Here is a 56693-nt window from a genome sequence, read left to right as displayed (position 1 = left end):
CTGCCGGCCAGCAGGGCGACCTCGGTGGTCAGCGCGCGGGCTTCGGCGACGGCGATCGAGGCGGCCGCCACGCTTTCCGCGTCCGGCTCGGCGGTGGCCCGGTCGAGCACCCGCCCGGCACGCTCCAGCAGCGCTTCGGCGGCGTGCAGGCGGATCGCCAGGCGGCCGATCTCGTGGATGGTCAGTGGGTCGTCGCTGGCCTTGTCGACGCCGGAGTCGACCCAGGGCCGGGCGCGCTCGCGGACGAAACGCAGGGTGTCCTCGAAGGCGCCGCGGGCGATCCCGGCGTCGATCGCCGCGTGGAGGATCTGCGCCAGCGGGCCGACGGTGGTCGGGCGCTCGAAGGCGTCCTGGAACGAGACCACGTCCTCGGCGGCCACCGCTACCCGGTCGAACAGCGCCGAACCGCTGCCGGTGGTGCGTTGACCGAAGCCGGACCAGTCGTCGACGATTTCCAGCCCGGCGCTGTCGCGCGGGACGAAGGCCAGTTGCTGGCGGCCCTCGTCGTCCACCGCCAGGGTCGGCACCCGCTGCGCGTAGAGTGCGCCGGTGCAGTAGAACTTGCGCCCGTCCAGGCGGTAGCCGTCGCCGTCGGCGCGCAGGCGGGTACGGCGCTCGCTGGCGGTACGCGTGCCGATCTCGGCCAGGGCGTTGCCGAAACGCTCGCCGGCCAGGGCGGCGCCGAACAGGCGACCTTTCTGCGCCGGCGAGCCGTTCACCCGCAGCACTTCGAGGGCGTAGAAATGGTTCTGCGGAATCTGCCCCAGGGAACTGTCGGCGGCGCTGACGATCGCCACCACCTTCGCCAGGGTCACCCGCGAGACGCCGGCCCCGCCGTATTCGCGGGGCACCGCGATGCCCCACAGGCCGGAGCGGGAGAACAGTTCCAGTTCTTCCAGCGGCAGGCGCCGCTCGCGGTCGCGCTGGATGCTTTCGCGGGCGAACAGGGCGGCCAGCTCGCGGGCCGTTTCCAGGGCTTCGTCGTCGCTGCCGATGCGATGGGCAGCGGCCGTGGGATTGTCGCGCGTAGCGTGTGCGAGGCTCATCGGGCGCTCCTCAGATCCATGAGTGACGCGCCGGACGGGCGCCGTTCAGGTAGTAGTCGCCGACCGCGTGGACCTTCCAGCGTACCGGGTCGTGCAGGGTGTGGGTGCGGGCGTTGCGCCAGTGCCGGTCGAGGTTGAACTCGGCAAGCGTGGCGCGGCTGCCGGCCAGCTCGAAGAGCTTCTCGCTGGCCGCCAGGCTGATCTCGGTGCTCAGCACCTTGGCCTCGGCCACGGCGATCGAGGCGCGTGCCGCCGACTCGGCGTCCACCGGCCGCGCGGCCACCTCGTCGAGGACCTGGCCGGCCTTCTCCAGCAGGGCGTTGGCGGCGTGCAGCTCGATTTGCAGGCGGCCGACCTCGGCGATGCTGTAAAGCTCGTCGCTGGCGCGTTCGACCTGGGCGTCGATCCAGGGCCGGCTGCGTTCGCGGACGAACGCCTGGGCGTCGTCCAGCGCCGCCTGGGCGATGCCGGCGTCGATGGCGGCCTGGATCAGTTGCGAGACGGCGCCCTGGAGGCTCGGGATCTCGGCCAGCAGGCCGTTGTGGATCAGCATGTCGCCGGCTACCGGAACCTCGTCCAGCAGTACCGTGCCGCTGGCGGTGGTGCGCTGGCCGAAGCCGGACCAGTCGTCGACGATGCGCAGGCCGGGAGCGCCGCGCTCGACGAAGAGCATCACCGCGCGCTCTTCCTCGTCGATGGCCTTGACCGCCACCCAGTGGGCGAACAAGGCGCCGGTGGAGTAGAACTTCTCGCCGCTGACCCGGTAGCCGTCGCCGTCGCGACGGACCCGCGCCTTCAGCTCCAGGGTATGGCGGGTATTGCGCTCCGGGCCGGCGTTGGCCAGCCGGCGGCCGTCGAGGATGCCACGGAACAGCTTGCGTTTCTGCGCCGGGCTGGCGACGTTGTCGATCACGCTGAGCAGGCCGAACTGGTTCTGCGGAATCTGTCCGAGCGCCGGGTCGGCGGCACAGATGACACGGAACACCTCGGCCAGGGTCACGTGGGAAACCTGCGCGCCGCCATGGGCGCGGGGAATGCCGATGCCGCCCAGGCCGAGGCGGGTGAAGAGTTCCAGTTCCTGCCAGGGCAGGCGTCGTTCGCGGTCGCGTAGCGCCGCTTCGCGACGGGCCAGTCCGGCTACCTCGTGGGCGGCCTGCAACGCCTGGGCGTCGTTCTCGATGAGGCGTGCCGGGAGTAGCCGGGGCGCCTGGTCACGAAGATCCTTGGGTGCGGTTTCGTCGGTCATGGTTCAGCCTTGCAGCGTGGTGGTTCCGCCAGCGGCATCGGTGTGGCGCGGCTCGCGGGTTCGGTGGTGCGGGTGGAACGCCTGGAGGAGGGAGGGGAAACAGGCGGTAACGACATGCTCGCTGGGCACCTCTGGCAGTTCGGATAGGTGGCTGGCGCGATCGCCAAGCCTCTGCCAGGTCTGTTTGCACAAGCCGTGCCGTTTGCTAATCAATAGAAAAATCAAAGAGTTGGAGGTTTGCTCCAACAGTTTCTGCTGGTCCGCGGGCGCTGCCTGTTGCTCCGCTGTTGCCAGGGCAACAGTTACCGGCGGATTACAGCCGGATGCCGCGCGCCGGCGCCGTGCTGCTAGGGTGATAGGGTTTCGCGCGCGGCGGCCTGGCGCGCGCCCACCCACTCGGATCGTCGAAGGAACTCCCATGCAGAGCGCTAACGCTTCAGAACTCACCACCGACATCGCCGTGATCGGCGGCGGCGCGGCCGGCATCGGCGTGATCGCCAGCCTGCTGAAACGTTCGCCGGGGTTGCGTATCAGCCTGATCGAGCCGGCGGACACCCACTACTACCAACCGGGCTGGACCCTGGTCGGTGGCGGCGCCTACGCCCAGGGCGACACCGCGCGGCCGATGGCCGGGCTGGTCCCGCCCGGCGTGGAGTGGCTGCGCACCCGTGTCGAGCGGGTCGACCCCGAGGCGCGCCGGCTACTGCTGGAGAGTGGCGGCAGCCTGGAATACCGCAACCTGATCGTCTGCCCCGGCCTGCGCCTGGCCTGGGAGCGCATCGAGGGCCTGGAGGAGACCCTCGGGCGCAACGGCGTCACCTCCAACTACCGCTACGACCTGGCGCCCTACACCTGGGAGCTGGTGCGCGGCCTGCGTGGCGGCAAGGCGCTGTTCACCCAGCCGGCGATGCCGATCAAGTGCGCCGGGGCGCCGCAGAAAGCCATGTACCTGTCCTGCGACCACTGGCTGCGGGAGGGCGTGCTGCAAGACATCGAGGTCGAGTTCGACCTGGCCGGCGCGGCGTTGTTCGGCGTCGCCGATTTCGTTCCGCCGCTGATGGAATACGTGCGCAAGTATTCGGCCGAGCTGGCGTTCAATTCCAACCTGGTGAAGGTCGACGGCGCGGCGCGCAAGGCTTGGTTCGAGGTGAAGGACGCCGACGGCAACACCAATCTGGCGGAAAAGGACTTCGACCTGCTGCACGTGGTGCCGCCGCAACTGCCGCCGACCTTCGTCGCCGCCAGCGGCCTGGGCGACGCGGCCGGCTGGTGCGAAGTCGACCCGGCGACCCTGCAACATGTCCGCCATGGCGAGATCTTCGCCCTCGGCGATGTCTGCGGCACCGCCAACGCGAAGACCGCGGCGGCGGCGCGCAAGCAGATCGTGGTGGTGGCCGAGAACCTTCTCGGCCTGCGCAGCGGCCGTGGCCTGCCGCTGCGCTACGACGGTTACGGCGGTTGCCCGCTGACCGTCGAGCGCGGCCGGGTGGTGCTGGCGGAGTTCGGCTACGCCGGCAAGCTGCTGCCGACCTTCCCGCTGGAGCCCACCGCGGCCAGCCGCTTCGCCTGGCTGCTCAAGCGCCACGTACTGCCCTGGGTGTACTGGAACGCCATGCTCAAGGGCCGGGAGTGGCTGGCGCGGCCGGGGCGCTAGACCGGGCGGCAGCCCTCGGCCTGACCGGCCTCAAAGCTCGTGGGCGAACGGCAGGTCCGGCCCCACCCGCGAGCAGGTGACCGCCGCCGCGCGGATGGCGAAGGCGAGCATCGCGTCGATCGCTTCCCGCGACAGCGCGGCTAGCCCGGCCGGGCTTTCGGCGTCGAGGCGGCGGAGGTAGGCGAGGGTCGCCGCCTGGAAGGTATCGCCGGCGCCGACCGTATCGCGCAGCGCCAGGGCGGTATCCGCCGGGCGACTCCAGCTGCCGTGGGTGCAGTGCACGCTGGCGCCGGCGCCGCCGTGGGTGACGAAGACCAGCCGGCAGCGCGGGTTCAGCCAGCCGCGGGCCACCTCGCCAGGATCGCGGTCGGGGTAGAGCAGGGCCAGGTCTTCCTCGCTGGCTTTGATCAGGTGCGCATGACTGGCGAAGGCCTCGACCCGGCGCCGCCAGAGGTCGATGTCCGGCTGCGGGTCGAGGCGCACGTTGGGATCCAGGCTGACCAGGCGCCGGCCGCTCTCGCGCCGGACCAGCGCCAGCAGGGTGTCGGCCACCGGCGTCACCACCAGGGTGTAGGAGCCGACGTGCAGCCCGCGTATCCGCCCATCCAGCGTCGGCAGGTGTTCCAGGCGCACCTGGCGGTCGGCGCAGCCCTCGCCGCGGAACTGGTATTGCGCCGAGCCGCTGGCGTCGAGGCCGACCATCGCCAGGGTGGTCGGGGCGTCGCTGGGCACCAGGAAGCCGCAGTCCACGCCTTCTTCTTCGAGCACCCGGCGCAGCCGCGCGCCCAGGTAGTCGCTGGACAGCCCGCCGAACAGCGCCGCCTCCACGCCCAGCCGGCGCAGGCCGACGGCGACGTTGAACGGCGAGCCGCCGGCGATCGCGGTGAAGCCCAGCTCGTTGCTGCGCGCAGCGCTTTCCAGGCTGAAGACATCGAAAAGGGCCTCGCCACACACCAGGTACATGCAGATCTCCAAAACGCCAGAAGAGGAAGGAAAGCCGGCCATTATCGCGGAGGCAGGTGCTCCAGGTAACGCCGGTAGGCCTGTTCGTAGGCTGCCTGTCGTCGCGCCTGGGGCTGGGTGCGGGTCGCCTCGTCGAGCGCCACGCAGCGCCGGCACAGGGCTTCCAGGCTTTCACCGGCGCCGCTTTCGCGGCCCAGGCTCCAGGCCGCCTGGAGCGCCGCGCCAAGGGCGGCGGCCTCGGTCTGCCGTGGACAGACCAGCGGCAGGCCGAGCAGGTCGGCGAGCGTCCGCCGCCACAGCGGGCTCTTCGCCGCGCCGCCGACCAGGCGGATTTCCTCGCCCGGCAGGCCGCTGGCGCGCAGCAGGTCGAGGCCGTAGCGCAGGCCGAAGGCGGTGCCTTCGAGCACCGCCCGGCAAAGATTGGCTCGGCTCAGGTTGGCCGCGGTCATGCCATGCAGGCTGGCGCTGGCGTGCGGTAGCGCCGGAACCCGCTCGCCGTCGAAGAACGGCAGCATCAGCAGACCCTCGGCGCCGACCGGCGCCTGGGCGGCCAGCCGGGAGAATTCGTCGAGATCGAGGTGCAGCAGGTCCTGTACCAGGCCGCAGGCGCCGGTGAGGTTCATCGTGCAGGCCAGCGGCAGCCAGCCGCCGGACGAGGCGCAGAAGGTCGCCAGCTCGCCGTGCGGACTGACCAGCGGCCGCTCGGCATAGGCGGCCAGGGTGCCGGAGGTGCCCAGGCTGGCGGTGAGCAGGCCGGGGCGGATGTTGCCGGTGCCGATGGCGGCGAGCATGTTGTCGCCGCCGCCGCCGGCGACCCGCGTGTGGGGAGCCAGGCCGAGGGCGGCGGCCGCTTCGGGGCGCAGGTTGCCGATGCAGGCGCCGGGCTCGATCAGCTCCGGCAGCGCCGCCGCCAGGCGTCCGCCCGGCTCGACCAGCTCCAGCACGTCGCTGGCCCAGGTGCGCCGGCGCACGTCGAAGTAGCCGCTGCCGGAGGCGTCGCCCGCTTCGCTGCAGACGCGGCCGGTGAGCCAGTGGTTGAGGTAGTCGTGGGGCAGGAGGATGTGCGCGACGCGGGCGAACAGCTCGGGAAAGCGGCGCCTGCTCCAGAGCAGCTTGGACAGCGTGTAGCCCGGCGCGAGCACCAGTCCCAGGCGTTCCAGCGAGCCGGCCGGGCCGCCGAGGGCTTCCAGCAGCTCACGGTTCTCCGCCGCGCTCTCGGTGTCGCACCAGAGCTTGGCCGGGCGCAGCGCCCGGCCCTCGGCGTCGAGCAGGAGCAGCCCATGCTGCTGGGCGGAAACCGCCAGGGCGCGGACCTCGCGGCCGTCCACCGCGGCTTCTTCCAGGGCCATGCGTACCGCGCTGGCCATGGCTTCCAGCCAGTCCGCCGGGTCCTGCTCGCGGCGTCCGTCGCGGCCTTCCGGCGGGCGCTGCGCGGCGCTGCCCAGGCCCAGCGTGCGGCCGCTGCCGGCGTCGAGCAGCAGCGCCTTGCTGCCTTGGGTGCCGCAATCGATGCCGAGGAACAATCCGTGCATGCGGCCCTCCGGAGTCATTCGCCGAGTACCTGGCGCAGGGTTTCGCTGACGCCGTGTCGGCGCAGGCTGTCGTAGAGCCGCTCGAAGGCCTCGACGAAGGCCGCCGAGGCCGGGATCGCCGGGCCGAACACGGTCTCCACGCCGAGCAGGCGCCGGCCCAGGCCGTGGCGTTCGGCAACCAGCGCCTGGCATTCGGCGGCGCGCGGATCGGGAATCGGGTAGCGTTCGCCATGCTCGTCGACCCCGCCCAGGTACAGCGCCCAGGCCGCCACCACCAGGGCCACCCGTTCCAGCGGCCGGCCGGCGGCGATCAGCCGATTGGCGGTGGGGACGATGAACTTGGGAAACTTCGACGAGCCGTCCGAGCAGACCCGTTCCAGTTGGTCGGCGATGGCGCGGTTGGCGAAGCGCTCGACCAGGCTGTCCTTGTAGCGCTCCAGGTCGATCCCCGGTACCGGCGCCAGCAGTGGGGCCACGTCGCGGTCCATGAAGGTCCGCACGTAGCGGCGCAGCAGCGGGTCGCCGAGGGTCTCGTGGACGAAGCGGTAGCCGCGCAGGAAGCCCAGGTAGGTGAGCGCCAGGTGGCTGCCGTTGAGCAGGCCGATCTTCATCTCCTCGTAGGGCGTGACGTCGTCGGTGAACTGCACGCCGACCTTTTCCCAGGCCGGACGCCCGGCGCTGAAACGATCTTCCAGCACCCATTGCACGAAGGGTTCGCAGACCACCGGCCAGGCGTCTTCCACGCCGTGCCGTTGGGCCAGTTGGCGGCGGTGGGCGGGGCTGGTCATCGGCGTGATGCGGTCGACCATGGCGTTGGGAAAGCTGACGTGCGTCGCGATCCAGCACGCCAGCCCCGGGTCGAGCCGTTCGGCGAAGGCCAGCAGCGCCTTGCGCGCCACTTCGCCGTTATGCGGGAGGTTGTCGCAGGACATCACGGTGAACGCCGGCACGCCTGTGTCGCGGCGCCGCCGCAGAGCCTCGCAGAGAAAGCCGAAGACCCCGCGCGGGGTCCGCGGGTTGGCCAGGTCGTGGCGCACCAGCGGCAACTCGGCGAGGAACTCGCCGCTGCCATCGTCGATGCAGTAGCCGCCTTCGGTGATGGTCAGCGAGACGATGCGGATGGCCGGCTCGGCAAGCTTTTCCAGCAGCGCCTCGGCGCCGTCCTCGGCGAGCAGCATGCCGCTGATGGCGCCGATCACGCGGACCTCGGTGTCCGGTTGGTCGCCCAGCTCGTAGAGGGTGTAGAGGTAGTCCTGGGCGGCCAGGGCGTCGTGCATGGCGCGGTCGTCGCTGCGCAGGCCGGCGCCGCAGATCGCCCAGTCGAGGGCTTCGCCGCGGTTCATCAGGGCGTCGGTGTAGGCCGCCTGGTGCGCGCGGTGGAAGCCGCCGACGCCGATGTGGACGATGCCCTGGCGCAGTTGCGCGGGGTCGTAGGACGGGCGGGCGACAGCGGTCGCCAGCAGGGGGAGGTGCTGCCGGTTGAGTTTCATCGGTGGGTTCCCGCTGGCGGCTTCAGGCCGCCTGTTGCAGTCGTTTGTCGAGGGCCTGGCCGTTGCTGTCGAACAGATGGCAGTGCGCCGGATCGAAGCCCAGCTCCAGGGGGGCGCCGTAGTCCGGTGCGAAATCGCCGCGCACGCGCAGGGTGAGCATTTCCCCCGAGTCGGCGCGGACATGGCAGAAGCTGTCGCTGCCCAGGCGCTCGCTGACGTCGGCGGCGACCCGCAGCAGGCCCTGGAAGGCATGGCCCGGGCGGGCGATGTTCAGGTGTTCCGGGCGGATACCGAGGGTCACCGGGCTGCCGGTGGCCAGCTCGCCGGCGCATAGCGGCAGGCCGACGCGCGCGCCGCATTCGAGGGCGACCTCGCAGCGCTCGCCCTGGTTGCGGCTGAGATGGCCGCGCAGGAAGCCCATCTTCGGCGTGCCGAGGAAGCCGGCGACGAACAGGTTGGCCGGATGGTGGTAAAGCTCCAGCGGCGAGCCGACCTGCTCGACGCGTCCGCCGTTGAGCACCACGACCTTGTCCGCCAGGGTCATCGCCTCGACCTGGTCGTGGGTCACGTAGATCATGGTCGCCGCCAGTTCCTGGTGCAGCCGCGCCAGTTCCAGGCGCATCTGCACGCGCAGGGCGGCGTCGAGGTTGGACAGCGGTTCGTCGAAGAGGAATATCTTCGGGTTGCGCACGATCGCCCGGCCGATCGCCACCCGCTGCCGCTGGCCGCCGGAGAGCTGGCGCGGCTTGCGCTCCAGCAGCGCTTGCAGTTCGAGGATGCGTGCGGCGGCGTCGACCTTGGCGGCGACCTCGCGCTTGTCGACGCCGGCCAGGTCGAGGGCGAAGGAGAGGTTCCTGCGCACCGTCATGTGCGGGTACAGCGCGTAGGTCTGGAAGACCATCGCCAGGTCGCGCTTCGCCGGCGGGGTGTCGGTGATGTCCGTGCCGTCGAGGGCGATGCTGCCGCCGCTGGCCTCTTCGAGGCCGGCGATCAGGCGCAGCAGGGTCGACTTGCCGCAGCCGGAGGGGCCGACGAAGACCACGAACTCGCGGTCGCGGACGTCGAGGTCGATGCCCTTGATGATGGCCTGGCCGTCGAAGCCTTTCTGCAGGTTGCGGATCTTGAGATCAGCCATGGCGGAATACCTCCGTGGACGAAAGGATGGGGATGCGCTTCATTTCACGGCGCCGAAGGAAAGGCCGCGTACCAGCTGCTTCTGGCTGATCCAGCCGAAGACCAGGATCGGCGCGCAGGCGAGGGTGGAGACGGCCGAGAGCTTGGCCCAGAACAGTCCTTCGGGGCTGGAATAGGAGGCGACCAGGGCGGTCAGCGGGGCGGCGGCCGAGGAGGTCAGGTTGAGCGACCAGAAGGCCTCGTTCCAGCACAGGATCAGCGACAGCAGCAGGGTCGAGGCGAGCCCGCCGCGGGCGATCGGCAGCAGCACGCGGACGATCTCCTGCCAGGTGCCGGCGCCGTCCAGGCGCGCCGCTTCGAGGATGTCCACGGGGATGTCCTTGAAGTAGGTGTACACCATCCAGACCACGATCGGCAGGTTGATCAGGGTGTAGACGATGATCAGCGCCAGCCGCGAATCGAGCAGGCCGAACTGCTTGGCCAGCAGGTAGATCGGCATCAGTACGCCGACCGGCGGAAGCATCTTGGTCGACAGCATCCAGAGCAGCGTGCGCTTGGTGCGGCGGGTCTCGAAGAAGGCCATGGAGTAGGCCGCCGGCACCGCGACGAGCATGCACAGGAGGGTCGCCGAGGAGGAGATCAGCAGCGAGTTCCAGGCATAGGCGAAGTAGTCGCTGCGCTCGTTGATGTGCAGGTAGTTCTCCAGGGTCGGCTGGAAGATGAACTGCGGCGGCGTGGCGAAGGCGTCGATCTCGCTCTTGAAGCTGGTCAGCAGCATCCAGAAGATCGGGAAGAACAGCAGCAGGGCGATGCCCCAGCAGAGCAGGCCGAGCAGGCCGTTGCGCAGGCGGCGGGATTGCTTGAGTGTCAGCATGGCGGGTTCCTCAGCTGCGCTCGGTAAGGTTCTTGCCGATCATCCGCACCAGCACGATGGCGGCGATATTGGCGATCAGCACCGCGATCAGGCCCCCGGCCGAGGCCATGCCGACATCGAACTGCAGCAGCGCCTGGTTGTAGATCAGGTAGGCGAGGTTGGTCGATTCGTAGCCGGGGCCGCCGCTGGTGGTGGTGAAGATCTCGGCGAACACCGAGAGCAGGAAGATCGTCTCGATCATCAGCACCACCGCGATGGGCCGCGCCAGGTGCGGCAGGGTCAGGTGCCAGAAGATCGCCAGTGGACCGGCGCCGTCGAGGCGGGCGGCCTCCTTCTGCTCCTGGTCGAGGGACTGCATGGCGGTCATCAGGATGAGGATGGCGAAGGGCAGCCATTGCCAGGAGACGATGAGGATGATCGACAGCAGCGGATAGTGCGCCAGCCAATCCACCGGCTCGGCGCCGAACAGGCGCCAGACGGCGGCGAGGATGCCCGAGACCGGGTGGAAGATCAGGTTCTTCCAGAGCAGCGCGCTCACCGTCGGCATGATGAAGAACGGCGAGATCAGCAACACCCGCACCGCGCCGCGACCGAAGAACTCGCCGGCCTCCAGCAGCGCGGCGATGAGCACGCCGAACGCCACGCTGATCGCCAGCACGCTGCCCACCAGCAGCAGGGTGTTCAGCGCGCCGGGCAGGAAGCCGGCGTCGGTGACGAAGAAGGTGAAGTTCTCCACGCCGACGAAGGCATTCTCGCCGGGATACAGCAGGTTGTAGCGGATCAGCGAGAAATACAGGGTCATGCCCAGGGGCACGATCATCCACAACAGCAGCAGCGCCACCGAGGGGCTGACCAGGAGCCAGCCAGGGCCGCGCCGGCGGCGCTGGAGGCGACGGTGGGTGGGACGGGCCGGGAGCGGGGTATCGAGGGCCGAGGTGTTCATGGCGACTCCGTCTGGATCTTCAAGGGCAAGCGCTCGAGCAGGGCCGCGCCGGGCGCGGCTGCGCCCGTCGGCGGACTACTTCGGATAGCCGGCGCGCTTCATCTCGCGGGCGGTGCTCTGCTGCGCGGCGGCCAGCGCCTGGTCGCTGCTCATCTGCCCGGTGAGGGCGGCGGAGAACAGCTTGCCGACCTGGGTGCCGATGGCCTGGAACTCGGGGATGGTGACCAACTGGATGCCGACGTAGGGCACCGGCTTCAGCGTCGGATGGTTGGGATCGACGCGCTTCAGCGATTCCAGGGTGACCCGCGCGAACGGCGCGGCGGCCAGGTAGGCCTCGCTGTAGGTCGAGGCGCGGGTGCCGGGCGGCACGTTGGCCACGCCTTCCCTGTCCGCCACCAGCTTGCCGTACGCCTGCGAGGTGGCCCAGGTGGCGAAGGCCTTCGCCGCGTCCTTGGCGCGCGAGCTGGCGGGAATCGCCAGGGCCCAGGAATACAGCCAGGAGGCGCCCTTGTCGGTGACTTCCCGGGGGGCGAAGGCGAAGCCGGTGGCGTCGGCGACCTTGCTCTGGCTCTTGTCGGTGACGAACGAACCGGCGACGCTGGCGTCCACCCAGATCGCGCACTTGCCGCTGTTGAACAGCGCCAGGTTTTCGTTGAAACCGTTGCTGGAGGCGCCGGGCGGGCCGTACCGCTTGAGGGTGGAGACATAGAAGTCGAGAGCCTTCTTCCATTCGCCGCCGCTGAATTCGGGCTGCCATCGCTCGTCGAACCAGCGTGCGCCGAAGGCGTTGGCCAGGGTGCCGATCAACGCCATGTTCTCGCCCCAGCCGGCCTTGCCGCGCAGGCAGATGCCGTATTGGCCCTGGTCCGGGCGGTTGAGCCTGGCGGCGAATTCGCCGAGCTGGGTCCAGGTCGGTTGCTCGGGCATCCGCAGCCCGGCCTGCTGGAACAGGTCCTTGCGGTAGTAGGTGATCGAGGCTTCGGCGTAGAACGGCAGGGCGTACAGCGTGCCCTTGACGGAGAGACCGTCGCGCACCGAGGGCAACAGGTCGTCCAGGGCGTAGTCGGCGCGCAGCCCGCTCATCGGCTCCAGCCAGCCCTTGGCGCCCCAAAGCGCGGCTTCGTACATGCCGATGGTGAGCAGGTCGAACTGTCCGCCCTGGGTGGCGATGTCGGTGGTCAGGCGCTGGCGCAGGACGTTCTCTTCGAGCACCACCCATTTCAGCGCGATGTCCGGGTGGCTTTCCTCGAACACCTTGGACAGGCGTTGCATGCGGATCATGTCGTTGTTGTTGACCGTGGCGATGGTCAGGGCCTCGGCGCCCTGGGCCAGCAGGGGCAGGGCGAGGCAGGCGGCGGCCAGGCAGGCCTTGATCGAGTCGTTCATCGGTGAACTCCTCTTCCGGGCCGGCGGGCGGCGCGGAAGACATTATTGTTTTTGTGTCGCTCGCTGCCGATTACACAGGCGCGTCACGCAACCGACAAAGCCTCGACTGCACTTCGACCGATACTTTTTTGCACCGCCGGGGTGGGGCGCTGGAGGCTCAGAGCAGGTTCTGCTCGGTCAGCCGCTGGGTCACCAGGCGCCGGTAGCCGGTGGGCGTCATGCCCTTGAGCTGCTGGAAGCGCCGGTTGAAATTGGACAGGTTGCTGAAGCCCGACTCGAAGCACACCTCGGTCACCGGCAGCTCGCTGCGGGCCAGCAGCTCGCAGGACTTGCTGATGCGCAGGCGGTTGACGAACTCGACGAAGCCGCGCCCGGTGGCCTGCTTGAAGAAGCGCGAGAAGTAGGTGGGGGTCATGCCCAGGTGGGCGGCGACCTGCTCCTGGGTGAGGTCCTGGGCGTAGTGCTGGAAGATGTAGTCCACCGCCCGGTTGATCCGTTCGACGTTGTGCTCGTCGGCCAGTTGCGAGGAAGTGACGGTAGAGAGCAACTGGTAGTCCTCGCATTCGGCGAGCTGTTCCATGAGGATAAAAAAGTATCCCAGGCGGGTCATGCCGCCGCTGTCGGCGATGCGTTGCAACAGTCGCCGGCTTTCGCCGATCAGCGCCGGGTCGCGGAACTCGATGCCGTAGCGCGCCCGCGCCAGCAGCGGGGCCAGGCGGTTCAGCTCGGAGAATACGCCGCTGCCGTCCTCCAGCACCTCGTCGGTGAAGTTCACCAGCATGTCGCGCCGGGCCACCACCTCGTCGGGCTCCACCTGGCTGATCCAGTTGTGCGGCAGGTTGGGACCGGTGAGGAACAGGGTGTCGGGGGCGAAGTTGCCGATGTAGTCGCCGATGAATACCTTGCCGGAGCTGGCGACGATCAGGTGCAGCTCGTACTCCTTGTGGAAGTGCCAGCGCACCAGCGGGCTGGGGAAGCCGTGCTGGCGGTAGATCAGCGAATGGCCTTCGTGGTCGTCCATCAGCTCGTAGGACGGATCGGTGACTTTGCTGGCTCTGGGCATGGGCGCGGGCCGACCGGGGGAACGAAGGCACATCCTAGCCCGAAGCGGCGGGGCTGTGCAGGGGCGGGCAGCGGCCGTGGCGCTGTCCGCCGCCATCCACCCCAAGGCCGGGGCGTGGCGTGTTCCGGGTTGCCGTTGCGGACCGGGCGCTTGACGAGGCGCGCGCTCTTCGACCCCGCTTCAGCGCCGTTGGCCTGCTCGGTGCCGATCGGCCTCCGGCGATCAGCGGCTGGCCTTGCGATAGGCCCCCGGTTGCTGTCCGGTGGCCTTGTGGAAGGCACGGGTGAAGGCGGCGGTGGACTGGTAGCCGACCGCCGCCGCGACCTCGGCGACGCTGGCGTCGGCGCGCAGCAGGGCGCAGGCGCGGTGCATGCGCAGGGCCAGCAGGACCTGTCCCGGCGACTGACCGCTGAGTTCGTTGAAGCGCTTGAAGAAGGCCGAGCGCGAGAGTCCGGTGCGTTCGGCCATCTGTTCCAGGCTCCAGGGCTGTTCGGGTGCCTCGATCAGCGCTTCCAGCAGGCCGGCGAACTGCGGCTGGCGGGCCAGTGCCACCAGGCCGCCGAGGGTCGGGTTGTCGAGCACCTGCTGGCGCAACACGTAGAGGAACAGCAGGTGGCTGAGGCGCTCCAGCAGAACCGGCGACGGCGCCGGCTGGCGGCGGCACTCGTCGACGATCAGGGCGAACAGGCGTCGCGCCGCGTCCAGCGCCGGATCGCCGGCGCGCAGGATCAGCCAGTCGGGCAGGGCGTCGACGATCAGCCCGGACAATCCCGAATGGAAGTGGAAGAACCCGCAGACCAGGCCGGCACCGTCCGCCGCGTTCCACTCCAGCGCCTGCATTTCGCCGCGCGGCTGGCAGCGCGCGGCCTCGGCGGTGGCCTCGCTGGACAGGCGGAACTCGACGTCGCGCAGGAAGAACAGCGCGTCGCCGCTGTCCAGTCGCCAGCCCCGGGCGCTTCCGGCGACGTGCGCCCAGCAGTGTCCCTGCACCACCAGGTGGAAGCTGGCACGCGCCAGGCCGTGGGTGGAGGCATGCCAGCCGCCGCAGTAGCGACCGACATGGAACAGGCTGGTGTCGACTTCGAGGCTGTCTAATAACCAATCGACAAGCGGGTTGGACGAATTCATCTAAGGGAAAGACTCAAGAGCAAGTGATAGCGACTTTAGAATATTGAATGGATTTCTTATTACCAAGAGACTTCTTCGACACCTCAACCACCGGAGTCGAAAGCATGTCACGCGTTCCCGTGCTCACCCTGGAAAACGCCCCCGAGGCGGCGCGTCCGTTCCTCCAGACCGCGCTGAACAACTCGGGTTATATCCCGAATCTGCTCGGCGTGCTGGCCAATGCGCCGGCCGCCCTGGAAACCTACCTCACCGTGTCCGGGCTGAACGCCAAGGCCAGCCTCGGCCTGCCCGAGCGGGAAGTGGTGCAACTGGTGGCGGCCACCACCCATGGCTGCGACTTCTGCGTTGCCGGGCACACCGCGGTGGCGCGCAACAAGGCGCGCCTGCCGGAGCCGGTGATCGAGGCCCTGCGCGCCCGCGGCGAACTGCCCGATGCCCGCTACGAAGCCCTGGCCGATTTCACCCGCGCGGTGATCGCCAGTCGCGGCGCGGTCACCGACGAACAGTTCGAAGCCTTCCGCGCCGCTGGTTTCGACCAGGCCCAGGCTCTGGAAGTGATCCTCGGGGTGAGCCTGGCGACGCTCTGCAACTTCGCCAACGTGTTCGCCCGCACGCCGCTCAATGCCGAGCTGGAGCAATATCGCTGGACCAACCCGCAGGCCTGAGCCTGCGCTTGCCGGGCGGCGTGCCGCGCCGGCGCAAGGAGTGACGACCATGCTTGACCCGACCCTGAGCGACTGGCTCGACCGCCAGGCCGACGCCCTCGACCGCGGCGACGCCGATCCCGCCGCGCTGCTGCCGCGCCTGGCCGCCGCCGGCGTGCTCGGCGTGGCGGTGGAGGAACGCCTCGGCGGCGCCGGCGGCACGCTCGCCGACGCGGTGGAGCGGGTGGCCGCGGTGGCGGCGCGCTCGCTGACCGCGGCGTTCGTCTTCTGGGGCCAGCGCGCCTTCATCGAGTACCTGTTGCAGAGTCCCAACCAGGAACTGCGCCAACGCCTGCTCGGCGACCTGCTGGCCGGCCGCCTGGCCGGCGCCACCGGGCTGTCCAACGCGATGAAGTTCCTTTCCGGGATCGAGGCGCTGCAGGTGGTGGCGCACGCGGAGGAGGCCGGCTGGCGCCTGGACGGTCGCCTGCCGTGGGTGACCAACCTGCGCAGCGGCGATTTCGTGGTGGCGGCGGCGATCGAACGCGGGGAGGGCGGCAGCCCCTTCGTCCTGGCGATTCCCGAAGGACTCGCCGGCTTGCAGCGCTCGGCGGACCTGCGCCTGCTCGGCCTGCAATGCAGCAACACCGCCGCCCTCGATCTGCGCGCGGTGGCGGTCTGTCGCGACTGGCTGTTGCACGACGACGCCCGGCAGTTCCTGCCACGGGTACGCCCGGCCTTCCTCGGCCTGCAATGCGGCATGGCCATCGGCCTGGCGCGCCGCGCACTGGTCGAAGTGCAGCGGCACCTGGGCGGCAGCCGTTCGCTGCTGGATGGCGAGCTGGCGGCACAGCGCGAAACCCTCGACGGACACGTGGCGGCGCTGTACGCCGGACTGACCAGCGGCGAGTTCGCCAGCCAGCCGGCACGCCTGTTCCGCATCCGCATCGGGCTCGCCGAAGCCGCCGCCAATGCCGTGCAACTGGAGTTGCAGGCCAGCGGCGGCAAGGCCTACCTGAGCGAGCACGGCGCCGGTTTCGCCCGCCGCTGGCGCGAGTCGGCGTTCGTCCCGATCGTTACGCCGAGCCTGGTGCAACTGCGCGCCGAACTGCAACGCCAGGCCGAGGCCAAGGCATGAGCGAGGCGCTCCTCGACGCTCGCGGGATCGCCCTCGGCTATCCGCGCGGTGCCGGCTGGCAGGCGGTGCTCGGCGATTTCGACCTGCGCCTGGGCGCCGGCGAGGTGGTCTCGATCCTCGGTCCCAGCGGCGTCGGCAAGTCCAGCCTGCTGCGCGTGCTGGCTGGCCTGCAGGAGCCGGCCGCCGGCAGCGTGCGGGTACTCGGCGAGCCCCTGCGCGGACCGCATCCGGGCGTCGCGGTGGCGTTCCAGGACCCCAGCCTGCTGCCCTGGCTGAACCTGGAGAAGAACGTCGCCTTCGGCCTCGATTTCGCCCGCCAGCCGCACCTCGACGCGGCCACCCGCCAGGCCCGCGTCGACCAGGCGATCGCCGCGGTCGGCCTGGAGCACGCCCGTGCCCGCTACCCGGCACAACTCTCCGGCGGCATGGCCCAGCGCACCGCGCTGGCCCGCTGCCTGGCACGGCAGCCGAAGGTGCTGCTGCTCGACGAACCTTTCGGCGCGCTGGACGAAGTGACCCGCGCCGACATGCAGCAGCTGCTGCTGCGGGCGATCCGCGAGCGCGGCACCGCCGTGGTCCTGATCACCCACGATATCGACGAGGCCCTGCTGCTCTCCGAACGCATCCTGCTACTGGGTGACAGCCCGGCGCGGACCCTCGGCGAGTGGCGCATCGACCTGCCGCAGCCACGCGCGGAGCTGGTCGAGGAACTGGGCGCGTTGCGCATCGAGATCCTGAAAACCCTACGGCGGGCGAGCCGCACCCATGCCCATCCCATCGCTCAGCCGGAGGCCTCCCATGTGCCTGGACGACCCGACCCATTCCCGACGTGACATCCTCAAGCTCGCCGCGCTGCTCAGCGCTGCCGGCGCGTTGCCGCTGCTGAGCAGCCTGCAGGCGCGTGCCGCCGCCGAACCCGACGCGCCGGTGCGCATCGGCTACCTGCCGATCACCGACGCCACGCCCTTGCTGGTGGCCCATGCCAACAGCCTGTTCGAGGCCGAGGGCATCCAGGCCGAACGGCCGGTGCTGTTGCGTAGCTGGGCGCAGGTGATCGAGGCGTTCATCTCCGGCCAGGTCAACGTCATCCACCTGCTGTCGCCGATGACCGTCTGGGCCCGCTACGGCAGCAAGGTGCCGGCCAAGGTGGTGGCCTGGAACCACGTCGGCGGCTCGGGGCTCACGGTGGCTCCGGAGATCGCCGAAGTGCGCCAGCTCGGCGGCAAGAGCGTGGCGATCCCGTTCTGGTACTCGATCCACAACGTGGTGTTGCAGCAACTGCTGCGCGACAACGGCCTGCGCGCGGTGAGCCGCGCGGTGGGCGCGGCGCTGGCCGCCGACGAGGTCAACCTGGTGGTGCTGCCGCCTTCGGACATGCCGCCGGCGCTGGCCAGCAAGCGCATCCACGGCTACATCGTCGCCGAGCCGTTCAACGCCCTGGCGGAGAACCTCAAGGTCGGCCGGGTACAGCGCTTCACCGGCGATGTCTGGCGCAACCACGCCTGCTGCGTGGTGTTCATGCACGAACACGACCTGGAGCGGCGGCCGCAGTGGTCGCAAAAGGTGGTCAACGCCATCGTCAAGGCCCAGCTATGGACTCGCGAGCACCGCGCCGAGGCCGCACAGTTGCTGTCCAAGGCCGGAGCCAACCGCTACACGCCGCACGCGCCGGAGGTCCTCGGCCGGGTGCTGGCGCCGGGCGCCGAGGAGCAGCAGGCCTATCTCGCCAGCGGCGCGATCCGCCACGCCGACTGGCAGGAGCGGCGCATCGACTTCCAGCCCTATCCCTATCCGAGCTACACCGAGGAACTGGTGCGGCGGCTGAAAGACACCCTGATCGAAGGCAATAATGCCTTCCTCGCCAGCCTCGATCCGCGCCAGGTGGCCAGTGACCTGGTGGACGACCGCTTCGTCCGCCAGGCCCTGGCAGAGGTCGGCGGGTTGCAGGCGTTCGGCCTCGCCGAGGGCTTCCAGCGCAGCGAGGAGATCAGCCCGTGAGGCAGACCCTGCGCCAGGGCGCGCTAGGCGTCGCCGGGCTGTTGACGCTGTTCGCCCTGTGGTGGCTCGGCGTGGCCCTGTTCGGCGCCGCCGACGGCCTTTCGGCACGCTTCTCGCCGCAGGCGACGTTGCTCAGCCTGGGTGAACTGCTGGAGCGCCGCGAACTCTACGAGCATGTGCTGGTGAGCCTGAAACGGGTCCTGCTGGGCTTGTTCCTGGCGCTGCTGGTGGGAGTGCCGCTGGGGCTGCTGGTGGGCGCCTCGCGCAACCTGGAAGCGGCGACCACTCCGGCGTTCCAGTTCCTGCGGATGATCTCGCCGCTGTCGTGGATGCCCATCGCGGTGATGCTGATGGGCGTGGGCGACCAGCCGATCTATTTCCTGCTGGCCTTCGCCGCGCTCTGGCCGATCCTGCTGAATACCGCCGCCGGCGTGCGCCAGCTCGACCCGCGCTGGCTGCAACTGAGCCGCAGCCTCGCCGCCACGCCCTGGGAAACCCTGCGCCGGGTGATCCTGCCGGGCATCCTCGGCCATGTGCTGACCGGCGTGCGCCTGGCCATCGGCATCCTCTGGATCGTCCTGGTGCCCTGCGAGATGCTCGGCGTCAGCGCCGGGCTCGGCTACTACATCCTCGACACCCGCGATCGCCTGGCGTACTCCGAGCTGATGGCGATGGTGCTGCTGATCGGCCTGCTCGGCTATCTGCTCGACGCCGCGGCGCGCGGACTCTACCGGCGCTGGGCGCACGGAGCGCTCGGGTAGGACGAGGTACCGGTGCGCTGGCGGATAGCGCCGGGGCGCTATTCGCCCTACGGGTAATGGGGATGCTCGGGTAGGGCGAATAGCCGCTCGCGGCTATCCGCCGGACGGGGTTCCGGTGCGTTGGCGGATAGCGCCGGGGCGCTATTCGCCCTACGGGTCAATGGGGATGCTCGGGTAGGGCGAATAGCCGCTCGCGGCTATCCGCCGGGTGGGGTTCCAGTGCGCTGGCGGATAGCGCCGGGGCGCTATTCGCCCTACGGGTCAATGGGGCGCTCGGGTAGGGCGAATAGCCGCTCGCGGCTATCCGCCGGGCGGGGTTCCAGTGCGCTGGCGGATAGCGCTGGGGCGCTATTCGCCCTACGGGTCAATGGGGCGCTCGGGTAGGGCGAATAGCCGCTCGCGGCTATCCGCCGGACGGGGTTCCGGTGCGCTGGCGGATAGCGCCGGGGCGCTATTCGTCCTACGGGGTTCGGGGCTCGGGTGGGGCGGGCGAATGTGTTGATCCGCCAACACTTGCCCAGCAGTTGCGCCCGCCCAGCGACAGGGGCTTGCCACCCAGGCCTTGCCCGGCGCGGCCCCGCAGCCCGGCACGGGCTGTGCACGGGGTGCCGGATGCACAGGCAAGCCAAGGAGTCCCCATGCCGCGCGAAATCCGTCTCAACGCCTTCGAAATGAATTGTGTCGGCCACCAGTCGCCTGGCCTCTGGGCGCATCCGCGCGACCGCTCCTCGCAGTACAAGGACCTGGAGTACTGGACCGACCTGGCGCGGTTGCTCGAACGCGGCCGTTTCGACGGACTGTTCATCGCCGACGTGCTGGGCATCTACGATGTGCTCGACGGCAATGGCGACGCGGCGATCCGCCAGGCCGCCCAGGTACCGGTGAACGACCCGCTGGCGCTGATCACGCCGATGGCCGCGGTGACTCGCCACCTGGGCTTCGGCCTGACCGCCTCGCTGTCCTTCGAGCATCCCTATCCCTTCGCCCGCCGACTCTCGACCCTGGACCACCTGACCAAGGGCCGGATCGGCTGGAACGTAGTGACCTCCTACCTGGAAAGCGGCGCGCGCAACCTCGGCCAGCAGGCCCAGCTCGACCACGACCGCCGCTACGACTATGCCGACGAATACCTACAGGTGCTCTACAAGCTCTTCGAAGGCAGTTGGGAGGACGGCGCGGTGCTCCGCGACCGTCGCCGAAGGATCTTCAGCGACCCGGGCAAGATTCACGAGATCCGCCATGTCGGCGAGCACTTCCAGGTACCCGGCATCCATCTCTGCGAACCGTCGCCGCAGCGCACGCCGGTGCTCTACCAGGCCGGCGCGTCGAGTCGTGGCAAGCGCTTCGCCGCCGAGCACGCCGAGTGCGTGTTCGTCGCCGCGCCATCGAAGACCGTGCTCAAGCAGGCGGTCGCCGACATCCGCCAGCGCGTCGCCGAGGCCGGCCGCGATCCGCGCAAGGTACTGGTGTTCAACCTGCAGACGGTGGTGCTGGGCGAAACCGACGCCAAGGCCAGGGCCAAGTTCGACGAATACCGCGCCTTCGTCAGCTACGAAGGGGCCCTGGCGCTGATCTCCGGCTGGACCGGGATCGACTTCGGCCAGTATCGGCCGGACCAGGTACTGCGGCACATCCACACCAATGCCATCCAATCGGCGGTGGAAGCGTTTTCCAGCGCCGATCCGAAGCGCACCTGGACGGTCCGCGAGCTGGCCGACTGGGTCGGTATCGGCGGCTTCGGCCCGCTGTTCGTCGGCAGCCCGGCGACCGTCGCCGACCTGTTGCAGGAGTGGGTGGAGGACACCGACGTGGATGGCTTCAACCTGGCCTATGCGCTGGCCCACGAAACCTTCAGCGACGTGGTCGAATTGCTGGTGCCGGAGTTGCAGAAGCGCGGGGTGTACAAGACCGAATATGCGCCGGGAACCCTGCGCGAGAAGTTGTTCGGCGACGGCCCGCGGCTGCCGGATTCCCATCCGGCGGCCGGCTATCGCGACCTGCGGGCGCTCTGGGAGAAGGAGGCCGGGCGCAACGCGCTGCCGGCCTGACCTGGGCGGACGGCGGATGACGCCGGTGGCGCTATCCGCCCCCAAGGCCCGGGACGGCTCCTAGAGCCAGGCGTGCCGCGGTGGCTTCACCCCATTCAACTGGTAGTTGCCGATGGCGTGGTATTTCCAGCGCACCGGGTCATGCAGGGTGTGGGTGCGGGCGTTGCGCCAGTGACGGTCGAGATTGAGTTCCTCCAGGGTCGAGCGCGTGCCGGCCAGTTCGAACAGCCGGTTGGCGGCGAGCAGGGCGGCTTCGGTGGTGAGCACCTTGGCCTCGGCCACGGCCATCGAGGCGGCGGCCACACTCTCCTCGTCGGGGGCGGCGAGCGCCGCTTCGATGGCGTCGGCCGCCAGGTCGAGCACGGCTTCCGCGGCGCGCACGCGGATGCGCAGGTCGCCGACCTGCTGGATGGTGTAGGGGTCTTCCCAGGCATGCTGCTGGTTGGCGTCTATCCATGGCCGCGCGTGGCGGCGCACCTGCTGCACGGTCTCGGCGAGGATGCCACGGGCGATGCCGGCGTCGATGGCGGCCTGGATGAACTGCGATACGGCGCCGGCGGCGGTGGGGCGGTCGAAGGCGCGGTGCACCGGGATGACGTGCTCGGCCGGCACCCGCACGTTGTCCAGGATGACGGTGCCGCTGGCGGTGGTGCGCTGGCCGAAGCCGGACCAGTCGTCGATCACCGTCAGCCCCGGCGCGTCGCGCGGGATGAACGCCAGGTGCGCGCGCTGCTCGGCGTCGAGGCCGACGGCCGGTACCCAGTGGGCGAGCAGGGCGCCGCTCGAATAGAACTTGCGGCCGTCGATGCGGAACCCGTCGCCATCCGCCAGCACTCGTGTCTGGAATTCGGCGACGGTACGGCTGTGGCGTTCGGAGAAGGCGTTGCCGAAGCGCACGCCGTCTAGCACCAGGCCGTAGAAGAAGCGTTTCTGCTCCTCGCTGCCGTCCAGGCGCAAATGGTCGAGCACCGCCAGGTGGTTCTGCGGCAACTGCGCCAGGGACGGGTCTACCGCGGCGATGGTCTTCAGTACTTCGGCCAGGGTCCGGTAGCCGACCTCGGCGCCGCCGTAGGCGCGCGGTACGCTGATGCCCCATAGGCCGCTCTGCGAGAAGGCTTCCAGTTCGGCCACCGGCAGCCGGCGCTGGCGGTCGCGCAGCGAGGCTTCCTCGGCGAACAGCCCGGCCAGTTCGCGGGCGACGCGGATCGCCTCGGCGTCGTCGGCGATGCGCCGGGCCGGGGTCCGTGGCAGCGGTTGCCGATAGGGATCGGCGGCGTTCTTTTCCAGTGCGCTCATGGCAACTCCTTGCGATGGGATGGGGCGAGGTTCAGCGGGACGCCGTGGCCGGACCGCTGCCGATCTGCCAGACGTAGGGCGGCTCGCTGCCGTTGATCTCCCAGTCGCCGACGATCCGTTGCTTGTAGATCAGGGGATTGTGCGAGGCGGCGGTGCGCGCATTGCGCCAGTGGCGGTCGAGCTGCTTGCCGCGGCCGACGGCGGAAGCGCCGCTGGCGTCGAACAGCTCGCTGGTGGCCTGCAACACCAGTTCGGCGACGATCGCCTGGGCCTTGGCCGATTCGATCTCGGCGGCGACATTGGCCTCCTTCTCCGCCTGCGGGTCGCCTACGAAGCGCGCCAGGTAGGCGCGCTGGGCCGCTTCGGCGGCGCGCAGGGTGGCCGCCTCGGCGGCGTAGACGCGCGCGGCGATGCGCCCGACCACCTGCTGCACCTGGGGATCCTGGCTGACTCGCGGGGCATTGCCGTGGCTGTAGATGCGGGTCCGCCCGCGCACCTCGGCGGCGACGTCGCGCAAGGCGGCGCGGCCGGTGCCGGCCAGCACCGCGAGCAGGACCAACTGGTAGAACGCGGTCTGGTACTTGAAGCGGCTGGCGAAGTCGATGAGGTTCTCTTCCTCCACCTCGGCGTCCTCGAACCGCGACGTGCCGCTGCCGGTGGTGCGCTGGCCGAAGCCGTCCCAGTCGTCGCTCTGGCGCACGCCGGGCTGGTCGGTGCGGATCGCCGCGATCACGTCGGCGCCGGTGTCGTCGCGCTGGGCATACAGATCGATCCAGTCGGAGAAGAGGCTGCCGGTGCTGTAGTACTTGCTGCCGTTCACCACCCAGCGACCGTCGTCCTTGCGCGAGACGCGGGTGAGCACTTCGCCCAGCCGTACCGAACCGACCTCGGTCCAGGCGCAGCCGACCAGGTCGCCCTCGACGAAGCGCCGCAGCCAACGGTCGCGGCCAGGGCCGGGCTCGGCATTGAGACGGTCCTCGACGAAGGCGAAGTGGCCGCGCAGGGCCTGGGTGATGTTGGAGTCGGCCTCGGCCAGTTCGATCAGCAACTGCACCAACTGCGGCAGCGAGGCGCCGGCGCCGCCGTGCTCGCGCGGCACGCGCACGGCGCCGAAGCCGGCCTGCTTGAGCCAGGCGATCGCCTCGTGGGGCAGTTCGCGTTGCCGTTCGCGCTCGACGGCGCCTTCGGCGATGCGCGCGAAGATCGGTCGGAAACGCTGGGCGAGCAGTTCGTAGTCGGCGCCTTCGGAGAGACTGGCGGCGGTGGCTTCGGGATGGACGCGGGCGTTCATGCGGACTCCTGGTAGGCAGCGGGGCCGTCCGGTCGACGGCTACCCTGGAGTCCGGGCCGTTGCACAGCCTGTGCCGACCCGCGCAGGCCACTGCTTGCGCGGGTTCGCGCGAGCAGGAGGTGTTGCCGGGGCGGCAGCCTGTTGCGCGGCTGCTGCCTGGCGAACAGTCGGGGAGGTGGCGGCAGGTCCCTCTCCCGGCGGGAGAGGGACAGGCGCTTCAGAAGATGTAGTCGGTGGTGAGGAAGTTCGACGCGCGGTTGCGGATGATCTCGCTGACCAGGGTCTTGTTCGCCTCGGTGTCGCGGGTCGCCACCAGGGTGCGGATGGAGAACACCCGCAGCGCGTCATGGACCGACAGGGTGCCTTCCGCCGAATTCTTCCGGCCGTTGAACGGGTAGCTGTCCGGGCCGCGCTGGCACTGGGCGTTGACGTTGATCCTGCCGACCTGGTTGGCGAAGGCATCGACCAGCCGGCCGATCTGCGCCGGGTCGTTGCCGAACAGGCTCAACTGCTGGCCGTAGTCGGAGCGCAGGACGTAGTCGATCACCTCGTCCAGTTCGCGATAGGGCACCACCGGCACCAGCGGGCCGAACTGCTCCTCGTGGTAGAGGCGCATGTCCGGGCTCACCGGACTCAGCAGGGCGGGGTAGAAGAAGCTCTGTCGATGCTCGCCGCCGCCCGCATTGACCACTCGTGCGCCCTTGGCCAGGGCGTCGTTCAGCAGGCCTTCGAGATAGTCGACCTTGCCCGGCTCCGGCAGCGGCGTCAGCGCCACTCCCGGTTCCCAGGGCATGCCCGGCTTGAGGCTGGCCAGGCGCGCGCTGAACTTGTCGAGGAACGGTTGAAGCACGCTTTCGTGGACGAACAGGATCTTCAGCGCGGTGCAGCGCTGGCCGTTGAAGGACAGCGCGCCGGTGACCGCCTCGTTCACCGCGTTGTCCAGGTCGACCTGCGGTAGGACGATGCCCGGGTTCTTCGCGTCCAGGCCGAGGGCGGCGCGCAGGCGGTGCGGGCGGGGGTGCAGCTTCTTCAGGTCGCTGGCGCCGGAATGGGTGCCGATGAAGGCGAACACGTCGACCTTGCCGCTGGCCATCAGCGCCGACACGGTTTCCCGGCCGCGCCCGTAGATGACGTTGATCACTCCCGGCGGGAAGCTGTCGCGGAAGGCTTCCAGCAGCGGGCGGATCAGCAGCACGCCGAACTTGGCCGGCTTGAACACCACGGTGTTGCCCATGATCAGCGCCGGGATCAGGGTGGTGAAGGTTTCGTTCAGCGGGTAGTTGTACGGCCCCATGCACAGCGCCACGCCCAGCGGCACCCGGCGGATCTGGCCGAGGGTGCCCTGTTCCAGCTCGAAACGGCTGGAGCGGCGGTCGAGTTCCTTCAGCGCTTCGATGGTGTCGACGATGTAGTCGCAGGTACGGTCGAACTCTTTTTCGGAGTCCTTGAGGTTCTTGCCGATTTCCCACATCAGCAGCTTGACCACCGCTTCGCGTTGTTCGCGCATCCGCGCCAGGAAGCGTTCGACGTGCTGGATGCGCTCGGCCACCCGCAGGTTCGGCCACAGGCCCTGGCCGTGGTCGTAGGCCCGCACCGCGGCGTCGAGGGCGGCGAGCGCGGCGTCGGCGTCGAGCAGCGGGGTGCTGCCGAGGATCACCTGGCGCTCGCCGTCGGCCTCGGCGAGGAATACCGGGCTGCGTACCGGCGCCAGCGGGCCGTCCCAATGTCGCAGTTGGCCGTCGACCAGGTAGTCGCGCTGCTCGATGGGGGCGTCGGGGCGATACTGCTCGGGAATGGCGTCGAGGCTGGGAAACAGCGAATCGAGGTGGAGCGGGGCGGTCATGGCGGGTCCTCGAATGACGTGGGTGAAAGGCATGGGACTGTTGTAGCGCGGTCCGGGGCGAAGGTAAATCGTTTCAGCAGGAAAACCGTCGTGTCCTTGCCGGAAATCAGCCTTTGCCCCCGCTTCGCGGGGAGGCGGGAGCAAAGGCACGGCACCGTCTGGCTTCAGGCGTCGACGGTAGGCTCTTCGCGGGGCCGCGCCGGCGGTGGCTCAAGCAGTTCCTGCTGCTCGGCATAGCGCTGGCGGATATCGAAGTCGCGCGGCCAGCGCGAGGCTTCGTGGTCGGGGCGTTGCATTGGTTCGGTCATGGCTGAACTCCGGTCGGGCTGGTGCTCAGAGCACCAGCGACAGCAACAGGATGAAGACCAGGCCGACCACGGAGAGGATGGTCTCCATCGCGGTCCAGGTCTTGAAGGTCTCGCTGACGCTCATGTTGAAGTACTGCTTGACCAGCCAGAACCCGGCGTCGTTGACATGGGAGAGGATCAGCGAGCCGGCGCCGGTGGCGAGCACCAGCAACTCGCGGTTGACGCCGGGAATCAGGTCGATCACCGGCACCACGATGCCGGCCCCGGTGATGGTGGCGACGGTGGCCGAGCCGGTGGCGATGCGGATCACCGCGGCCACCAGCCAGGCCAGCAGGATCGGCGAGATCTGCGCGTTCACCGCGAGATGGCCGATGACGTCGCCGACCCCGCTGGCCACCAGCATCTGCTTGAAGCCGCCGCCGGCGCCGATGATCATCACGATGGCGGCGGTCGGTGCCAGGCTCTGGTCGAGCAGCCTGAGGATCTTCTTCGAGTCGAAGCCACGGGCGTAGCCGAAGGTATAGAGCGCCACCAGCAGGGCCAGGAGCAGGGCGCTGATCGGATGGCCGATCATGTCCATCCAGGCGCGGAACGCGTGGCCATCGGGGAAGGCGACGTCGGCGAAGGTCTTCAGCAGCATCAGGAACACCGGCAGTAGCACGGTCGCCAGGGTCACGCCGAAGCTGGGCAGGTCCTGGGTCTCGGGCTCGTGGGCGATCTGCTCGACCAGTTCCGCCGATGGCGTGCCGGGTATGTAGCGCGAGACCAGCGCGCCGAACAGCGGGCCGGCGATGGCGGCGGTGGGCAGGGCGACGATCAGGCCGTAGAGGATGGTCTTGCCGATGTCGGCGCCGAACACGCCGATCGCCAGCAGCGGGCCGGGATGCGGCGGCACCAGACCGTGCACCGCGGAAAGGCCGGCGAGCAACGGGATGCCGATCTTGATCAGGGACACGCCGCTGCGCCGGGCGACGATGAACACCAGCGGGATCAGCAGGATGAAGCCGATCTCGAAGAACAGCGGGATGCCCACCAGGAACGCGGCGAGCATCATCGACCAGTGCACCCGCTCCTTGCCGAAGGCGCGGATCAGGGTGCGGGCGATCTGGTCGGCGCCGCCGGAATCGGCCATCAGCTTGCCGAGCATGGTGCCCAGGGCGAGGATCACGCCGACGAAGCCGAGCACGCCGCCGAAGCCGTCCTGGAAGGATTTGACGATCTTCTCCACCGGCATCCCCGAGGTCAGGCCGAGGAAGCCGGCGGCGATGATCAGGGCGATGAAGGGATGCACCTTGAAGCGGGTGATCAGCACGATCAGGCCGATGATGGTCACCAGGGCGTCGAGGAGCAGGTAGGCATCGTGTGACATGCCGAACATGGAGGGCTCTCCTTTTGTCGTTGTTCTACCGGAGTTGCTGTTTCATTGAAGCGCTTTTTCGGGGTAGCGCTATCTTTGTCGGACAAGCGAAAGACTTCAGGCGGCGGCGTGCTCCAGCCACCAGGCGTGGGCGGCCTGCGCCAGGCATTCCACCGGCAGGGTGGCGTCCAGGCGCAGGGTCAGGGGTTCGTCGAGCGGCGGCTCGAGGGCGGCGAACTGGCTGTCGATCAGGGTCGCCGGCATGAAGTGGCCGGGGCGCTGGGCGACGCGCTCGGCGGCGACCGCCGGGGTCAGTTCCAGGTAGACGATGCCGAGGCCGGGCACCGCGCGGCGCAACCGGTCGCGGTAGGCGCGCTTGAGGGCGGAACAGGTCAGTACCGGCAGCTTGCCGGCGGCCACCGCCTGGCGCAGCTGCTCGGCGAGGGTGTCCAGCCAGCCGGCGCGGTCGTCGTCGGTGAGGGGAATGCCGGCGCTCATCTTGCGGATGTTGGCGGCGGGATGGAAGCTGTCGCCTTCGATGCCGTGGGCGCCGCTGCGCTGGCAAAGGGCCTGGCTGACGCTGGACTTGCCGCAACCGGCGACACCCATGATGACCAGGGCTTGGAGGGGTGGATGCATGGAACACCTCAAGCGTGAGACAGCGCTATCTTTGCGACCTGGAAAAAATCGCGCGAGCCTGGCTCCGCCTTCTTGTCGTTGTGGTCTGTCGAATCCCGCGCGGGCAGTGGCGGACAGGCCGCCTCAGGCGATTGCCCAGGTCGCGAGACAGCGCTACCTTAGTGCCTGGAATTTTGTTTGGCAAGCAGGCCACGATGAGCATCACCAAGAACGACAAGAACACGCGAACCACCGGACGTCCCACCCTCAACGAAGTCGCGCGCCGCGCCGGGGTCAGCCCGATCACCGCGTCGCGCGCGTTGCGCGGCGTCGCCAGCGTCGCCGAAGAACTGGCGCAGAAGGTCCGCGACGCCGCCCGCGAACTCGGCTACGTGGCCAACCCCGCGGCGCGCGCGCTGGCCTCGGCGCAAAGCCACAGCGTGGCGGTGCTGGTGCCGTCGCTGGCCAACCTGCTGTTCATCGAGACCCTCGAGGCGATCCACGCGGTACTGCGGCCGCAGGGCCTGGAAGTGCTGATCGGCAACTTCCACTACTCGCGCAACGAGGAAGAGGACCTGATCCGCAACTACCTGGCCTACCAGCCACGCGGCCTGCTGCTGACCGGCTTCGAGCGCACCGAGAGTGCCCGGCGGATGATCGAGGCCAGCGGCATTCCCTGCGTGTACATGATGGACCTGGACTCCGGCGCCGGGCTCAATTGCGTCGGCTTCTCCCAGTTGCGCGCCGGCGAAGCCGCCGCCGAGCACCTGCTGGCACGCGGCCGCAGGCGCCTGGCCTACATCGGCGCTCAGCTCGACCAGCGCACCCTGCTGCGCGGCGAGGGGTTCCGCCGCGCCTTGCAAAAGGCCGGCTGCTACGACCCGGGGCTGGAAATCCTTACGCCGCGGCCGTCCTCGGTGGCCCTCGGCGGCGAACTCTTCGTGCAGTTGCTGGCCAGTCAGCCGCAGGTCGACGGGGTGTTCTTCTGCAACGACGACCTGGCCCAGGGCGCGCTGTTGGAGGCCCTGCGCCGTGGGGTCAAGGTGCCGGAACAGATCGCCGTGCTCGGTTTCAACGACCTGCCGGGTTCGGACTGCACGGTCCCGCGCCTGAGCAGCATCCGCACCCCGCGCGAAGCCATCGGCCGGCGCGCGGCGGAGCAGTTGCTGGCGCTGATCGCCGGCAAGGAGGTGCGCGATAGCGCGCTGGACATGGGGTTCGAGCTGATGGCGCGGGAGAGCACCTGAACCCGCGGCCCGACGGTGCGGCCGTTCAGGGACATGTCGAGGGTTGGGCAGCGCCGCCGGGCGTAACGGCTTGCCGGGTAGGGCGAATAGCGCCGCAGGCGCTATCCGCCGTTACGCCGGATTTCACGGCGGATAACCGCGAGCGGTTATTCGCCCTACGGGGGCGTGTCGAGGGCTGGGCAGCGCCGCCGGGCGTAACGGCTTGCCGGGTAGGGCGAATAGCGCCGCAGGCGCTATCCGCCGTTACGCCGGGTTTCACGGCGGATAACCGCGAGCGGTTATTCGCCCTACGGGGACATGTCGAGGGCTGGGCAGCGCCTCCGGGCGGAACGGCTTGCCGAGTAGGGCGAATAGCGCCGCAGGCGCTATCCGCCGTTACGCCGGGTTTCACGGCGGATAACCGCGAGCGGTTATTCGCCCTACGGGGACATGTCGAGGGCTGGGCAGCGCCTCCGGGCGGAACGGCTTGCCGAGTAGGGCGAATAGCGCCGCAGGCGCTATGCGCCGTTACGCCGGGTTTCACGGCGGATAATCGCGAGCGGTTATTCGCCCTACGGGGGCGTGTCGAGGGCTGGCAGCGCCTCCGGGCGTAATGGCTCGCCGTTACGCCGGTGTCTCAAGCCACCGCGTAGTAATGCTTGACGAAGCCGCCGTCGGCAACCTCCCAGAGCACCGGGGTGCCCTTGCTGACGAACCAGCTGTCGCCGGCCTTGTAGAGCGTGCTCTGGCCGGTGGACTCGTCGGTGAGGCGGACCTCGCCGCTGACCACCGTGGCCTGTTCGCTGAACGGATAGGTCATGCGGAACTTGCCGGCGGTGGTGCCGAAGTAGGCGGCGCTGACCGGGTCGGTGGGGGCTCCGGCGGTCATCTTGCCGAAGGCTTTCACCTCGCCTTCGAGGATCTCCGAGCCGAGGTCGGCGACGCTGCCCCAGGCGTCCAGTTCATCGAGGGTGATGCCGTGGCGGATAACGGTAATGGCCATGGGAATGCTCCTTGTAGAGTGATCGGTAGGTTTCAGCGCCGGCCGTTCCAGTAGCCGGAGAGCTGGTGCCAGGTCTTGCCCGCGCTGAGCAGCAGCGGGCGGAAGTGGTCCTTGCCGTGGATCGGGATGCGGCGCACCGAGCTGAGCAGGTCGTAGCGCGCCGAGCCTTCGCTCATGCCTTCGGCGAGGACCTTGCAGACGATGTGGCTGGGGGTCACGCCGAACCCGGAATAACCCTGGACGAAGAACGCGTTGGGCCGCCCCGAGAGGCTGCCGATCTGCGGGAACAGGTTGGCGCTGCAAGCCATCGGCCCACCCCAGGCGAGGTCGATGCGGACGTGCTCCAGGTAGGGGAAGATCTTCAGCATCAGCTTGCGGTTCCAGGCCTTGAGGTCGCCGGGGATGCGTTCGACGAAGGGTGTGGCGGCGCCGAACAGCAGGCGGTTCTCGTTGGTCACCCGGTAGTAGTCGATGACCGGGCGGATGTCGCTGTAGGCGCCGCGGATCGGGCTGATCCGCTGGATCAGTTCGTCCGGCAGCGGCTCGGTCATCATCTGGAACGCGTAGGTATTGATGGTGGTGCGGTGCAGCTCGGGTTCGAGCCGGTTGAGGAAGCTGTCGCAGGCCCAGAGCAGCTTGTTCGCGGTGACCGAGCCCTTGGCCGTGCGCACGCGGATGCGCTCGCCGTATTGCACCTCCAGCGCCGGGCTGTATTCGAATATCCGTGCGCCGAGGCCGGCCAGCGCCTTGGCTTCGCCGAGCAGCAGGTTGAGCGAGTGCACATGGCCGCCGCCCATGTGCAGCAGGGCGCTGCCGTAGGCGTCCGAGCCGATGATCTGGCGCACCTCGGCACCGTGCAGGTAACGGATCTCATGGGGCGAGCCGAGCGACCGGAATTCCTTTTCCCAGGCCTGCAGGGTCTTCGCCTGGCGTGCGTTGAAGCCCATGTAGCCGTAGCCGTGGCAGAAGTCGGCGTCGATGGCGTACTTCTCGATGCGGCCCTTGATGATGTCGGCGCCGAGGTCGCTGATCTCGAAGATCGCCCGCAGGCCGTCCTCGCCGACGTCCTTGCGGATCTTCTCCAGGTCGTGGCCGATGCCGGCCATGATCTGCCCGCCGTTGCGCCCGGTACCGCCGAAGCCGAGGTGGCGGGCCTCCAGCACGACGATGTCGGTGATACCGTGCTCGGCCAGTTCCAGCGCGGTGTTGATGCCGGAGAAGCCGCCGCCGATCACCACCACGTCGGCGTCCAGGTCGGTTTCCAGGGAGGGGAAGGACAGCTCGTACTTCTTGGTCGCCGTGTAGTAGGTCGGCGTCTCGATGTTGATCATGGATGCGGCCTGGCAAGGGGTGGATGTACCTATTAGACGCTCCGTGGCCGCCGCGGTCTTGTTCCTGTCTGCCGCCGGCTTGACCGGCCCTGCCAGGCGCGCTTCAGCCCAGCGTGGCGATCACCCGTGGCGCGACGAAGTCGATGAAGGCGCGCAGCTTGGGCGAGACCTGGCGGCCGGACGGCCAGAGCAGGAAGAATCGCGCGCGGCGCTCGCAGAAGGCGTCGAGGACGCTGACCAGGCGCCCTTCGCGCAGCGCCTCGCGGATCGAGAAGTCCGGCAGGCAGGCGATGCCCTGGTCGCGCAGGGCGAAGCAGACGCGGGTCTCGATGTTGTTGCAGACCATCGACACCGGAATCTGCGGCGGGGCTTCGCCGTCCGCGCGGCGCAGCGGCCATTCCTCGAGGCGGCCGGTGTTGGAGAAGCGGTAGTGCAGGCAGGTGTGCCGCAGCAGGTCTTCCGGGCAGCGTGGCGTGCCGTGGCGGGCGAAGTAGGTCGGCGAGCCGACCAGCTTCAACTGGAACTCGCCCAGTTCGCGCATGGACAGCCGCGAATCCACCGGCTGGCCGGTGCGCAGGACCACGTCGAAGCCTTCGTCGACGACATCCACCACGCGATCGCTGAAGTCGAGGTCTAGCTCGATGTCCGGATAGGCCTGCATGAAATCGGCGAGCGCCGGCAGGACCAGCCCGCTGACCAGCGGCAGGCTGACCCGCAGGCGCCCGCGCGGGGTCTCGCGGCTTTGCGACAGCTCCAGCTCGGTGGCTTCGATCTCGGCCAGGATGCGCCGGCTGCGCTCGAGGAACAGGCTGCCTTCGGCGGTCAGGGTGATGCTGCGGGTGCTGCGGTGGAACAGGCGCACGCCGAGCTTCTCTTCCAGGCGGGCGACCCGCTTGCCCACCGCCGAGGCGCTGACGCCGAGGGTCCGGGCGGCGCCGACGATGCTGCGGGTCTCGGCGACGCGGACGAAGACGGTGAAACCGCTGAGGCTGTCCATGCAAGGCTCCGATTACGGACATGAAGGTCCGGATAGAGCGGAACTCTATCCGTCTTTTTCCGCTTTTGCAGCGCTCTTAGCCTGTCCGCATCCTTCATCGTCCGCGGAGAGTCCTGCATGTCAGGTTTCGAACGAGGGCCAGGGCGCAGCCTGGCGGAACATGTCGATCAGGCGATCGAGGCGGCATTCGCCGACCAGCGCCTGGTGGGAGCGGTGGTACTGGTGGCGCACCGGGGGCAGTGGCTCTATCGACGGGCTGCCGGCCTGGCCGACCGCGAGGCCGGCCGGACAATGGGTGAGGACAGCCTGTTCCGCCTGGCCTCGGTGAGCAAGCCGATCGTCAGCGTCGCGGCCCTGAGCCTGGTGGACGAGGGCCGGCTGGCCCTCGATGAGCCGATCGCCGACTGGTTGCCGGCGTTCCGTCCGCGCCTGGCCGACGGCCGCGAGGCGCGCATCACGCCGCGGCAGTTGCTGAGCCACAGCGCCGGCCTCGGTTATCGCTTCCTCGAAGCCGACGCAGACGGCCCCTATGCCCGCGCCGGGATTTCCGACGGCATGGACCTGCCGGGCTTCGACCTGGCCGAGAATCTCCGTCGCCTGGCCTCCGTGCCCTTGCTCTACGAGCCCGGCCGCGCCTGGGGCTATTCGCTGGCCACCGACGTGCTCGGCGCGCTGGTGGCGCGGGTCGACGGGCGGCCGCTGGCGGAAGCGCTGCGGCAGCGGGTCGGGATTCCGGCCGGCATGCGCGACAGCGGCTTCCTCTGCGCCGACGCGCAACGCCTGGCGGCGGTCTACGTCAGCGACCGGCCACGCCCGCGGCGGATGGCCGAGCGGGAGACTGTCACGCCGTTCGAGGACAGCGTCGGCATTCGCTTCGAGCCGCGTCGGGCCTTCGAGCCGTCTGCCTATGCGTCCGGCGGGGCGGGGATGATCGGCAGCGCCGGCGACGTGCTGCGCCTTCTGGAGGTCCTTCGCCAGGGCGGCGCGCCGTTGCTGACGCCTGGCCTGGTGGAGGAAATGGGCCGCGACCAGGTACCCGGCCTGGAACTGCCGGCCAATCCCGGTTTCGGCTTCGGCCTGGGCTTCTCCGTGCTGCGTGACCCGGCCATCGCGCAATCGCCGGAGTCTCCCGGCACCTGGCGCTGGGGCGGCGCCTACGGGCATTCCTGGTTCGTCGACCGGGCCCGCGAACTGTCGGTGGTGGCGCTCACCAACACCCTGTTCGAGGGCATGTCGGGACGCTTCGTCAACGACCTGCGCGACGCCGTCTACCGTGCCGCGGAGGTGCGCTGATGGGACGCCGCGAAGCATTTCCGGAGAACGCCGGGGCCGCTGCGTCGGCCGTGGCGCCGCGGCTGCCGCTGAGCGCGTTGTTGGCGATGGCGATGTCCGGCTTCGTCGCCATTCTCAGCGAAACCCTGCCGGCCGGCCTGCTGCCGCAAATCGGCGCGGGGCTGGCGGTCAGCGAGGCGCTGGCCGGGCAACTGGTCAGCGTCTATGCCCTGGGTTCGCTACTGGCCGCGCTGCCGGCGGCGAGCCTGACCCAGGGCTGGCGGCGGCGCCGGGTGCTGCTGCTGGCGCTGCTGATCTTCTTCGTCTGCAACAGCTTCACCGCCGTTTCCTCGGATTACCGCCTGACCCTGCTGGCGCGCTTCGGCAGCGGCGTCGCCGCCGGCCTCGCCTGGGGCCTGCTGGCTGGCTACGCGCGGCGCCTGGTGCCGCCGGAGCAGCAGGGGCGGGCGCTGGCGGTGGCCATGCTCGGTGCGCCGCTGGCGTTGTCGCTCGGCGTTCCGCTGGGCACCTGGCTGGGCGACCTGCTCGGCTGGCGCTGGGCCTTCGGCCTGTTGTCGCTGATCGCGCTGTTGCTGGTCGGCTGGGTGCTGCACAGCGTGCCGGACTTCCCTGGCCAGCCGGCCGGGCGGCGCCTGCGCCTGCTCGGGGTGCTGCGCACGCCGGGCGTGCGTCCGGTATTGCTGGTGATCGTCGCCTGGGTGCTGGCGCACAACATCCTCTACACCTATATCGCGCCGTTCCTCGCCAAGGTCGGCCTGGGCGCCTCGGTGGACCTGGCCCTGCTGGTATTCGGCAGCGCCGCGGTGGTGGGAATCTGGCTGGTCGGCGCGCTGGTCGACCGGCACCTGCGGCGGATGGTCCTGGCCAGCCTGGCGCTGTTCGCCGTGGCGGCGCTGGCGCTGTGCCTGGGCGCTCGCTGGAGCTGGCTGGCGTTCGCCGGCCTGGCCCTCTGGGGGCTGACGTTCGGTGGCGCGGCGACGCTGCTGCAGACCGCTTCGGCGGACGCCGCCGGGGAGGGCGCCGATCTGGCCCAGTCGATGATCGTGGTGGCCTGGAACCTGGCCATCGCCGGCGGCGGAGCGTTGGGCGGCATGGTGTTGCAGCGCTGGGGCAGCGAGATGCTGCCCTGGACCCTGCTGCCGCTGATCGGCCTGGCCGCGGCGCTGGCCTGGGGCAATGCCGCGCACGCGTTCCGCGTCGGCCCGCGCGGTTTCCCCAGGGCATCGTCCGAACGCCGGAAAGCGGCGGAATAGAGGGGCGGCGCCGGGCAAGGCAAAAAACGCGACGGGTCTTAGAACGTTTATTCACTTGGGTTATTTGGATAGGCCCGATTCGAATATCCATCGCGTCGAAATACCTGTCGCGACGATGCTCTCCTCCGTCATGCAGCGGAATCCGCTGTCATTGCGCCGAACGCCTTCGCTGCCTCGCCGGTAGCCGCCATGCAGCGCCCGGCGCGGCTGTTGCACCGGCATCTTGCCGGTGCGCCGGCGCTGCCTAGAATCGGCCCCAGTCGCACTTACCCCCGCTTCGCCTACAGGAGTTACCGCCATGATGAATGCCATGCAGATGCCGATGAACATGAATGCCGCCATGCCGATGATGCCCATGATGGGCATGCCGATGATGATGGCGAGCATGCAGTGCGAAACGATGGACGACGGCATGCTGTGCAAGATGATGCCGGCGATGGGCATGGACATGGGCCAGTTCCGCAACAGCGCCGAGATGATGGCGATGATGATGAACTGCGGCATGCCCATGATGATGCAGTGCGGCAACCTGGCGATGATGGGCATGTCCCAGGCCTGCATGGCGATGATGCCGACGATGGGCATGGGGATGGGCATGCCGATGATGGGCATGGCTCCGATGAAGTGCATGATGGAGTGCTCCATGCAGGGCGACGCCCTGCATTGCAGGATGATGCCGATGCAGGGCATGGACATGGAGATGTTCAAGAATTGCTGCATGCTGATGGCGAAGATGATGGAGTGCGGCATGCCGATGATGATGAGTTGCAACGGCATGCCGATGATGTGCTGCACCTGCTGATCCGTCGCCGGATGGAAAAGGCCCGCCCGGGATGACCGGGCGGGCCTTTCTTCGTCCATGGCAGCAAGGCCGGGGGTCAGTCCAGGCGCTCCGGGTAGGTCATCACCAGGTACGCCAGCGCTTCGCTATCGGCGGGATTGCGGTAGCTGTGCGGCTGGTCGGCGTAGAACAGGATCGAGTCGCCGGTGGCGAGCAGGAAGCGCTCTTCGTTGACCCGCACTTCCACTACCCCTTGCGCCACCACCAGGTTCTCCTGGGTGCCGGGGGCGTGGGCTTCGGCGTCTTCCTGGCCGAGGCCGCGCAGGCGCAGTTCGTAGAACTCCACCTGGCGCGCCACATCGAAGGGGAACAGCGCGCGGCTGGTGAAGGCGCCGTCGGCGCTGACCAGGCGCTTGCTCTGTTGCGCCGGCAGCACGGCGACGCCGGCGAAGGCGCGATCGTCGAGGAAGGCTGCCACCGACACCTTGAGGCCCTGGGCGATCTTGCACAGCACCTTGATCGACGGCACGCTGCGCCCGGACTCGATCTGCGCCAGCATCGCCCGGCTGACGCCGGAAATCCGCGCCAGGGCGTCCAGCGAGAGATTGCGCTTGCCGCGCAGGCGCAGCAGGTTGTGGGCGACGCGCTGGCCAATCAGATCATCGGGCTCGGTATGCACGCCGGCGGCCAGTTCCAGGTGGGCGACGCCATCGCTGGCGGGCAGGTTCATCGGTCAGGCCCGGCGGCTGCGCTCGTCGTGCCTGGCTGGCGGTTGCGGCACGGCGTAGCCGGCCCGCCAGGCGTACACCGCCCACATCATTTCGCCCAGGCGGCGTGCCTGGCGGCGCGAGCGGTAGCGGGCGAAATCGATGACGTTGTCGGTGCGGTCCATGAGGCATTCCTCGGGCGGCGGGTTCGATGGCAGCCAGACTATCCCTTCGCCGCTTAGAGCCATAAATACTAAGTTTTTATTTATTAATTCATTTTTGTGCTTACAAGGAACGCCGAACCGTACCGAGCAGCATATTTATATTCTTTAAAGGTATTTAAATTAATTTTCTTATTCCAATAAATTAAAGACTCTCGCGTACCTGCCGACCAATCGGCGCGCCGCACCGAATCCATGCCGCCTCGCGCGGTATCTCGTGCCCGGCGTGTCCGGGCTTGCGTGGGAGTCAGCGATGTCCGTTTCCCTTCCGGCGCCAGCGCGCGCCGACGTTCCCTTGCAGATCCGTGCCCTCGATGCCGCGTTCGGCGCCGAGGTGCTCGGCCTCGACCTCGGGTTGCCCCTGGCCGCCGAGGACTTCCGCCGTATCCATCGGGCGCACCTGGACCACCATGTGCTGGTGTTCCGCGAGCAGCGCATCACCCCGGCGCAGCAGATCGCCTTCAGCCGGCGCTTCGGTGAGTTGCAGATCCATGTGCTGAAGCAGTTCCTGCTCCCAGGGCATCCGGAGATCCTCATCGTTTCCAACATCGTCGAGAACGGCCAGCCCGTCGGTCTCGGCGATGCCGGCAAGTTCTGGCACTCCGACCTTTCCTATAAGGAGCTGCCGAGCCTCGGCTCGATGCTGCATGCCCAGGAGCTGCCGGAGGAGGGCGGCGATACTCTGTTCGCCGACATGCACAAGGCCTGGGACAGCCTGCCGGAGGCCCTGCGCAAGGCGATCGAGGGACGCACGGCGGCGCATTCCTATACCGCCCGCTACAGCGAACCGCGCTTCGAGGGTAACTGGCGGCCGACCCTGAGCGCCGCCCAGCTCGCCGAGGTGCGCGAAGTGGTCCATCCGATCGTGCGCACCCACCCGGAAAGCGGGCGCAAGGCGCTGTTCGTCAGCGAAGGTTTCACCACCCGCATCGTCGGCCTGCCGGCCGACGAGAGCGCCCAACTGCTCGCCGAGCTGTATGCGCACAGCGTGCGCCCCGAGCACATCTACCGGCATCGCTGGCAGGCGCATGACCTGGTGTTCTGGGACAACCGCTCGCTGATCCATCTCGCTGGCGGTTGCCCGGCCCACCTGCGGCGCAAGCTCTACCGCACCACCATCCAGGGCGACGCGCCGTTCTGACGACGGCGCGCGCTTCCCCCTTTTCGCCAGGAGCGTTTCCATGAACCGCATTCCCCGTTTCACCCGCCTGGTCGCCGCGCTCGGCCTGGGCCTGAGCCTCGCCACCACGCTGCTGGCCAGCCGGCCGGCGCAGGCCGAGGGCGAGATCCGCATCGCCGAGCAGTTCGGCATCGTCTACCTGCTGCTCAACGTGGTCCGCGACCAGCGTCTGATCGAAAAGCACGGCCAGGCCGAGGGCCTGCAAATCAAGGTCGACTGGACCCAACTGTCCGGCGGCGCGGCGGTCAACGATGCGCTGCTGTCCGGGGCGATCGATATCGCCGGTGCCGGCGTCGGTCCGCTGCTGACCATCTGGGACCGTACCCGCGGGCGCCAGAACGTCAAGGCGGTGGCCTCGCTGGGCAACTTCCCCTACTACCTGCTGAGCAACGACCCGCGGGTCAGGAGCATCGCCGACTTCGGCGCCGGGGATCGCATCGCCGTGCCGGCGGTAGGGGTTTCGGTACAGTCGCGCTTCCTCCAGTACGCCGCGGCGAAGCAGTGGGGCGACAAGCAGTTCGACCGCCTCGACAAGTACACCGTGGCGCTGCCGCACCCGGACGCCACCGCCGCGCTGGTGGCCGGCGGCACCGAGCTGACCGGGCATTTCTCCAACCCGCCGTTCCAGGACCAGGCGCTGGCCAACCCGAAGGTCCACGTGGTGCTCGACAGCTACGAGCTGCTGGGGCCGAACTCGCCGACCGTGCTGTTCGCCACGGAGAAGTTCCGCCAGGACAACCCGAAGACCTACCGGGCCTTCGTCGAGGCGCTGAAGGAAGCGGCGGCCTTCGCCCAGAACGACAAGGCGGCGGCCGCCGACACCTATATCCGGGTGACCGGGGCGAAGATCGATCGCGCCGCGCTGCTGAAGATCATCGCCAATCCGCAGGTGGAGTTCAGCGTCACGCCGAAGAACACCTATCCGCTGGCGGAGTTCCTCTACCGGGTCGGTGCGATCCGCAACAAGCCGGCCTCCTGGCAGGACTATTTCTTCCAGGACGGCGCGCCGTTGCAGGGGAGTTGAGACGCCGATGAACGCCGCCTCCCGCCAACCCTCCACGCTCCCCGCCGACGCCCTGCTGGCGGTGGACGGAGTCAGCCTCGAATACCGCACCCGCTCGCGCGTGGTGCGGGCCACCCAGCGGGTCAGCTTCGAAGTCGACCCGGCCGATCGCTTCGTCCTGCTCGGCCCGTCCGGCTGCGGCAAGTCGACTCTGCTCAAGGCGGTGGCTGGCTTCATCCCGCCCAGCGAGGGCGAGATCCGCCTTCAGGGACAGGCGATCAGGGCGCCCGGACCCGACCGTATCGTGGTGTTCCAGGAGTTCGACCAGTTGCCGCCATGGAAGACCGTACGGCAGAACGTGCTGTTTCCCTTGCGGGTGTCCGGCCAGGTGGCGCGCGACGAGGCCGAGCGACGCGCCGACGAATGCCTCGAGAAGGTCGGCCTGGCGGGCTTCGCCGAGGCCTACCCGCACACGCTGTCCGGGGGCATGAAGGCGCGGGTGGCGATCGCCCGGGCGCTGGCGATGCAGCCGAAGATCCTGCTGATGGACGAGCCGTTCGCCGCGCTGGACGCGCTGACCCGGCGAAAGATGCAGGAAGAACTGCTGCGCCTGTGGGAAGAGGTGCGTTTCACCCTGCTGTTCGTCACCCATTCCATCGAGGAGGCGTTGGTGGTGGGCAACCGCATCCTGCTGCTCTCGCCGCACCCGGGGCGGGTCCGGGCCGAAGTGCATGGCCACCCGTTCGGGCTGCACAGCCTTGGCGGCGAGCCGCTGCAAGCCGCGGCGCGACGCATCCCCCGCTTGCTGTTCGACGAGGGCGGCGAACCGACGGCGGCCGAGACGCTCGACTTCGCCGATATCCGGCTGGCCCACTGAGCAGAGGAACCGATCGATGAGTCGAGTCACGCGCGTCCGCGAAGAATACGAAATCCAGCTCGAACCCCTGCTGGAGGTCCCCCTGGAGCGGCGCCTGCCCCTGGGCCAGCGTCTCTGGCAACAGGGCTGGCTGCGCAAGGGGCTGATCCTGGCGCTGCTGGCGCTGGCCTGGGAGCTGGCGGCGCGGGTCCAGGGCAACGACCTGCTGCTGCCAGGCTTCCTGCAGACGGCCAGGGCCCTCGGCGAGGGCCTGGCCAGCGGCGAACTGCCGGCCAAGGCGGGGATCTCCCTGCTGGTGCTGTTCAAGGGCTACCTGCTGGGGATCGTCCTGGCCTTCGTTCTGACCAGCCTGGCGGTCTCCACGCAGTTGGGCCGCGACCTGCTCGGCACCCTCACGGCGATGTTCAACCCGCTGCCGGCGATCGCGCTGCTGCCGCTGGCGCTGCTCTGGTTCGGCCTGGGCCAGAACAGCCTGATCTTCGTGCTGGTGCATTCGGTGCTCTGGGCGCTGGCGCTGAACACCTATGCCGGTTTCCTCGGTGTCTCGGAGACCCTGCGTATGGCCGGGCGCAACTACGGCCTGCGTGGCCTGCGCTTCGTCCTGCTGATCCTGGTGCCGGCGGCGCTGCCGTCGATTCTCGCCGGGCTGAAGATCGGCTGGGCCTTCGCCTGGCGCACGCTGATCGCCGCGGAACTGGTGTTCGGCGCGAGCAGCGGCAAGGGCGGGCTCGGCTGGTACATTTTCCAGAACCGCAACGAGCTGTACACCGACAAGGTATTCGCCGGCCTGGCCGTGGTGGTGCTGATCGGCCTGCTGGTGGAGAACCTGGTGTTCGGCAGCATCGAGCGCCTCACGGTGAAGCGCTGGGGAGTGCAACGCTAGGGCGGCGGACGGGTGGAGTGTTACGGCAACTTTCTCGGCAACTGTTGCGCTGGCGCGGCGGCAAAGCGGAGTAACGTCTTGCCCGCACCCACTTCAAAGGATGGAACGAATGTCGCTCTCCGTGGATCTGCTGCTGGCGTTCTCCCTGTTCGCCTTCGTCACCTCCGTCACGCCCGGTCCGAACAACACCATGTTGCTGGCCTCGGGGGTCAACTTCGGTTTCGTCCGCTCCATCCCGCACATCCTCGGGATCAGTTGCGGCTTCTTCATCATGGTGATGGCGGTGGGCTTCGGCCTGGGCACGGTGTTCGAGGCCTATCCGGTGCTGTACACCATCCTGCGCTACGTCGGCGCGGCCTACCTGCTGTACCTGGCCTGGAAGATCGCCACCTCCGGCCCGGCCGGCAACGACCCGGAGGGACGTGGCAAGCCGTTGAGCTACTGGGGCGCGGCGGCGTTCCAGTGGGTCAACCCGAAGGCCTGGGTGATGGCGGTCGGCGCCATCAGCACCTACACCCCGTTGCAGGGCTACTTCACCAACGTGGTGGTGATCTCGACGGTCTTCGCCCTGATCAACGCGCCGACCATCGGAATCTGGGCCGGTTTCGGCAGCATGCTGCGCAACGTGCTGCGCGATCCGCGCTGGCTGCGGGTGTTCAACGTAGGGATGGCGCTGCTGTTGGTCGCGTCGCTGTACCCGATCCTGGCGGAAAATCATTCGGCCTGACCTGTCACCACCCTATCAGTTGTATTAGCTCGTAACTCGTCGCCATTTCGTGAAGAGTTTTTCGCTCGGTGCCCAGCCTCGGAAGGGGGAGAGCGATGCAGGAGCGACATGGCTTACCGTTACGCAGCTTTTCGTCGGGCAAGGCGCTGACCGCGGGACGCGCAGCGCGCCCGGAGGTTGCGCAGGAGCGACGCTACCTGCAAGGCGCCCCGCTGGGGTTGGAACTGCCGGGGCGGATCGCCTTGCGCGACCCGCATTGCGCCTGGCAATGGTTCGAGCCGGAGGCGGCCGCGCAAGCGTTCCCGGCGGCGCACTGGCTGGCGGCGTTCCTGGTACTGCTGGGACGCTACGGCAACGAAGAGATCACCCTGGGTTTTCCCGAGCCGATCACGGTGCGCGGGCGGCAGGCGCCCGCGCTGCTACGTTCCGCCTACCGGGCGCTGGAGTCGTCCGCCGAACGTAGCGCGCGGCTGGCGGAAGAACTCGACGATGCCCGGCGGCAGCTCTCCGCCGAGGGCCAGGAGCGCGCCGCCCTGGCCGGGCGCTGCGCGGTCCAGGTGCTGGCGGCGCGGCCGACGGCGAGCAGCCCCGGCTGGCTGGCCCTGGTGCTGGCGGCGGACGGCAGCGTCGGCCTGGCTCTGCGCGATCCCCAGTACGACGGATTGCGGCGCATCGCCGGCCATCTCGCGCGCCTGGCGCGCGGCCTGGTCGACGCCCAGGCCTGCGTCGGCCGGCTGCCCTGGCTGGACGCCGACGAAGAGCGCCGTTTGCAGGCCCTGCGCAGCGAGCCCCAGGCCGCGCCGCCGCGCGGCGTACTCCACCATCTGTTCGAGGCCCAGGCGCGGCGCACGCCGCAGCGCATCGCCGTGCACGCCGCCGACCGCAGCCTCAGCTATGCCGAGCTGGAGCGCGAAAGCGCCGCGCTCGCCGCGCGCCTGCGCGCCGCCGGGGTGGCTCCGGAGCAGCGGGTCGGGGTCTGCCTGCGGCGCGACAGCGGCCTGCTGGTCGGCCTGCTCGGCGTGCTCCGCGCCGGCGGTTGCTACGTCCCGCTGGACCCGGCCTACCCGGAGGAACGGGTGGCCTACATGCTCGACGACGCCGACTGCCTGCTGGTGCTGGTCGACGCGAGCACCCGCGAGCGGGTCGCCGCGCTGGGCCGGCCATGCCTGGCGCTGGAGGAGGGCGGCGACCAGGCGAACGACCTGGCGCTGCCCGCGAGCGAGGTCGGCGCCGAGCACCTCGCCTACATCATCTATACCTCCGGATCCACCGGACGCCCCAAGGGCGTCGCCATCGAGCACGGCAGTGCCCATGCCTTCCTGCGCTGGGCCGGCCAGCACTATGCCGCCGAAGAATGGAGCGGGGTACTGGCGGCGACCTCGGTGTGTTTCGACCTGTCGGTCTACGAGCTGTTCGGCACCCTGGCCGAAGGCGGTACGCTGCACTTGGTGGAAAACCTGTTCAGCCTGCCGGACTACCCGCGCCGCGACGAGATCAGTCTGCTCAATACCGTGCCCTCGGTGTGCGCCGCGCTGCTCGCCCTCGGCGACCTGCCGGGCGGGGTGCGCACGCTGAACCTGGCCGGCGAACCGCTGCGCGGCCACCTGGTGCGACAGATTCGTGGCCAACCCCAGGTACGGCGCCTGGTCAATCTCTACGGGCCGACCGAGGACACCACCTATTCGACGGTGCACGAACTGGACCTGCACGCCGAAGCGCTCGACGAGCCGCCCATCGGCCGACCGCTGCCCGGTACCACGGTGGAGGTGCTCGACGGCTTCGAGGCGCCGCTGCCGCTGGGTGTGGCCGGGGAGCTGTACCTCGGCGGCATCGGCCTGGCGCGTGGCTATTTCGGCAAGCCGGAGCAGACCGCCGAGCGTTTCCGCGTCGATCCGGGCAGCGGCGAGCGCCGCTATCGCACCGGCGACCGCGTACGCATGCGCGAGGACGGCGTGCTGGAACACCTCGGCCGGCTCGACGACCAGGTCAAGTTCAACGGCTTCCGCATCGAGCTGGGCGAGATCGCCTCGTGCCTGGCGAGTTTTCCCGGGGTGAGCGAAGCCTGCGCCATGCTCACCGAGGACAGCGCCGGCCTGCGTCGGCTGGTCGGCTACCTGGCGGCGCCGTTCGCCCCGCCGCTCCAGGCGCTGAACGAGCACCTTGGGCAAAGCCTGCCGCACTACATGTTGCCGTCGGCGTTCGTGGTCCTGACGGAGCTGCCCAAGACGCTCAACGGCAAGATCGACCGCAAGGCCCTGCCGCGTCCCCAGGCGACCGACGCCGAGCCGCAGGCGCTGCCCGGCGATCCGCTGGAACAGGCGCTGCACCAGGCCTGGCAGGCGCAGCTTGGCGCGCCGCCGCGCGCCGGGCAGGGTTTCTACGCCGCCGGCGGCGATTCCCTGCGGGCGGTGCACCTGCTCGCGACGTTGCGCCAGCGACTGTCCCGCCGCGTACCGTTGCAGGCGTTCGCCGGTGGCCCGGCGACCCCCGAGGCCCTGCTGGAATTGCTGCGCCAGGCCGCGCCCGAGGGCGACGAGCCGGAGCCGAGCGCCGGCGCCGCCGGGCTGAGCCTCGCCGAACGGCGCCTGTGGGTGGCCCAGCAACTGGCGCCGGAGGACACCTCCTACAACCTGCTGGCCCACCTGCGCATAGTCGGCGCCACGGCCGACGCCATCGAACAGGCCTTGCGCCAGTTGCTGGAACGGCATGTGGCGCTGCGCCGGCGTGTCGAAACGGGCGTCGACGGGCCGCAGCCGCATGCGCTGGCGGCGCATGCGGTGCCCCTGCAACGCCTGCTGGCGAGCGACGCCGCCCACGCCGAGCGGCTGCTGGAGGATGGCGTGCGCCGTGAGGGCGCGCGAGTCTTCGACCTCGCCCACGAGGCGCCGGCGCGCCTGCTGCTGGTCGTCACCCGCGACAGCGCGCGCGCCGACCTCCTGCTCAGCGTCCATCACTACGCCTTCGACGATGTGTCGCTGGCGGTCTTCGCTGCGGAGCTGAAGGCGCTGCTCGATGGCGGCCGCCTGGCCGCGCTCGCCAGCACGCCGGAACAGGTCGCCGCCCGCGAGCGCGCGGCGTTGGCCTCGGGCCGCCTGGAGCGCGTCGCCGAGCGCTGGGCGGAGCGTCTGTTGCCGCTGGCGAAGGCTCCCGGCGCCGCGGCGGCGCGCCGGGAGGAGCGCGGCGGGCGCGCCGGCCAGCGCCTTGCCCTGCCGGTTTCCGCCGCCGCCCATGCCGCCTGCCGGACGCTGGCCGAACGCGCCTCGGTAAGCCCGTTCAGCGCTGCGCTGCAAGCCTTCGCCGAAGTGCTCGGCGCCGAACTGGGCGTCGACGACCTGCTCGTCGGCGTGGCTCTGGCCGGGCGTTCGCGCCTGGAAATGCAGGGGCTGGTCGGCTGCTTCGTCAACCTCCTGCCGCTGGCGGTCGGCCTGCGTCCGGGGCAGTCCGCGGAGTGGCGCCTGCGCCAGGTCGGCCATGACCTGCTGGAACTGCTCGAACACCAGGACGTGCCCCTCGAATGCGTGACCCAGGCCCTGCGCCAGCGCGGCGCCAGCGGCCTGCCGATCCGCATCGCCTGCGGCGCGCACAACGGTCGGGCGGCCCCGGCGGTGGATGCCGGGGTGCGCGTCGAAGCCGACTTCATCCCGGTGCCCGGCGCGCGCCTGGACCTGACGCTCTGGCTGGAAGACCAGCCGCAGGGCTGGCTGGCGGTCTGGACCGGGGCCAGCGCGATCTTCGACCTGCACCGCATCGAGCGCCTGCACCAGGCCTGGGAGCGGCGCCTGCTGTCGAACGCCGGCGAACCTACCTCGAAGCGCATGTCGCCGGAGGGCTGCAACGCTTCCTGACGACTCGAGTCCCCCACGGAGAACAGCGATGGAACGAACAGCTCCCAGTCTCACCGGTCGCGGCTTCGCCCGGCCGCGCAATCTCACCCCGCGCAGCAGCGAGGCGCTGGTGCGGCGCCCGGCGGCGGAGCGCGACGGCCTGCCGCTGCTGATCGAGGCGCAGGCTCCCGGCCTGTCCCTGGCCGACTGGATCCGCGAGCAGGGCCAGTCCCTGCACGACGACCTGAACCTGGCTGGCGGCCTGTTGCTGAGAGGCTTCGAGGTCGACTCGGCAGAGCGCTTCCGCTCCGCCGCCGCCGCCTTCGCTCCGCAACTGCTCGACTACAAGGAGCGTTCCTCGCCGCGTAGCCAGGTCAGCGGCGAGGTCTACACCTCCACCGAGCATCCGCTGGACCAGCCGATCTTCCTGCATAACGAGCAGTCCTATACCGCCGACTGGCCGCTGTACATCATGTTCCATTGCCAGGTCGCGCCGCTCGAAGGCGGCGCCACCCCGGTGGCGGCCAACCGGTTGGTGCTCCGCCACCTGCCGGACGAATTGCTGGAGCGCTTCGAGCGCCTGGGCATCCTCTACGTGCGCAACTACCGCGCTGGCCTCGGCCTGTCCTGGCGCGAAGCGTTCCAGACCGACAGCCGCACCGAGGTCGAGGCGTTCTGCGCTGAGCACCGGATCGCCCATGCCTGGATCGGCGACGAGCACCTGCGCACCTGGCAGAGGCGCGCGGCGTTCCAGCGCCACCCGCATACCGGCGAGCGCCTGTGGTTCAACCACGGCATGTTCTTCCATGCCAGCAGTCTCGAGCCGGGCCTGCGCGATGCGCTGTTGCGCAGCGTCGCCGAGGAAGACCTGCCGTACCAGACCTACTACGGCGATGGCAGCCCGATCGAGGCGCAGACCCTGGCGACCATCCGCAGCGCCATAGACCGCGAGACGCGGCGCTTCGACTGGCGCGTGGGCGACGTGCTGATCCTTGACAACATGCTCGCCCAGCACGGCCGCGAGCCGTTCCGCGGGCCGCGCCGGATCCTCACCATCATGTCCACGCCGTATTCCGGCCTGGCCTCCGCCGATGTCCCGCCGACACCTTCGCGCCTGGCGCTCGGAGGTGCCGCATGAGCGCCTCGTTCAGCGCGCCGCGCCTGCGCCCCCGGCAGCTCTCGGCCGGCGACCTGGTGGAGGAGAGCCTGCTCGACCCGGCCAACGGCTACCTGCGCATCGTCCGTGCGCGCCAGCCGGGCATGGACCTGCGGCAATGGATCGCCGCCGCCGGCGCAGGGCTGCGCGACAGCCTGCTGCGGCACGGCGGCATCCTGTTCCGTGGCTTCGCGGTGGCCGGCGCGGAGGGCTTCTCCCAGGCCGTGCAAGGCTTTTCGCCGAACATGCTCGACTACCTGGAGCGCGCGGCGGCGCGTCAGGAAGTGGCGCACCGGGTGTTCACTTCCACCGAGTTCTCGCCGGATGGCTGGATTCCGCCGCACCACGAAATGTCCTACTCGCACAACTGGCCGAGCTACATCCACTTCTACTGCCAGACGCCGCCCGCCACCCAGGGCCGCACGCCCCTGGCCGACGAGCGCCGGGTCAGCGCCCGGATACCCGAGGCGATCAGGCAGCGCTTCCTCCGCCATGGGGTGTGCTACGTGCGCAACTACGGGCCGGAGATCGACCTGACCTGGCAGGAAGGCTTCCAGACCGACAGCCGCGCCGAGGTCGAGGCCTACTGCCGGCAGACCGGTACCCAATGGACCTGGCTCGACGACCAGCGCCTGAATACCCGCCAGGTGCGCCAGGCGATGGTGCGCCACCCGCTCAGCGGCGAGCCGCTGTGGTTCAACCACGCGCACATGTTCCATGTCTCCAACATGCCGCCGGCCCTGGCCCGGGCCTTGCTCGACGAGGTCGGCGAACAGGGCCTGCCGCGCAACGCCTACTACGGTGACGGCAGCCCGATCGAGGCGGAGGTGCTGGACACCATCCGCGCCGCCTACCGCGAGGAAACCCGCGCGTTCGCCTGGGAGCGCGGCGATGTCCTGATGCTCGACAACTTCATCAGCGTCCACGGCCGCGAGCCGTACACCGGCGAGCGCAAGGTGCTGGTGGCGATGACCGACCTGCATGTCCACCAACCCTGAACCCGTGCGAGGGATAGCCATGAGTGCGTCAGAAGACCTGCAATCCGCTGTGCAACCGGCCGCGAGCGAAGCGCTCGAAGGATTCCCGCTGTCCCCCTTGCAGACCCGCGCCTGGCGCCGTCATGCCGAGCGGCCGGAAAATACCGTTGTCGGCGTGCGCCTGCACGCCCCGGCCGATCCCGCGGCGACGCTGGAGCGGCTGCGCCGGGCGCTGGACGGCGAGGCGCAACTGCGCGTGGCTTACCGGACGATGCCGGGCATGAGCCTGCCGGTGCAGGTACTGGATGGACGCGCGGCCGATCTGCTGGTCGAGCGCCTGCCGGGAGACGGCGACTGGGCCGGGCGCTTCGCGCGCGAAAGCGCACGTCTCGCCGCTGCGCCCCTGGGCGGGGAAGGCCAGCCGGTGCTGGCGCTCGGCCTGCTGCTGGACGCCGCCGGAGAGACGCTCCAGGGGCTGTTGCTGGCGGCGCCGGCGTTCGTCGTCGATGCGGCCAGCCTGGCGGCGCTGCTGCGCCGCGGCCTGGGGCAGGCCGACCCGGCGAGCGCGGACGAGGGGGCCGAGGCGCTGCTGTTCCAGCATTTCTCCGAATGGGCCAACGAGGCGCTGGCCGGCGAAGACGGCGAAAGCGCCAGCGGCTACTGGCGCGAGCAGGCGGCCGCTGCGGCGGAGAATCCGCTGGCGCTGGCGGACGACCTGGGCGAAGGCGAGTGGACGGCGCGGCGCCTGCTGCCGCGCGCGCTGCTCGAACGCCTGGCCGCCAACGGCTTGCCGGAGGCGGCCGCCCTGCTGGCCTGGACCCAGGTCGCCGGGCAGTTCCAGGGCGACGAGGGACTCCCGCTGGAAATGGCGCGACTGGTCTCGGGGCGCCTGTTCAACGAGTTCGCCGAGCTGGCCGGACCGTTCGCCGGGGTCGCGCCGCTGTGCCTGGAGAATGTCCGCGCGGGCAGCGTCGGCGAGCGGCTCGACGCGCTCCAGGCGGCGATCCTCGCCCAGGAGGAGGCGGCGGCCCTGCGCGATCCCTTTGCCCCCGACTGGCCGCTCGCCGAGTTGGGCTTCGCCTGGCTGGCGGGCGAACTGGATGGCGCCGGGGTGGCCGAGCTGGATTGCCGGCAGCCGCCGCTGGGCGGGTTCCTCGAGTTGCAGGTGCTGCCCCACGGCGAAGGCCGGCTGGCCAGCCTGCGGGTCCGCCGCGACCATGACGGAACGCTGGCCGGGCGCTTGCTCGACGCCTGGGTCGAATGCCTGGAAAGCATCGCCGCCGAGAGGCAACTGCCACTGGCCGGGCTGCCGTTGATCGGCGCGGCCGAGCGCGAGCGCTACCAGGCCTGGCAGGGCGAGCGCGTGGAGCCCGCGCCGGTGGAATCCCTGGTGGCCGCGTTCGATCTGCGCGCCGCCCTGCAGCCGCAGGCGCCGGCGTTGCTGGATGCCCACGGCAGCCTGGATTTCGCCACGCTGCGCGCGCGCAGCGAAGCGGTCGCCGAAGCGCTGCTGGCTGCCGGCGTGCGGCCCGGCCAGGCGGTGGCGGTGATGACCGGGCGCAACCGCGAGGCGATCGTCGCCCTGCTCGGGGTGATGCGCGCGGCGGCGGTGTACACCCCGGTCAATCCGGAGTTTCCGGCGGCGCGGGTGGAGCGGATGCGCGAAGCGGGCGGGATCGTCTTCGCCCTTGCCGATGCCGAGTGCGCCGGGCGCGCCCGCGAGGCCTTCGCCGGGGCCTGCCTGGACCTGTCGACGCTGCCGCTTGCCGGCAGCGGCATGAGCCTGCCGGCGCCGGGCGGGCGCGATGCGGCCTACATGATCTTCACCTCGGGCACCAGCGGTCAGCCCAAAGGCGTGGTGGTCGAGCACGCCAGCGCGCTCAACCTGTCCCAGGCCCTGGCGCGCACGGTATACGCGAACGTGGTGGGCGAGGGCCTGCGGGTGACGGTCAACGCGCCGTTCTCCTTCGATTCCTCGATCAAGCAGATTCTCCAGTTGCTCTCCGGCCATTGCCTGGTCCTGGTGCCGCAGGAGGTGCGCAGCGATCCGCAGCGGATGCTGGGGTTCCTCGAAGAACGGCGCATCGACGTGCTCGACTGCACCCCGTCGCTGTTCCGCCTGCTGCTCCAGGCCGGCCTCGACGATGCCCACCCGGCGCTGCCCGGGCGCATCCTGGTAGGGGGCGAGCGCTTCGACGAAGCGTCCTGGGAGGTCGCCGCCGGCTGGCGCCGCTGCCAGGTGTTCAATCTCTACGGTCCTACCGAAGCCACGGTGAACGCCAGCCTGACGCGGGTCGCCGAGCATGCGCGGCCGACCATCGGCCGCGCCCTGGCCAACGTCGAACTGCATGTGGTCGATGGCCTCGGTCGTCGCAAGACCCGTGGCGCCAGCGGCGAACTGTGGATCGGCGGCGCCGGGGTGGCGCGCGGCTATGCCGGCGACGCCGGCGAGGCGGCCGGGCGCTTCCTCGAGGAGGGCTGGCCGGGCAGCGGCCGCCTGTACCGCAGCGGCGACCTGGTGCGCTGGCGCGCCGACGGTTGCCTGGAGTTCCTCGGGCGGATCGACGAACAGGTGAAGATCAACGGCTACCGCATCGAACTGGGCGAGATCCGCAGCGCGTTGCTGGAACACCCGGCAGTGGGCGAGGCGGCGGTACTCACCGACGAGGCCGATGCGGCCGAACCGGGCGCGGATCGCCGGATCGTCGCCTTCGTCACCGCCGCCGGGGAGACCGCGGACGAGTCCTGGCTGGAAGTCGACCTGCCCAGCGGGCACCGGGTCGCCGGACTGAACCTCAACGAAACCGAGTACGTCTACCAGGAAATCTTCGTCGACGAGGTCTACAGCCGCGACGGCATCGTCCTGCCGCCGGACGCGGTGGTCCTCGACGTCGGTGCCAACATCGGCCTGTTCTCGTTGTACATCGCCAGCCGCGCGCCGCGCGCGCGAGTGGTCGCCTTCGAGCCGCTGGCGCCGATCCGCCGGCGCCTGGAGGCCAACCTCGGACGCTACGCACCGCAGGTCGAGGTATTCGGCATCGGCCTGTCCGACGCCGAGCGCGAGGAAACCTTCACCTACTATCCGGGCTACTCGACCTTCTCCGGGATCGCCGAGTACGCCGACGCCAGCGGCGAACGCGACGTCATCCGACGCTACCTGAGCAACCAGGGCGAGGAGGGCGGGGCCAACCTGCTGCTGGACAACATCGACGAAATCCTCGATGACCGCCTGCGCGCCGAAGCCCACCGCTGCCGCCTGCGCCGCCTCGACCAGGTGATCGGCGAACTGGGCCTGGAGCGTATCGACCTGCTGAAGATCGACGTGCAGCGCGCGGAAATGGATGTGCTGCTCGGTCTCGACGATGCGGCGCTGGCCAAGGTCCGGCAGATCGTCCTGGAGGTCCATGACAAGCGCGACGGTGCCACCGCCGGCCGCGCCGATGCCTTGAGCGACCTGCTGCGCCGCCATGGCTTCGAGGTGAGCATCCGTCAGGACGCGCTGCTGGAGGGTACCGACCGTTACAACTGCTACGCGGTGCGCCCGGGCTATGCCGAGTCGCTGGCCGAGCGCATCGACTGGCGTGCGCTCGCGCCGCGCCCCGCCGCGGCCCTTGGCGGCGAGCTGAGCGAGCAGGCCCTGCGTGGCTTCCTCGAGGCGCGCCTGCCGGCCTACATGCTGCCGAGCCGGATCGCCCGGGTCGAACGCCTGCCGCTGACCGCCGAAGGCAAGCTCGACCGTCGCGCGCTGTTGGCGGCGCTGGCCGCCGAGGCGGCCGCGCAGCCCCTGGAAGCGCCGGCCAATGCCACCGAGGCGGCCCTCCTGGATATCTGGAAGAGCGTGCTGAAACGCCCGGCGATCGGCGTCAGCGACAACTTCTTCCAGGTCGGCGGCGACTCCATCCGCCTGATCCAGATGCAGGTCATGGCGCGCCAGGCCGGGCTTGCCTTTACCCTGCGCGACGTGTTCAACCACCAGAGCATCCGCGAACTGGCGCGCCTGCTGGCCGCTCCGGCGAGCCCGGCGGATGCGCTCGGGACCTCGGCGCCGCAGACGCTGGAGCCGTTCGCCCTGTTGTCGGCGGCGGAACGCAAGCGCCTGCCGGAGGGGCTCGACGACGCCTATCCGATGACCAGCCTGCAACAGGGCATGCTCCTGCAAAGCGAGGCCAGCGGCGATCCACGGCTGTTGCACAACGTCGTCCTGCACGAGGTGCATGGACGCCTGGACGGCGAGTTGCTGGCGCGCGCCTGGGCGATCCTGATCGGCCGCCACGCGATCCTGCGTACCGGCTTCGACCTGCACGGCGGCCAGGCGCCCTTGCAATGGGTCCACCCGGCCACGGCGGTCGCCGCCGAAGTGCCGGTGCAAGACCTGCGCGGCCTCGATGAGGAAGCCCGGCGCCTGCGCCTGCGTGCCTGGATCGAGGAAGAGCAGGCCACCCCGTTCGACTGGAGCCGCCCACCGCTGGTGCGCCTCGCCGCGCTGGCGCTGGACGAGCGGCGCTTCGCCCTGGGCGTCGCCGAACACCATAGCGTGCTGGACGGCTGGAGCCTGCAAAGCCTGGTGGACGAGCTGCTGGCGGTCTACGCCGACCTCCTCGCCGGTGTCGTCGCGCGGGAAGCGGAAGCGCCCGCGGTAGGTTTCCGCGACTACGTGGCGCTGGAGCGCGAGGCCGAGGCCAACGCCGGCTCGGCGCTGTTCTGGCTCGACTACCTGGCCGGCGCCCGTTACCGGCCGTTGCCCGGCCTGGCGGAGGAGGGGCCCCGGCGCATGGCGGCGGTCCGCGTGGACGTGCCGGCCGACAGCCTGCCGCGCTTGCGCGCCCTGGCCGAACGCAGCGGCCTGCCCTTGCGTTCGTTGCTGCTGGCGGCGCATGGCCGGGCGTTGTGCCGCTTCAGCGATGCCGACGAAGTGGTCAGCGGCTTCGTCAGCCACGGGCGCCCCGAGGAGCCGGGAGCGGACCGCCTGCTCGGCCTGTTCCTGAATACCCTGCCGTGCCGGCTGTCGGCTTCCGTCGATCTGCTCGACAGCGCCCGTCGCGCATTCGACTACGAGCGCGCGAGCCTGGAGCATCGGCGCCATCCGCTGGCGGCGATTCGCAGGCGCAACCGCGAGTTGCGCCTGGACAGCCTGTTCAACTTCGTCGACTTCCACCAGGACGACGCCGCGCCGACGGCGGGAGTAAGGCACGGCGGCATCCTCGACCAGGTGGTGGTGGACGTCGACGTGCCGCTGGCGGTGGACTTCGAGGTGGCCGGCGAGCGCCTCGAGGTGGGCTTCCAGTACGCCGCCGGACGTTTCCCCGCCGAGCGCGCCGAGGCGCTGGCCGACGCCTACCGCGAGGCGTTGCTGGCGCTGCTCGAGGACCCGGCGCAGCCGCCCGCGGCGGCCCAGGCCGAGGACAGCGTGGAGCTGCGGCGGGTGCTCAAGGTGTTGTCCCGGGTGCTCGGCCGGCCGCTGGCGGCCGACCAGGGCTTCGCCAGTGCCGGCGGGCATTCGCTGCTGGGCGTGCAGGCGATCGCCGAATTGCGCCGGCTGACCGGCAGGCAACTGAGCCTGGGGCTGTTGCAGGGCGATCCGGATGCCCGCGAAATGGTGCGCCGCTGCCATGCCGCCGACGCGCCGCCGTTGCCGCCCGCCACCGAGCGCGCCCGGGCCCTGTGGTTGCAGCGCAGCGGGAGCGCGCAGCCGCGCCTGCGCCTGATCGCGCTGCCGCCCGCGGGCGGCAACGCCGGCACTTTCCGTGGTTGGGACGCGCGCCTGCCGGCGGACGTGGAGCTGCTGGCGATCCAGTATCCGGGGCGCCAGGAACGCCAGGACGAGCCATTCGTCACCGATGTAGAGGCCATGCTCTGTGCCATCGACGACGCGCTCCTGCCATTGCTCGACCGTCCGTTCGCCCTGGTCGGCGCCAGCCTCGGTGGCATGCTCGCCTACGAACTGGCGGCACGCCTGGAAAGCCTGCACGGCCTGCGCGCCAGGCAGTTGTTCGTGATCAGCAGCCGCGCTCCGGGGCCGGACCTGGAATACCCGCGCTTCCATGCGATGGGCGACGCCGAGTTGCTGCGAACCCTGCGCGAGTACGACGTGCTGCCGCTGGAAGTGCTCGACGACCCGGAGCTGCGCGAGATCAGCCTGGCCACCCTGCGCGCCGATTCGCGCCTGGCCGCCGACTATCGCTACCGCCCGCGCGAGCCGCTGGCCATACCGATCACCGCGATCCTCGGCGAGCAGGACCCGGGCGTCTCCAGGGCGGCCATCGACGGCTGGCGGCGGCACGCCAGCCGCTACGAGCTGGAGACCCTGGCCGGCGGCCACGGCCTGGTGGTGACGGCGGCGGAGGAGGTCTGCGCGATCCTGCGGCAGCGCCTGGCGCCCGATGTGCCTGGCGGCGTGCCGGCGAACCTGGCAACCTGAACCGCCGGCCCCTGCCGCCCGCCTGGCGGCAGGGGCCGGTGCCGTCCGTCTTCATTCGAGGTTGCCCATGGTTCTGCGCGAATACACCCAACGCCACCGGCTCGACGCCGTCGCCCCGGCCGACTACCACCGCCATCTGCCGGAGCAGGTCGCGCGCGGCCTGCCTTCCGCCGAGCTGGTGGTGTTCCGCGTCGCCGACGAGCATTCCGACACCGCGGCGTTCAGCGCACGCTACGGCTTTGGCCTGGAGGACTGCGCCAACACCCTGGTCCTGCGCTACAAGCGCGACGGCGCCGAAGGCTATGCCGCGGTGGTCAACCTGGGCTCGCGGCGGCTCGACGTGAACGGCGCGGTCAAGGCGCTGCTCGGGGCCCGCCGGCTGTCCTTCGCCGCCCGCGAGGTCGCCACCGAGCTGACCGGCATGCAGTTCGGCGGCATCACCGCGTTCGGCTTGCCCGAAGGCATGCCGCTGCTGGTCGACGCGGCGGTCTTCGAACGGCCGTTGGTGGTGATGGGCGCCGGGGTCCGCGAGACCAAGCTGCTGCTGTCCCCGGCACTGCTGAAAGACCTTCCCGGAGTGGTGGTCGCCGAACTCAGCGAAGCCGGTTGAACCCGGCGCGGAGCATCGCCGCCGCGACTCTGCCAATTGTGGTAGGTGAAGCCTTCCGCCGTCTCTGCAACCATGCCCCCGCCCTGATCGCGACAAACGCCGGAATGCCCTGCGGTAGACGTTCGCGCCTGTGTTTCGAGGCGTTCGCGGCGGCCAAGGCGGCGGTTCGTCGGACAGCCCCTCCGGATGCATTTCCTACCTTCATCCGAGGAGCGGTAAATGATCAGGATCGACTTTTCCCAGTTGCACCAGGCCCGCGAAGATGCCGCGGCGGCCATGCCGAGCATCGCCGGCAAGAAGATTCTCATGGGCTTCTGGCACAACTGGCCGGCCGGCGCCGCCGACGGCTACCAGCAGGGCTCGTTCGCCAACATCGCGCTGGAAGACGTGCCGAGCGAGTACAACGTGGTCGCCGTGGCCTTCATGAAAGGGCGCGGCATCCCGACCTTCCAGCCATACAACCTGTCCGATGCGGAGTTTCGCCGGCAGGTCGGCGTGCTCAACGCCCAGGGCCGCGCGGTGCTGATCTCGCTGGGGGGCGCCGACGCGCACATCGAGCTGCACGCCGGGCAGGAGCAGGCGCTGGCCGCCGAGATCGTCCGCCTGGTGGAAACCTACGGTTTCGACGGCCTGGACATCGACCTCGAGCAGAGCGCCATCGACCTGGCCGACAACCAGCGGGTGCTGCCGGCGGCCCTCAAGCTGGTGCGCGAGCACTACGCCGGGCAGGGCAAGCACTTCATCGTCAGCATGGCCCCGGAGTTCCCCTATCTGCACAAGAACGGCAAGTACGTGCCTTATCTGCAGGCCCTGGAAGGTGTCTACGACTTCATCGCGCCGCAGTACTACAACCAGGGCGGCGACGGCCTGTGGGTCCAGGAGGCGAACGGCGGCAAGGGCGCCTGGATCGCGCAGAACAACGACGCGATGAAAGAAGACTTCCTCTACTACCTCACCGAGAGCCTGGCCACCGGCAGCCGCGACTTCGTGCGGATCCCGGCGCAGCGCCTGGCCATCGGCCTGCCGAGCAACGTCGATGCGGCGGCCACCGGCTACGTGATCGATCCCGCCGCGGTGAGCAATGCGTTTCGCCGCCTGGAGGCCGCCGGTCATGCGATCAAGGGCCTGATGACCTGGTCGGTGAACTGGGACGATGGCCTGAACAAGCGCGGCGAGCGCTACAACTGGGAGTTCCGCAAGCGCTACGCCAGCCTGATCCATGACGGCGAGGGCGGCGACCAGCGCCCGGCGGCGCCGCAGGGCCTGCGTCTGCTGGAGCGCGGTGAAACCAGCCTGGTGCTGGCCTGGAACGCCTCCAGCGGGCAGCGTCCGATCGATTACTACAGCCTCTATCGCGACGGCGCCATGGTTGGCCAGAGCGCCGCGCTGGGTTCCACCGACAGCGGCCTGACGGCGGACACCCGCTACAGCTATTTCGTCACCGCCACCGATACCCAGGGCAACCAGTCGCTGCCCAGCGAAGGCCTGGAGGTCAGCACCAGCGGCGGGGCGGTGGATCCGCAATTCCCGCAGTGGCGGGAGAACCAGGCCTACCGGGTCGACGATGGGGTGACCTACGAGGGGCTGCGCTATCTCTGCCTGCAGGCGCACACCTCCAACAGCGGCTGGACGCCGCCGGTAGCCTTCACCCTCTGGCGGCCGCTGCGCTGAGGGGGCGGGCCGGTCCGCGCCGCGGGCCGGCCCTTTGGCCGGCGAGAACCACGCACGGGGCGGTGGCCTATCCATATGCGTTTTCGGTATTTCCGCTTGATCGTTCATGGCGTTTACCATCACAGCATAACTTGTTATAACAAGTGTCCGAGCCACTCCGACGAGCGAATCCGACCATGGGCAAACTGCTCCCGCTTTCTCCCGTGCCGCTGTACAGCCAGCTCAAGGAGCTGCTGCGCGGGCGCATCCTCGACGGCGTCTACCCGCCGCTCAGCCGCATGCCTTCGGAGAACGAGCTGGGCAAGGCCTTCGACGTCAGCCGCATCACCGTGCGCCAGGCGCTCGGCGACCTGCAGAAGGAAGGGCTGATCTTCAAGATCCACGGCAAGGGCACCTTCGTCGCTCGGCCGAAGGCGTTCCAGAACGTCAGCACCCTGCAAGGCCTGGGCGAGTCCATGACGCAGATGGGCTACGAGGTCATCAACCGCCTGCACGGCCTGCGCTACGTGCCGGCCGGCGCGCAGGTGGCCGAGCGCCTGCGGGTGGAAGAGGGCAGCCCTGTGTGCGAGATCAAGCGGGTGCGCCTGGTCAACCGCGAGCCGGTTTCGCTGGAAGTCACCTACCTGCCGCAGGCGCTCGGCGAGCGCCTGGAGAAGGCCGACCTGGTGACCCGCGACATCTTCCTGATCCTCGAGAACGATTGCGGCATTCCCCTCGGCCATGCCGACCTGGCCATCGACGCGGTGCTCGCCGATGCCGACCTGACCCGAGCCCTGGCGGTCGAGGAGGGCGCG

Annotated in this window: 46 protein-coding genes (2 of these 46 running past the window's edge); 23 read left to right on the top strand and 23 right to left on the bottom strand. The window is 69.6% G+C overall.

Annotated elements, in window-relative coordinates:
* Positions 1 to 1046: the 5' portion of an SfnB family sulfur acquisition oxidoreductase gene (locus FOC67_RS12265; RefSeq protein ID WP_003089457.1), read on the bottom strand. Its footprint begins 172 nt before the window's first position; only the first 1046 of its 1218 coding nucleotides appear in the window; its start codon is at positions 1044 to 1046; its stop codon lies off the left edge, out of view.
* A 10-nt stretch (positions 1047 to 1056) separates the two neighbouring features.
* Positions 1057 to 2292, bottom strand: a complete 1236-nt coding sequence (locus tag FOC67_RS12260; protein WP_003106870.1) for an SfnB family sulfur acquisition oxidoreductase — start codon at positions 2290 to 2292, stop codon at positions 1057 to 1059.
* A gap of 418 nt (positions 2293 to 2710) precedes the next feature.
* On the opposite strand from FOC67_RS12260, the gene FOC67_RS12255 reads away from it, so the two are divergent.
* The gene (locus FOC67_RS12255) at positions 2711 to 3946 is read left to right on the top strand and encodes an FAD/NAD(P)-binding oxidoreductase (protein ID WP_003131586.1); all 1236 of its coding nucleotides are present in this window, start codon (positions 2711 to 2713) and stop codon (positions 3944 to 3946) included.
* Between the two features lie 30 nt (positions 3947 to 3976).
* Here FOC67_RS12255 and FOC67_RS12250 read toward each other — a convergent pair whose 3' ends face one another.
* The 9 genes from FOC67_RS12250 to FOC67_RS12210 form a co-directional block, all read right to left on the bottom strand.
* On the bottom strand, positions 3977 to 4909 hold the full coding sequence (locus FOC67_RS12250; RefSeq protein WP_009316118.1) for a carbohydrate kinase: 933 nt from the start codon (positions 4907 to 4909) through the stop codon (positions 3977 to 3979).
* 41 nt (positions 4910 to 4950) lie between these two features.
* Positions 4951 to 6459 carry a xylulokinase gene (gene xylB / locus FOC67_RS12245; protein WP_073667788.1) on the bottom strand — a complete coding sequence of 503 codons (1509 nt, stop codon included), beginning with the start codon at positions 6457 to 6459 and terminating at the stop codon, positions 4951 to 4953.
* Positions 6456 to 7931: a mannitol dehydrogenase family protein gene (locus FOC67_RS12240; protein WP_009316116.1), complete on the bottom strand. Its 1476-nt coding sequence runs from the start codon at positions 7929 to 7931 to the stop codon at positions 6456 to 6458. The genes xylB and FOC67_RS12240 overlap by 4 nt, the downstream gene beginning before the upstream one ends.
* A 22-nt stretch (positions 7932 to 7953) precedes the next feature.
* On the bottom strand, positions 7954 to 9066 hold the full coding sequence (locus FOC67_RS12235) for an ABC transporter ATP-binding protein (protein ID WP_003089446.1): 1113 nt from the start codon (positions 9064 to 9066) through the stop codon (positions 7954 to 7956).
* Between the two features lie 39 nt (positions 9067 to 9105).
* Complete coding sequence (locus FOC67_RS12230; RefSeq protein WP_003111700.1) at positions 9106 to 9939, bottom strand: carbohydrate ABC transporter permease; 834 nt, start codon at positions 9937 to 9939, stop codon at positions 9106 to 9108.
* A gap of 10 nt (positions 9940 to 9949) precedes the next feature.
* Positions 9950 to 10882, bottom strand: coding sequence for a carbohydrate ABC transporter permease (locus tag FOC67_RS12225; RefSeq protein WP_009316115.1), 933 nt, complete (start codon positions 10880 to 10882; stop codon positions 9950 to 9952).
* A 75-nt stretch (positions 10883 to 10957) separates the two neighbouring features.
* Positions 10958 to 12268 (bottom strand): sugar ABC transporter substrate-binding protein, encoded by a 1311-nt coding sequence (locus tag FOC67_RS12220; protein ID WP_124133767.1) that lies wholly within the window; start codon positions 12266 to 12268, stop codon positions 10958 to 10960.
* 157 nt (positions 12269 to 12425) lie between these two features.
* Positions 12426 to 13331, bottom strand: coding sequence for an AraC family transcriptional regulator (locus tag FOC67_RS12215; RefSeq protein ID WP_009316112.1), 906 nt, complete (start codon positions 13329 to 13331; stop codon positions 12426 to 12428).
* 222 nt (positions 13332 to 13553) lie between these two features.
* Positions 13554 to 14459 (bottom strand): AraC family transcriptional regulator, encoded by a 906-nt coding sequence (locus tag FOC67_RS12210; RefSeq protein WP_003089436.1) that lies wholly within the window; start codon positions 14457 to 14459, stop codon positions 13554 to 13556.
* Positions 14460 to 14563: 104 nt separating this feature from the next.
* Here FOC67_RS12210 and FOC67_RS12205 point away from each other — a divergent pair, with 104 nt between their 5' ends.
* The 6 genes from FOC67_RS12205 to FOC67_RS12180 all read left to right on the top strand — a co-directional run bounded on the left by FOC67_RS12205 (position 14564) and on the right by FOC67_RS12180 (position 21048).
* Positions 14564 to 15124, top strand: a complete 561-nt coding sequence (locus tag FOC67_RS12205) for a carboxymuconolactone decarboxylase family protein (RefSeq protein ID WP_003089433.1) — start codon at positions 14564 to 14566, stop codon at positions 15122 to 15124.
* 49 nt (positions 15125 to 15173) lie between these two features.
* Positions 15174 to 16241, top strand: coding sequence for an acyl-CoA dehydrogenase family protein (locus tag FOC67_RS12200; protein WP_146419827.1), 1068 nt, complete (start codon positions 15174 to 15176; stop codon positions 16239 to 16241).
* Entirely contained in the window at positions 16238 to 17074 is an 837-nt protein-coding gene (locus tag FOC67_RS12195; RefSeq protein ID WP_031755953.1) for an ABC transporter ATP-binding protein, read from the top strand. The genes FOC67_RS12200 and FOC67_RS12195 overlap by 4 nt, the downstream gene beginning before the upstream one ends.
* Positions 17040 to 18239 (top strand): ABC transporter substrate-binding protein, encoded by a 1200-nt coding sequence (locus tag FOC67_RS12190; RefSeq protein WP_174707734.1) that lies wholly within the window; start codon positions 17040 to 17042, stop codon positions 18237 to 18239. Before FOC67_RS12195 ends, FOC67_RS12190 begins: the two co-directional genes overlap by 35 nt.
* On the top strand, positions 18236 to 19000 hold the full coding sequence (locus FOC67_RS12185; RefSeq protein WP_003107734.1) for an ABC transporter permease: 765 nt from the start codon (positions 18236 to 18238) through the stop codon (positions 18998 to 19000). The genes FOC67_RS12190 and FOC67_RS12185 overlap by 4 nt, the downstream gene beginning before the upstream one ends.
* 638 nt (positions 19001 to 19638) lie before the next feature.
* Positions 19639 to 21048: an LLM class flavin-dependent oxidoreductase gene (locus FOC67_RS12180; protein ID WP_009316110.1), complete on the top strand. Its 1410-nt coding sequence runs from the start codon at positions 19639 to 19641 to the stop codon at positions 21046 to 21048.
* 60 nt (positions 21049 to 21108) lie between these two features.
* On the opposite strand, the gene FOC67_RS12175 is transcribed toward FOC67_RS12180, so the two are convergent.
* The 6 genes from FOC67_RS12175 to FOC67_RS12150 all read right to left on the bottom strand — a co-directional run bounded on the left by FOC67_RS12175 (position 21109) and on the right by FOC67_RS12150 (position 27782).
* Positions 21109 to 22344, bottom strand: a complete 1236-nt coding sequence (locus FOC67_RS12175; RefSeq protein WP_009316109.1) for an SfnB family sulfur acquisition oxidoreductase — start codon at positions 22342 to 22344, stop codon at positions 21109 to 21111.
* A 31-nt stretch (positions 22345 to 22375) separates the two neighbouring features.
* A complete protein-coding gene (locus FOC67_RS12170; protein ID WP_009316108.1) occupies positions 22376 to 23635 on the bottom strand; it encodes an acyl-CoA dehydrogenase family protein in 1260 nt (419 codons plus the stop codon).
* Between the two features lie 217 nt (positions 23636 to 23852).
* Complete coding sequence (locus FOC67_RS12165) at positions 23853 to 25478, bottom strand: NADP-dependent glyceraldehyde-3-phosphate dehydrogenase (protein ID WP_003089420.1); 1626 nt, start codon at positions 25476 to 25478, stop codon at positions 23853 to 23855.
* 164 nt (positions 25479 to 25642) lie between these two features.
* On the bottom strand, positions 25643 to 25786 hold the full coding sequence (locus FOC67_RS12160; protein ID WP_009316105.1) for a hypothetical protein: 144 nt from the start codon (positions 25784 to 25786) through the stop codon (positions 25643 to 25645).
* Between the two features lie 25 nt (positions 25787 to 25811).
* A complete protein-coding gene (locus tag FOC67_RS12155) occupies positions 25812 to 27164 on the bottom strand; it encodes a GntP family permease (RefSeq protein ID WP_003107128.1) in 1353 nt (450 codons plus the stop codon).
* A 96-nt stretch (positions 27165 to 27260) separates the two neighbouring features.
* Positions 27261 to 27782, bottom strand: coding sequence for a gluconokinase, GntK/IdnK-type (locus tag FOC67_RS12150; RefSeq protein WP_003107130.1), 522 nt, complete (start codon positions 27780 to 27782; stop codon positions 27261 to 27263).
* A 194-nt stretch (positions 27783 to 27976) separates the two neighbouring features.
* Between FOC67_RS12150 and gntR the strand changes: the two genes are divergently transcribed.
* Positions 27977 to 29008, top strand: a complete 1032-nt coding sequence (gene gntR, locus FOC67_RS12145; RefSeq protein WP_003111384.1) for a LacI family DNA-binding transcriptional regulator GntR — start codon at positions 27977 to 27979, stop codon at positions 29006 to 29008.
* 616 nt (positions 29009 to 29624) lie between these two features.
* On the opposite strand, the gene FOC67_RS12140 is transcribed toward gntR, so the two are convergent.
* The 3 genes from FOC67_RS12140 to FOC67_RS12130 all read right to left on the bottom strand — a co-directional run bounded on the left by FOC67_RS12140 (position 29625) and on the right by FOC67_RS12130 (position 32318).
* On the bottom strand, positions 29625 to 29990 hold the full coding sequence (locus FOC67_RS12140; RefSeq protein WP_003089408.1) for a cupin domain-containing protein: 366 nt from the start codon (positions 29988 to 29990) through the stop codon (positions 29625 to 29627).
* Between the two features lie 32 nt (positions 29991 to 30022).
* The gene (locus FOC67_RS12135) at positions 30023 to 31321 is read right to left on the bottom strand and encodes an FAD-binding oxidoreductase (protein WP_003089406.1); all 1299 of its coding nucleotides are present in this window, start codon (positions 31319 to 31321) and stop codon (positions 30023 to 30025) included.
* Positions 31322 to 31424: 103 nt separating this feature from the next.
* The gene (locus FOC67_RS12130; protein WP_003111387.1) at positions 31425 to 32318 is read right to left on the bottom strand and encodes a LysR family transcriptional regulator; all 894 of its coding nucleotides are present in this window, start codon (positions 32316 to 32318) and stop codon (positions 31425 to 31427) included.
* 117 nt (positions 32319 to 32435) lie between these two features.
* On the opposite strand from FOC67_RS12130, the gene FOC67_RS12125 reads away from it, so the two are divergent.
* Complete coding sequence (locus tag FOC67_RS12125; RefSeq protein ID WP_009316103.1) at positions 32436 to 33611, top strand: serine hydrolase; 1176 nt, start codon at positions 32436 to 32438, stop codon at positions 33609 to 33611.
* Positions 33611 to 34864, top strand: coding sequence for an MFS transporter (locus tag FOC67_RS12120; RefSeq protein WP_009316102.1), 1254 nt, complete (start codon positions 33611 to 33613; stop codon positions 34862 to 34864). Before FOC67_RS12125 ends, FOC67_RS12120 begins: the two co-directional genes overlap by 1 nt.
* Before the next feature lie 60 nt (positions 34865 to 34924).
* Here FOC67_RS12120 and FOC67_RS12115 read toward each other — a convergent pair whose 3' ends face one another.
* Positions 34925 to 35251 (bottom strand): hypothetical protein, encoded by a 327-nt coding sequence (locus FOC67_RS12115; RefSeq protein WP_162471440.1) that lies wholly within the window; start codon positions 35249 to 35251, stop codon positions 34925 to 34927.
* On the opposite strand from FOC67_RS12115, the gene FOC67_RS12110 reads away from it, so the two are divergent.
* The gene (locus tag FOC67_RS12110; protein ID WP_003089400.1) at positions 35163 to 35666 is read left to right on the top strand and encodes a hypothetical protein; all 504 of its coding nucleotides are present in this window, start codon (positions 35163 to 35165) and stop codon (positions 35664 to 35666) included. The genes FOC67_RS12115 and FOC67_RS12110 overlap by 89 nt on opposite strands.
* Positions 35667 to 35742: 76 nt before the next feature.
* On the opposite strand, the gene FOC67_RS12105 is transcribed toward FOC67_RS12110, so the two are convergent.
* Positions 35743 to 36324 (bottom strand): helix-turn-helix domain-containing protein, encoded by a 582-nt coding sequence (locus FOC67_RS12105; RefSeq protein WP_073665517.1) that lies wholly within the window; start codon positions 36322 to 36324, stop codon positions 35743 to 35745.
* 54 nt (positions 36325 to 36378) lie between these two features.
* The gene (locus FOC67_RS12100; protein ID WP_003089396.1) at positions 36379 to 36537 is read right to left on the bottom strand and encodes a hypothetical protein; all 159 of its coding nucleotides are present in this window, start codon (positions 36535 to 36537) and stop codon (positions 36379 to 36381) included.
* Positions 36538 to 36826: 289 nt separating this feature from the next.
* Between FOC67_RS12100 and FOC67_RS12095 the strand changes: the two genes are divergently transcribed.
* The 12 genes from FOC67_RS12095 to FOC67_RS12040 all read left to right on the top strand — a co-directional run.
* A complete protein-coding gene (locus FOC67_RS12095) occupies positions 36827 to 37714 on the top strand; it encodes a TauD/TfdA family dioxygenase (RefSeq protein WP_003144063.1) in 888 nt (295 codons plus the stop codon).
* A 40-nt stretch (positions 37715 to 37754) separates the two neighbouring features.
* Positions 37755 to 38777, top strand: a complete 1023-nt coding sequence (locus tag FOC67_RS12090; protein ID WP_003089389.1) for an ABC transporter substrate-binding protein — start codon at positions 37755 to 37757, stop codon at positions 38775 to 38777.
* Positions 38778 to 38784: 7 nt separating this feature from the next.
* Complete coding sequence (locus tag FOC67_RS12085) at positions 38785 to 39633, top strand: ABC transporter ATP-binding protein (protein WP_009316098.1); 849 nt, start codon at positions 38785 to 38787, stop codon at positions 39631 to 39633.
* A gap of 16 nt (positions 39634 to 39649) precedes the next feature.
* On the top strand, positions 39650 to 40516 hold the full coding sequence (locus FOC67_RS12080; RefSeq protein WP_003089385.1) for an ABC transporter permease: 867 nt from the start codon (positions 39650 to 39652) through the stop codon (positions 40514 to 40516).
* 109 nt (positions 40517 to 40625) lie between these two features.
* Positions 40626 to 41243, top strand: a complete 618-nt coding sequence (locus FOC67_RS12075; protein ID WP_003089383.1) for a LysE family translocator — start codon at positions 40626 to 40628, stop codon at positions 41241 to 41243.
* Between the two features lie 95 nt (positions 41244 to 41338).
* Positions 41339 to 45088 carry a non-ribosomal peptide synthetase gene (locus FOC67_RS12070; protein WP_174707733.1) on the top strand — a complete coding sequence of 1250 codons (3750 nt, stop codon included), beginning with the start codon at positions 41339 to 41341 and terminating at the stop codon, positions 45086 to 45088.
* Positions 45089 to 45116: 28 nt separating this feature from the next.
* A complete protein-coding gene (locus FOC67_RS12065; RefSeq protein ID WP_009316094.1) occupies positions 45117 to 46205 on the top strand; it encodes a TauD/TfdA family dioxygenase in 1089 nt (362 codons plus the stop codon).
* Entirely contained in the window at positions 46202 to 47221 is a 1020-nt protein-coding gene (locus tag FOC67_RS12060; protein WP_003112192.1) for a TauD/TfdA family dioxygenase, read from the top strand. Before FOC67_RS12065 ends, FOC67_RS12060 begins: the two co-directional genes overlap by 4 nt.
* A 19-nt stretch (positions 47222 to 47240) precedes the next feature.
* Positions 47241 to 53618 (top strand): non-ribosomal peptide synthetase, encoded by a 6378-nt coding sequence (locus FOC67_RS12055; protein ID WP_174707732.1) that lies wholly within the window; start codon positions 47241 to 47243, stop codon positions 53616 to 53618.
* A gap of 67 nt (positions 53619 to 53685) precedes the next feature.
* The gene (locus FOC67_RS12050) at positions 53686 to 54228 is read left to right on the top strand and encodes a YbaK/EbsC family protein (RefSeq protein ID WP_003089366.1); all 543 of its coding nucleotides are present in this window, start codon (positions 53686 to 53688) and stop codon (positions 54226 to 54228) included.
* Between the two features lie 219 nt (positions 54229 to 54447).
* On the top strand, positions 54448 to 55899 hold the full coding sequence (locus FOC67_RS12045; protein WP_003089363.1) for a carbohydrate-binding protein: 1452 nt from the start codon (positions 54448 to 54450) through the stop codon (positions 55897 to 55899).
* Positions 55900 to 56075: 176 nt separating this feature from the next.
* Positions 56076 to 56693, top strand: partial view of a GntR family transcriptional regulator gene (locus FOC67_RS12040; protein WP_003089358.1) — the 5' portion only. It continues 132 nt past the right edge of the window; the window shows 618 of its 750 coding nt (coding positions 1–618); the start codon lies at positions 56076 to 56078; its stop codon lies off the right edge, out of view.

Origin of the sequence: Pseudomonas sp. FDAARGOS_761 (assembly GCF_013343155.1) — a bacterium.
Lineage (GTDB): Bacteria > Pseudomonadota > Gammaproteobacteria > Pseudomonadales > Pseudomonadaceae > Pseudomonas > Pseudomonas aeruginosa.
Note: the sequence above shows the minus strand (reverse complement) of the source record. Positions and strands in the feature narration are given on the sequence as shown.

What these genes read in the sequence shown, in the direction of transcription:
- FOC67_RS12045 (WP_003089363.1), top strand. Translation starts at nt 54,448, where the DNA reads ATGATCAGGATCGACTTTTCCCAGTTGCACCAGGCCCGCGAAGATGCC.
- FOC67_RS12160 (WP_009316105.1), bottom strand. Translation starts at nt 25,786, where the DNA reads ATGACCGAACCAATGCAACGCCCCGACCACGAAGCCTCGCGCTGGCCG.
- FOC67_RS12075 (WP_003089383.1), top strand. Translation starts at nt 40,626, where the DNA reads ATGTCGCTCTCCGTGGATCTGCTGCTGGCGTTCTCCCTGTTCGCCTTC.
- FOC67_RS12165 (WP_003089420.1), bottom strand. Translation starts at nt 25,478, where the DNA reads ATGACCGCCCCGCTCCACCTCGATTCGCTGTTTCCCAGCCTCGACGCC.
- FOC67_RS12215 (WP_009316112.1), bottom strand. Translation starts at nt 13,331, where the DNA reads ATGCCCAGAGCCAGCAAAGTCACCGATCCGTCCTACGAGCTGATGGAC.
- FOC67_RS12115 (WP_162471440.1), bottom strand. Translation starts at nt 35,251, where the DNA reads ATGCTCGCCATCATCATCGGCATGCCCATCATGGGCATCATCGGCATG.
- FOC67_RS12250 (WP_009316118.1), bottom strand. Translation starts at nt 4,909, where the DNA reads ATGTACCTGGTGTGTGGCGAGGCCCTTTTCGATGTCTTCAGCCTGGAA.
- FOC67_RS12230 (WP_003111700.1), bottom strand. Translation starts at nt 9,939, where the DNA reads ATGCTGACACTCAAGCAATCCCGCCGCCTGCGCAACGGCCTGCTCGGC.
- FOC67_RS12170 (WP_009316108.1), bottom strand. Translation starts at nt 23,635, where the DNA reads ATGAACGCCCGCGTCCATCCCGAAGCCACCGCCGCCAGTCTCTCCGAA.
- FOC67_RS12050 (WP_003089366.1), top strand. Translation starts at nt 53,686, where the DNA reads ATGGTTCTGCGCGAATACACCCAACGCCACCGGCTCGACGCCGTCGCC.
- FOC67_RS12060 (WP_003112192.1), top strand. Translation starts at nt 46,202, where the DNA reads ATGAGCGCCTCGTTCAGCGCGCCGCGCCTGCGCCCCCGGCAGCTCTCG.
- gntR (WP_003111384.1), top strand. Translation starts at nt 27,977, where the DNA reads ATGAGCATCACCAAGAACGACAAGAACACGCGAACCACCGGACGTCCC.
- FOC67_RS12235 (WP_003089446.1), bottom strand. Translation starts at nt 9,066, where the DNA reads ATGGCTGATCTCAAGATCCGCAACCTGCAGAAAGGCTTCGACGGCCAG.
- FOC67_RS12150 (WP_003107130.1), bottom strand. Translation starts at nt 27,782, where the DNA reads ATGCATCCACCCCTCCAAGCCCTGGTCATCATGGGTGTCGCCGGTTGC.
- FOC67_RS12085 (WP_009316098.1), top strand. Translation starts at nt 38,785, where the DNA reads ATGAACGCCGCCTCCCGCCAACCCTCCACGCTCCCCGCCGACGCCCTG.
- FOC67_RS12155 (WP_003107128.1), bottom strand. Translation starts at nt 27,164, where the DNA reads ATGTTCGGCATGTCACACGATGCCTACCTGCTCCTCGACGCCCTGGTG.
- xylB (WP_073667788.1), bottom strand. Translation starts at nt 6,459, where the DNA reads ATGACTCCGGAGGGCCGCATGCACGGATTGTTCCTCGGCATCGATTGC.
- FOC67_RS12190 (WP_174707734.1), top strand. Translation starts at nt 17,040, where the DNA reads ATGTGCCTGGACGACCCGACCCATTCCCGACGTGACATCCTCAAGCTC.
- FOC67_RS12065 (WP_009316094.1), top strand. Translation starts at nt 45,117, where the DNA reads ATGGAACGAACAGCTCCCAGTCTCACCGGTCGCGGCTTCGCCCGGCCG.
- FOC67_RS12200 (WP_146419827.1), top strand. Translation starts at nt 15,174, where the DNA reads ATGCTTGACCCGACCCTGAGCGACTGGCTCGACCGCCAGGCCGACGCC.
- FOC67_RS12220 (WP_124133767.1), bottom strand. Translation starts at nt 12,268, where the DNA reads ATGAACGACTCGATCAAGGCCTGCCTGGCCGCCGCCTGCCTCGCCCTG.
- FOC67_RS12205 (WP_003089433.1), top strand. Translation starts at nt 14,564, where the DNA reads ATGTCACGCGTTCCCGTGCTCACCCTGGAAAACGCCCCCGAGGCGGCG.
- FOC67_RS12240 (WP_009316116.1), bottom strand. Translation starts at nt 7,931, where the DNA reads ATGAAACTCAACCGGCAGCACCTCCCCCTGCTGGCGACCGCTGTCGCC.
- FOC67_RS12110 (WP_003089400.1), top strand. Translation starts at nt 35,163, where the DNA reads ATGATGAATGCCATGCAGATGCCGATGAACATGAATGCCGCCATGCCG.
- FOC67_RS12080 (WP_003089385.1), top strand. Translation starts at nt 39,650, where the DNA reads ATGAGTCGAGTCACGCGCGTCCGCGAAGAATACGAAATCCAGCTCGAA.
- FOC67_RS12195 (WP_031755953.1), top strand. Translation starts at nt 16,238, where the DNA reads ATGAGCGAGGCGCTCCTCGACGCTCGCGGGATCGCCCTCGGCTATCCG.
- FOC67_RS12135 (WP_003089406.1), bottom strand. Translation starts at nt 31,321, where the DNA reads ATGATCAACATCGAGACGCCGACCTACTACACGGCGACCAAGAAGTAC.
- FOC67_RS12210 (WP_003089436.1), bottom strand. Translation starts at nt 14,459, where the DNA reads ATGAATTCGTCCAACCCGCTTGTCGATTGGTTATTAGACAGCCTCGAA.
- FOC67_RS12055 (WP_174707732.1), top strand. Translation starts at nt 47,241, where the DNA reads ATGAGTGCGTCAGAAGACCTGCAATCCGCTGTGCAACCGGCCGCGAGC.
- FOC67_RS12175 (WP_009316109.1), bottom strand. Translation starts at nt 22,344, where the DNA reads ATGAGCGCACTGGAAAAGAACGCCGCCGATCCCTATCGGCAACCGCTG.
- FOC67_RS12255 (WP_003131586.1), top strand. Translation starts at nt 2,711, where the DNA reads ATGCAGAGCGCTAACGCTTCAGAACTCACCACCGACATCGCCGTGATC.
- FOC67_RS12095 (WP_003144063.1), top strand. Translation starts at nt 36,827, where the DNA reads ATGTCCGTTTCCCTTCCGGCGCCAGCGCGCGCCGACGTTCCCTTGCAG.
- FOC67_RS12070 (WP_174707733.1), top strand. Translation starts at nt 41,339, where the DNA reads ATGCAGGAGCGACATGGCTTACCGTTACGCAGCTTTTCGTCGGGCAAG.
- FOC67_RS12120 (WP_009316102.1), top strand. Translation starts at nt 33,611, where the DNA reads ATGGGACGCCGCGAAGCATTTCCGGAGAACGCCGGGGCCGCTGCGTCG.
- FOC67_RS12125 (WP_009316103.1), top strand. Translation starts at nt 32,436, where the DNA reads ATGTCAGGTTTCGAACGAGGGCCAGGGCGCAGCCTGGCGGAACATGTC.
- FOC67_RS12260 (WP_003106870.1), bottom strand. Translation starts at nt 2,292, where the DNA reads ATGACCGACGAAACCGCACCCAAGGATCTTCGTGACCAGGCGCCCCGG.
- FOC67_RS12140 (WP_003089408.1), bottom strand. Translation starts at nt 29,990, where the DNA reads ATGGCCATTACCGTTATCCGCCACGGCATCACCCTCGATGAACTGGAC.
- FOC67_RS12180 (WP_009316110.1), top strand. Translation starts at nt 19,639, where the DNA reads ATGCCGCGCGAAATCCGTCTCAACGCCTTCGAAATGAATTGTGTCGGC.
- FOC67_RS12225 (WP_009316115.1), bottom strand. Translation starts at nt 10,882, where the DNA reads ATGAACACCTCGGCCCTCGATACCCCGCTCCCGGCCCGTCCCACCCAC.
- FOC67_RS12130 (WP_003111387.1), bottom strand. Translation starts at nt 32,318, where the DNA reads ATGGACAGCCTCAGCGGTTTCACCGTCTTCGTCCGCGTCGCCGAGACC.
- FOC67_RS12100 (WP_003089396.1), bottom strand. Translation starts at nt 36,537, where the DNA reads ATGGACCGCACCGACAACGTCATCGATTTCGCCCGCTACCGCTCGCGC.
- FOC67_RS12090 (WP_003089389.1), top strand. Translation starts at nt 37,755, where the DNA reads ATGAACCGCATTCCCCGTTTCACCCGCCTGGTCGCCGCGCTCGGCCTG.